Source organism: Halomonas pelophila, assembly GCF_040196315.1.
Lineage (GTDB): Bacteria > Pseudomonadota > Gammaproteobacteria > Pseudomonadales > Halomonadaceae > Halomonas > Halomonas pelophila.
This window is the reverse complement of record NZ_JBEGCI010000002.1, coordinates 222,911-278,591: the sequence shown is the minus strand read 5'-3', so window position 1 is coordinate 278,591 and position 55,681 is coordinate 222,911. Positions and strand designations below refer to the sequence as shown.

The window sequence follows — 55,681 nt, the reverse complement described above, 5'->3', positions numbered from 1 at the left end:
GAAACGGTCCTTGTTGGCGGGGGCCCAAGGCTACGGCATGTTGCCGCCCCAGCCAACCGATAGCATTGATAAGTATTATTATTTGGCTTACGCTTTGCGAAAATCCTCACCGCCTCCCCGGGGCGGCCTTCCGCGAGCGGAGCCCCCATGATCGAAACGCGCGCCGCCTCCTTCGAGGTCAACGGCCAGTGCCTGCTTGAGCCCCTCGACCTGGCCTTCGAGCAGGGCCGGGTCCACGGCCTGATCGGCCACAACGGCTCGGGCAAGTCGACCCTGCTCAAGCTGCTGGCCCGCCAGCAGGCCGCCAGCCGGGGGGAGCTTCGCCTGGATGGCAAGCCGTTGACGGCCTGGGGGCATCGCGCCTTCGCGCGCCGGGTCGCCTACCTGCCCCAGCACTTGCCCGCCGCCGACCACCTCACCGGCCGCGAGCTGGTGGGCTTCGGCCGCTACCCCTGGCGCGGCCTGCTGGGCCGCCACGGCCGCGATGACGAGGCGGCCATCGACCGCGCCATGGCCCTGACCCATACCGAGCCCTTCGCCGATCGCCAGGTGGACACCCTCTCCGGCGGCGAGCGCCAGCGGGTCTGGCTGGCCATGCTGCTCGCCCAGGGCAGCCGCTTCCTGCTCCTCGACGAGCCCCTGGCGGCGCTGGACGTCGCCCACCAGGTGGAGGTGCTGGCGCTGACCCGCCGGCTGTGCCGGGAGCTCGACCTCGGGGTGATCATCGTGCTCCACGACATCAACATGGCCTCGCGCTACTGCGACCGCCTGGTGGCCCTGCACGGCGGCCGCCTGCTGGCCCAGGGCACGCCCGAGGAGATGATGAACGGCGACACCCTGAAGGCCATCTACGGCATTCCCATGCACGTCATGGCCCACCCCCGTGGCGGGCACCGCGTCGCCATCGCCCACTAGCCACGCTGCCCCTGACCATGGAGCTCGCCGTGTTTCCCGGATCGCCCCGCCCTCGACGCGCCCCGACATGGCTCGCCGGCCTGGTCGCCGCGCTTTTCGCCGCCGCGGCTCCGGCCGATGCGCCACGCCTCGCCACCCTCGACTGGACCCTGGCCGAGACGCTGGTCGCGCTCGATGCGCCCCCCGTCGCCGTCGCCCAGGTCGAGGCCTATCACGCCTGGGTGGGCGAGCCGGCCCTGCCTGCCTCGACCCTCGACCTAGGGCTGAGAAGCCAGCCCAACCTGGAACGGCTGGCGAGCCTCGCCCCCGAGCGCATCCTGATCTCGCCGATGTTCGCCAACCTCGCGCCGCGTCTCGCGCGCATCGCCCCGGTATCGTCGCTGCCGCTCTACCGCCCCGAGCGCGACACCTGGACGGAGATGCGCGAGCTGACCCGGTCACTCGGCGAACTGGTCGAGCGCCCCGTGGCGGCGACCCGGCTGATCGGTGAGACCGAGGCCCGGCTCGACGCCCTGCGCCGGCGCCTCGGCGACACCACGCCACCACTGGTGGTCGTACAGTTCATGGATAGCCGCCACGTGCGGGTCTTCGGCGACAACGGCCTCTACCAGGCGGTGCTCGACCGCCTCGGCCTCGACAACGCCTGGACCGGCCCCACCAACGCCTGGGGCTTCTCGCTGGTGGGCCTCGAGGCGCTGGCTGGCCTCGACGCCCGGCTGGTGGTGGTGGAGCCATACCCCGCCGGGGTCCGCGAGCGTCTGGACGACGGCGGCCTCTGGAGTCACCTGGTCGAGGCGAGCCGCGGCGCCCCCCTCGTGCTGCCGCCGGTATGGAGCTTCGGCGCCCTGCCCTCGGCCACGCGTTTCGCCGAGCAGCTGGTGAGTGCCCTGGAGGCCGGCGATGCCGCCTGACGCCCTCGCCTCGCACCATCTCTGGCGCCCCCGGCTGACGCCGACACTGCTCTGCCTGCCACTCGCCCTCGGCGTGCTGGCCCTCGCCCTCGACCACCTGCTCGCCGGCCCCGGCCTGGAGGCCGGACTGGCCGCGCTGCTCGAGCCCGCGGCGCCGGGCGAGGCCGCCACGAGCCTGGTGCTGCACTACGCCTGGTGGCCGCGACTCGCCATGGCGCTGCTCGCCGGCGGCGGCCTGGCGCTCGCCGGGGTGCTGATGCAGCAGGTGCTGCGCAACCCGCTGGCCGCCCCCACCACCCTGGGCGTGGCGAGCGGCGCCAACCTGGCGCTGATGGCCGCCTCGCTAATGGCCCCGGGCCTACTGGGGCTGGGGCGGGAATGGGTGGCGCTGGCCGGCGGCGGCCTGGCCATGGGGCTGGTCTTCGCCCTGGCCTGGCGGCGCGGCCTGGCGCCGGTGGTGGTGGTGCTCGGCGGGCTGGTGGTCAACCTCTACTTCGGGGCGCTCTCCATGGTGCTGCTGCTCTTCCACCAGGAGGAGCTCAAGGGGCTGCTGATCTGGGGCGCCGGGTCGCTTTACCAGAACGGCTGGCAGGACGTCGCCTTCCTGGCGCCGCGCCTGGCGATCGGCGGCCTGCTCGCCTGGCTGCTGCTGCGCCCCCTGGCGGTCCTCGCCCTCGACGAGGCGGGCGCCCGCAGCCTCGGCGTCTCGCTCAAGCACCTGCGCCTCGCCGGCCTCGGGCTCGCCGTCTTTCTCACCGGCTGCGTCGTCAGCGTGGTGGGGATCGTCGGCTTCATCGGCCTGGCCGCGCCCAATATCGTGCGCCTGGCCGGCGCGCGGAGGCTGGGCGCTCGCCTCGCCTGGTCGACGCTGCTCGGCGCCCTGCTGCTGGCCGCCACCGACCTGGCACTGCAGCGCGTCTCGGGCCACCTGCCGACCCTGATCCCCACCGGCGCCACCACCGCGGCCCTGGGCGCCCCGCTGCTGCTGTGGCTGATCCCGCGGCTGCGCCTCAGCGGCGAGACGCCCCCGCGCGAGGCCCGGGCCCTCGGCCATCGCCATCCGGCCCCGCGGCGGCTGGCCGCCGGACTCGCCATCGCCCTGCTCGGCGTGGGGGCGATCGCGGTGCTCGCCGGCCAGGGGCCCAACGGCTGGCAGTGGACCGCGCCCGGCGACTGGGGGGTGCTGCAGTGGCGCGCGCCCCGGGCGCTGGCCGCCGCCGCCTGCGGGGTGATGCTCGCCCTCGCCGGCACCCTGATCCAGCGCCTCACCGCCAACCCCATGGCCAGCCCCGAGGTGCTGGGCATCAGCGGCGGCAGCGCCATCGCCCTGATGGGCGCCATCTTCCTGCTGCCCGCCCCCGGCAACCTGACCCTGGTGGCCGCCGGCACCCTGGGGGCGCTGGCCAGCCTGGCCGTGCTGGTGGGGATCAATCGCGGAAGCGGCTTCCAGCCAGAGCGGCTGCTGCTGACGGGCGTGGCGATCACCGCGCTGTTCGAGGCGATCAAGGGCGTGGTGCTGGCCGGCGGCGACCCGCGCGGCCAGCAGGTGATCGCCTGGCTCTCCGGCTCCACCTACTACGTCGACCCGACCGCCGCGCTGGCAGTGGCCGCCGCGGCCCTGCTGCTGGCCCTGGCCGCCGCGCCGCTGGCGCGCTGGCTCGACATCCTGCCGCTGGGCGGCGCCACGGCCGCGGCCCTGGGGCTGCCCCTGGCCCGCGCGCGGCTGGCGCTGCTGCTGATGGTGGCGCTGCTCACCGCCGGGGCCACCCTGGTGGTGGGGCCGCTCTCCTTCGTCGGCCTGCTGGCCCCGCACATGGCGCGCCTGCTGGGATTCACCCGGGCCCAGGCGCATCTCGCCGGCGCCGCGCTCACCGGCGCCCTGCTGATGGTGCTGGCCGATGGCCTCGGCCGCCAGCTGCTGTTCCCCGAGGAGATCCCGGCCGGCCTGGTGGCCTCGCTGCTTGGCGGCGCCTACTTCATGTGGGGACTGCGACGCCTGTGAAGGAGGCCAGGCCAAACGCTCTCAATCCCGCGTTGCCGCCTGCCCGCCACTGCCCTAGGATATCGCCCATGCTGCCGACACGCTCCTTACGCGGCCGGGCCGGACGACGCCGTCTCGCCCTGGCCCTCGCCTGTGCCCTCTCCCTCTGGCCCCTGCTGAGCCAGGCCCATCCTCACGGCTGGGTGGACGTCTCGGTGCGCGTCCAGGTGGATGAGCGCGGTCGGGTCGAGGCCCTGCAGCAACGCTGGCGCCTGGACCCCCTCTACAGCCTGCTGCTGCTAGAGGAGCTGCAAGCCGCCGAGGGCGAGGCCCCGATGGAGGCGCGCCTCGACCAGCTCGGCGTGGAGATCCGCCACAACCTCGCCCCGCAACACTACTTCACCCACGTCACCCAGGGCGGCGAAACGGTCGCGCTCGGTGAGGTGGAGCACCTCACCACCCTGGCGCGGGACGGCCGCGTCGAACTCATGTTCCGGCTGCCCCTGGCCGAGCCCCTGGCGCTCGGCCAGGGGCCGATGCGCTACCGGATCTATGACCCGACCTACTATCTCGAGGTACTGCACGAGGCGGAGGGCGACACCCCCCGGCCCGACGCGCTTGTGGTGACGGGGGCCGACTGCCAGACGCGTATCATCGCCGCCGATCCCGACCCGACCCGGGTCGCCGAGGCGGCACGCCTGGACCGCGATGCCCAGGCGCCGGAAGGGCTGGGACGCTTCTTTGCCGAGACCGGAGAGGTGCGATGCGATCCTCCCTGACTCCCGCCGAAGGCGCCCCGCGCCTCCCATGGCCCTGGCTGATCGGGCTCGGGGGGCTGGTGCTGGCGGTGCTCGGCCTTGCCTGGATTGCGTCCGGCCAGGGATTCGGCCTGCAATTGGTGGCCTGGCAGCGCGACCTGCACCGCGCCCTCACCGAGGCGGTCGCCACCCTCGACGCCGTCCCGAGCGCGACCGCCTGGCTGAGCCTGCTCGGCCTCAGCTTCGGCTACGGCATCTTCCATGCCGCCGGCCCCGGCCATGGCAAGGCGGTGCTCTCCACCTACCTGCTCAGCCAGGGCGGCGCCCTGCGCCGGGCCCTGCTGCTCTCCTGCCTGGCCTCGCTGCTCCAGGCCGTGGTGGCCATTGCCCTGGTCACCCTGCTGGTCCATGGGCTCGGCTGGCTGACGCGCCAGGCCATGGAATCGGTGGTCTGGCTGGAACAGGCCAGCTACCTGCTGGTCGCGATGCTGGGGCTCTGGCTGTGCTGGCGCGCACTGCGTCTGCCTCGTCAGGCGGCGGTCCTTGATCATGCGCACGATCACCCGGCGTGCGACTGCGCCCACCACCTGACACCCCGCCAGGCCGAGGACTGGCGGGGCGCCCTGGCGGTGGTGGCGTCGATCGGCATGCGGCCCTGCAGCGGCAGCGTCCTGCTGGTCGGAGCCGCCTCCCTGCTCGGCCACTACTGGGCAGGGGTGCTGGCAGTGCTGGCCATGGCGGGAGGGACGGCCCTGACGGTCTCGGCGCTGGCCCTGGCCAGCGTCGTGGCCAGGGGGTGGGCCGAGCGTCGCCTGCAGCACTCCTTCCGCTGGCAAGGGCTCGAGCGAGGCTTTCGCTGGGTCGGCTTCGCGGGGGGCCTGCTCATCCTGCTCCTGGGCCTCTCCCTCTTCATGACCGGCATTCGCGCCCCTGCGGATGTCCTGCTCCTTAACGCACCGTCTCCGGGCCCTTCGCCCTCCGCCTCGCCGTTCGGCGGCGGCTAGCTCGCCCCTTGCCGATGGCGCCGGCCGACGGGCTCGACGGCGACCGCTTCCTGTGGGGCTGCAGGCCGCCCCCGCGCGCCGCTACCGAAAGTCGCCACGAAAAAACGCCGCGCCTTAATGGGGCGCGGCGCCGATGCGGATCCAGAGCGGCGGGACCACTATCCCGCCAGATGATCTCAGCCGATGGCGTTCTGGTAGCGACGCTCGACGTCTTCCCAATTGATGACGTTGAAGAAGGCCGCCACGTAATCCGGACGCTTGTTCTGATACTTTAGGTAGTAGGCGTGCTCCCAGACATCCAGGCCCAGCACGGGCCAGCGGCCCTCCATGATCGGGCTGTCCTGGTTGAGGGTGTTCTCCACCTTCAGGGTGCCCTCCGGCGTGACGCTCAGCCAGGCCCAGCCGCTGCCGAAGCGGCCCAGCGCGGCCTTGGTGAAGGCCTCCTTGAAGGCGTCGAAGCCGCCCAGCTCGCTGTCGATGGCCTCAGCCACCTTGCCGTGCGGCTGACCGCCGCCGTCGGGCGACATCATCTGCCAGAACATGGAGTGGTTGGCATGACCGCCGCCGTTGTTGATCACGGCCTGGCGGTGGCTGTCCGGGACATGGTCAAGGTTCGCGATCAGCTCCTCGACGTGCACCTCCTCGAGGCCAGTGCCCTCGAGGGCGGCGTTGAGGTTGTTGACGTAGGTCTGATGGTGACGGGAGTGGTGGATCTCCATGGTCAGCGCATCAACGTGCGGTTCCAGGGCGTCGTAGGCATAGGGAAGATCAGGAAGGGTATGCGGCATGATGCTTCCTCCTTGCGGGTATCCGTGGGGCCCTCGCCCCGATTCACTCCCAAGGATGGCAGAGAAGCGCACTTGTTGCTAATAGTTCTCGTTATCCCTTTTATAGCTCCCGTTAATCAAGGATCTGCTCCCTATACGGCCGACCTACGACAAGGCCGGCCCCCGAGGAGGGGCCGGCCTTGAGGGGACGCGCAAGAGCGGTTTACAGCTTCTGCTCGAGCTCCGGCAGGACGTCGAACGGGTCGCCGACCAGGCCGGTAACGATCGAAAGCGCGACCTGGAAGATCACGATCTTCCGTTACAGCTTCTGTTCCAACTCCGGCAGGACGTCGAACAGGTCACCGACCAGGCCGTAATCGGCCACCTGGAAGATCGGCGCCTCCTCGTCCTTGTTGATGGCGACGATCACCTTGGAGTCCTTCATGCCCGCCAGGTGCTGGATGGCGCCCGAGATGCCCACGGCGATGTAGAGCTCCGGGGCGACGATCTTGCCGGTCTGGCCGACCTGCATGTCGTTGGGCACGAAGCCGGCGTCGACCGCGGCGCGCGAGGCGCCGATGGCGGCCCCCAGCTTGTCGGCGATACCGTCGAGCAGCTTGAAGTTCTCGCCGTTGCCCATGCCGCGTCCGCCGGAGATGACGACCTTGGCCGCCCCCAGCTCGGGACGGTCGCTCTGCGCCAGCTCCTCGCCGACGAAGCTGGACTGGGCGTTGTCGACCACGACGTCCACGGCCTCGATGGCGGCGCTGCCGCCCTCGGCGACCGCGTCGAAGGCGGTGGCGCGCACGGTGATCACCTTCAGGGCGTCGTCGCTCTGCACGGTGGCGATGGCGTTGCCGGCGTAGATCGGCCGCTTGAAGGTGTCGGCGCTCTCGACCGAGATGATCTCGGAGAGCTGCGCCACGTCCTTCAGCGCCGCGACCCGCGGCAGCACGTTCTTGCCGGTGGTGGAGGCCACCGCCAGCAGGTGGCTGTAGTCGTCGGCCAGTTCGGCCAGCAGCGCGCCCATGGGCTCGGCGAGCTGGTGGGCATAGACGGCATGGTCGGCGACGCGAACGCGGCTCACGCCGTCGAGCTTGGCGGCCGCCTCGGCGATGGCGCCGACGTTCTCGCCGGCCACCAGGACATCGATGTCGCCACCGATCTGCTGCGCCGCGGCGACCACGTGGGCGGTGGCGCCGGCCAGGGCGCCGTCATGGTGTTCGGCCAGGACGAGAATGCTCATGAGATCACCTTGGCTTCGTTCTTGAGTTTGTCCACGAGCTCATCGACGGAGCCCACCTTGACGCCGCCCTGGCGCTCGGCCGGCGGCTCGACCTTGACCAGCTTGACCTTGGAGGCCACCTCGATGCCGAGGTCCGCTGGGGTCTTGACGTCCATCGGCTTCTTCTTGGCCTTCATGATGTCGGGCAGCTTGGCGTAGCGCGGCTCGTTGAGGCGCAGGTCGGTGGTGACGATCGCCGGCAGGGTCAGTTCGACGGTCTGCAGGCCGCCGTCGATCTCGCGGGTCACCTTGGCCTTGTCGCCCTCGACAACCACCTCGGAGGCGAAGGTGCCCTGGGGCAGCCCGGTCAGCGCCGCCAGCATCTGGCCGGTCTGGTTGTTGTCGGTGTCGATGGCCTGCTTGCCGAGGATCGTGAGGCCCGGCTGCTCCTCCTCGACGATCTTGGCCAGCGCCTTGGCGGCACCCAGCGACTCGACCCGCTCGTCGGTCTCGACGTGCACGGCGCGGTCGGCGCCCAGCGCCAGCGCGGTGCGCAGCTGCTCCTGGGCGGCCTTGGGCCCGACGGTAGCGACGACCACCTCGGTGGCCACGCCCTTCTCCTTCAGGCGCACCGCCTCTTCCACGGCGATCTCGCAGAAGGGGTTCATGGCCATCTTGACGTTGGTGAGGTCGACGTCGGAGTGGTCCGGCTTGACCCGGATCTTGACGTTGTAGTCGATGACGCGTTTGACCGCGACGAGTACCTTCATAGTGTCCTCGCTTGGTTCACTCTGGGAACCTGATGATGAGAGAAGCGGCCTCGACCACCCAAGCGAGCGGGCGGGAAACACGCCTCCTTGGAACCGGCCGGCATACTCTTATGCGTTTCATGCAAGCGTTTGATAGGCGCTGCAGCGAAAAACGTTCCCAATGTGCCATGACCGGCCCGGATCAACAATCCCCGGCCTGACGGGGCCCATTCCTGCCTGCACCGCCCCCTGCACCATCGCAGGGGGTGACCCTTTACCGCTATTATGCCTATCATGAGACATGGCTAGAAGCAAACGACCGTTTTAAATCCTATCGACGTTGGTCGCATCCGCCGACCGCGTCCTCGGGGACAGAAGGAGAAGAGCAGGTGGAAGAACAAGTCGAACGCGATTCCATGGACTTCGATGTGGTCATCGTCGGTGCCGGCCCCTCGGGCCTCTCGGCCGCGTCGCGCCTGATGCAGCAGGCCAACGAGGCCGGCCAGGAGCTGACGGTGTGCGTGGTGGAGAAGGGCTCCGAGGTGGGCGCCCACATCCTCTCCGGGGCCGTCTTCGAGCCCCGCGCCCTCAACGAGCTGTTCCCCGACTGGGAGGAGCGCGGCGCGCCGCTGACCACCCCCGCGACCCGCGACGAGCTCTATCTCCTCAAGGACGCCGAGAAGGCCCAGAAGCTGCCCAACGCCCTGGTACCGAAGACCATGCACAACACCGGCGGGGACATCACCCGCTACGTGATCAGCGCCGGCAACCTGTGCCGCTGGCTCGCCGAGCAGGCCGAGGCGCTGGGCGTGGAGATCTTCCCCGGCTTCGCCGCCCAGGAGGTGATCGTCGAGGAGGGGGTGGTCAAGGGGATCCTCGTCGGCGACATGGGCGTGGGCGCCGACGGCCAGCCCAAGGACGGCCACATGCCGGGCATGGAGCTGCGCGCCAAGTACACCCTGTTCGCCGAGGGGGCCCGCGGCCACCTGGGCAAGCGGCTGATCCGCGACTTCGAGCTCGACGCGGGCAAGGACCCCCAGCACTACGGCATCGGCCTGAAGGAGCTGTGGGACGTCCCCGCTGAGCAGCACGAGCCGGGCCTGGTGCTGCACGGCTCCGGCTGGCCGCTGGACAAGCAGACCCACGGCGGCTGGTTCCTCTATCACGCCGAGAACCAGCAGGTGGTGGTCGGCCTGATCATGGACCTCTCCTACCAGAACCCCTGGCTCTCGCCCTTCGACGAGTTCCAGCGCATGAAGCACCATCCGGTGCTCAAGACGCACCTCGAGGGAGGCAAGCGGGTGGCCTACGGCGCCCGGGCCATCGCCAAGGGCGGCCTCAACTGCCTGCCGAAGATGACCTTCCCCGGGGGCCTGCTGATCGGCTGTGACGCCGGCACCCTGAACTTCGCCAAGATCAAGGGCCTGCACACCGCCATGAAGTCCGGCCTGGTGGCCGCCGAGGCGGTCTTCGAGGCCCTTAAAGAGGGCGACGAGGGCGGACGCGAGCTCGCTTCCTTCACCGAGAAGTGGGAGGCGAGCTGGGCCTACCAGGAACTCGACGAGAGCCGCAGCTTCGGCCCGGCGATCCACAAGTACGGCACCGTCGGCGGCGGCGCCTACAACTTCCTCGACCAGCTCCTCGGCGGCAAGCTGCCCAACGTCCACGACACCACGCCGGACCACGCCACCCTGAAGCCGGCGGCCGAGTGCGAGAAGATCGACTACCCGAAGCCCGACGGCAAGCTCTCCTTCGACAAGCCCTCCTCGGTGTTCCTGTCGAACACCAACCACGAGGAGGACCAGCCCTGCCACCTGAAGCTGGCCGACCCGGAGCTGCCGATCCGCGACAACCTGCCCACCTATGCCGAGCCGGCAAGCCGCTACTGCCCGGCCGGGGTCTACGAGGTGGTCGAGGCCGACGATGGCACGCCCAAGTTCCAGATCAACTTCCAGAACTGCGTGCACTGCAAGACCTGCGACATCAAGGATCCCGCCCAGAACATCACCTGGGTGGCGCCGGAGGGCGGCGGCGGGCCGAACTACCCGAACATGTAACGCATGCCCCGCCTAAACGGCCCCAACGAAGCGGCCCCGCCATTGGCGGGGCCGCTTCACGTTCCGTGGCTGGTGTCGATCGAGCGTCCGCGTCGCGTCAGTCGCCGGTGGCGATGGGCCTGGCGGGATCGCGGATCCACTCGCTCCAGGAGCCGACGAAGAGCCTCGGCAGCGCTCGCCCGGCCACGGCGTAGGCCAGCACATTATGGCAGGCGGTGACCCCCGAACCGCAGTAGGCGATCAAGGCGTCGGCCTCGGGCAGCTCGCGGGCGAGCGCGTCGGCGCGCTTGAAGTGGCCGCTGGCGTCGAGGTTGTCGGCGCTGGGGCGGCACACCGCGCCGGGAATATGGCCGGCCACCGGGTCCACGGGCTCGGCTTCGCCGCGAAAGCGCTCGCGACTGCGGGCATCAACCTTCAGCGCCTCCTCGGCGGCGACCTCGTCGACCCCGACGAGGGCCGCGTCGCGATACGCCGGTTGCCAGCCAGACGGCGCCGGCGCGGCGTCCGGGTCACCATCTTCCAGAAGCTCGCCCCCCGCCGCCAGCCAGGCCTTCACCCCGCCATCGAGCAGGCGTACGTCGGGATGCCCCGCCCAGCAGGCGAGCATCCACCAGGCCCGCGCCGCCGCCAGCTGCCCGCCCATGTCGTCATACACCACCACGGGCTGCTGTGGCGTGATACCCAGGCCCTGCAGCACCGCGGTGAAGGCCTCGGGCGCCGGCAGCGGATGCCGACCGCCCGCCCCCGGCGCGGCGGCCAGGTCGCGATCGAGATCGACATGCAGGCTGCCCGGCAGGTGCGCCTCGACCCACAGCCGGCGACCGGCGTCGGGCTCGCCCAGGCGGGCGCGGCAGTCCAGCAGGCGGGGCGGATGGGGGCCCTCGAGGGCATCGGCCAGGGTGGCGGCCGAGATCAGCGGCTCGTTCATGCGTCGACTCCGTCCAGCAGTTCGATGGGGGCTCGGCAGGCGATCAGGCGGCGCCGGCCGGCCGTGCGGAAGCGTACCTCGATCACCGGGTTGTCAGGATCACCCTCCACCACGTCGATCTGGCCCTCGCCGAACACCGCATGGCGCAGGGCCTGGCCGACCCGGAACTGGCCCGGGGCGACACGCCCCGGCTCCGGCGAGGCGGGCCGCGCTCGGGCCACCGGCAAAGCGTGGCCCAGCGCCGCCAGGTAGCGGCCGACGAGCGCGGGGTCGGTGACCGCCAGCGGGGCGCCCGGCTCGGCGGCCTCACTCCCGGCGTCACCCCCACCCTCTGCTCCGTTAGCGACTTCGGCCAGCCGCCGGGCGACCCGCTGGCCGTCCTCCCACGCGGATTCGCCGATGAAGCGGCTGGGGCGGTGCTCACCGCCGTCATGGAGCAGCACCAGGCGCTCCCGGGCGCGGGTGATGGCCACGTAGAAGAGTCGCCGCTCCTCCTCCAGCCGCGCCGGGGTCAGCGGGTTGTCGCGGGAGTAGTGGGGAAAGTCCTCCTCGTTGGTGCCGGCCAGCAGCACCAGCGGCCACTCGAGCCCCTTGGCCCCGTGCACGGTGGTGATCAGCACGCCGTCCTGGCGATTCTCGACCGGACGGCACAGGAGCTCGATGAAGGCGGCGGTGTCGTTGCCGAGCTCGCGGGCCTGCTCGACCAGCACGTCGAGCAGTCGCACGTCCTCCTCGCCCTTGTCGCGCCGTGCGGCCGCGCGCTTCAGCACCTTCTCGGCCTCCACGGCCTCGAGCACGTGCTCGAGCAGGCGGGCCGGCGGCCAGGCCGATCGCCGCGGCAGCTCGCAGAGCAGCGACCAGCGCCGCTTGAGCGTGCGCCGCTGATGGGGCTTGAGCCCCTCCAGCAGAGGATCATGACGTTCCGGCCAGCGCTGAGTCTCGGCCAGCCGGGTGGCCAGGGCGGCGATCCGCTCTCGGGCCACGAAGGAGGTGGGCTGGGCCAGCAGCAGGGCCAGGTGGCCCGGATCCTGGAGCAGCCGGGGCTCCAAGGCCAGGCGCAGGTAGCCGGCCAGGGCCTCCACCAGCGGCAGGCGGAAGACGAAGCGATCCTCCCGGGCCAGCCGGAACGGGATACCCTCGCGCAGCAGCGCCAGCTGCAGCGGCACCGAGAGCGCCCAGCTGCGCACCAGCAGGCAGGCCTCGTCGAGGCCCCGCCCCTGCCGATGCCAGGCGGCGAGCTCATCGAGCAGCGCCCGGCCGCCCTGCCCCACCGCAAGCCCGGTGCGGGGATTGTCGGGGGCGGCCAGGCAGAGCTGGTCGGGACGTCGGCGGTTGGCGGCGATGGCGTGATTGGCCGCCAGCGCCAGGGCATGGCCGTGGCGGAAGGTGGTGGAGAGCGGGTAGTCGTGCGCCGCGCCGAAGGTCGCGGTGAAGTTCTCCAGCATGGTGTCGGGATGGGCACCGCGCCACTCGTAGATGCACTGGTTGGCATCGCCCACCGCCATCACCTCGGCCTCTCGGCCGGCGAGCAGCGCCAGCAGGCGCTGCTGGGCGGTATTGATGTCCTGGTACTCGTCGATGACCACGTGATCGAGGAAGCCCTGCACGCGGTGGCGCAGCGCGGCGTCTTCCTCCAGCGCCAGCAGCGGGCGATAGAGCAGGTCGGCGAAGGTCATCAGCCCCTGCTCGGCCAGCAGCCGCTCGGCGTGCTCGAAGGCCGCCACGAAGTGGCCGGTCTCCTCGCCGAAGTCGAGCCGGCCATGCAGCTCGGCGGGCGAGGCCATCTCGGCCTTCACCAGGCCGCAGAAATGGGCCAGCGCCTCGAGGCGCTCGGCGTCCAGCGCCGTCTCGCGGGCCTCGGGCTCCTCGGCGAGCGCCGCCAGGGTCGCCTGGCGCAGCAGCCGCTCGAGCTGCCAGTCGGCGGTGAGCAGCTGGCGGGGCGCCAGGACGCCCCAGCGGGTCAGGCTGGCGGAGAGCCGATGGCCCAGCGAGTGGAAGGTGCGCACGTCGGGCAGTGCCTGCCCGGCCGGCGCCATGGCCGCGAGGCGTGCCTGGAAGTCCTCCCGGGCCGAGCGGTTGAACATCAGCACCAGTATCCGCCCCGGGGGCACGCCGCGGGCCAGCAGGTGCAGCACCCGGGCCACCATGGTGGTGGTCTTGCCGGCGCCGGCCACGGCCGCGACCCGGGCATGCCCCCGCTCGTGGGACACCACCGCCCGCTGCTCGGCGGTCAGCGACGGGGAAGAGGCGGCGCGTTCGCTCATGGGCCGCCGCCGTCCCGGCGTTCGTCCGCGTCGAGCCGACCCAGCGGCTGCCAGGCCCCGCCGCTGGTCAGCCCCAGCTCGAGGGCGCTCTCGCCGAGCTCGCGGGTCTCGGCCTGCTCCACCAGGCGATAGTAGACATTGCGCCCCAGGCGGGCGGCTAGGCCGAAGCGGATCGGCACCTCGGGGATCGTCTCGCCGGCCGGCGTCTCGCTGAGGGTCAGCCGACACTCATCATCGAGGCGCACCCGGTCGCCGACGTTGGTGGTGAGCCACCAGTCGCCACCCTCATCGGGCTCGGCATCGACGATCAGGAAGGGGCGATCCTCGACACAGATGCGCTGCATCTCGGCCGGGGTCACCAGCCAGTAGTCGCCATCGGGCTCGCGGCGCAGGATGGTCGACAGCAGGCGCACCAGCCGCGGCCGCGCGATGGCCGTGCCCTCGTGGAGCCAGCGACCGTCGGCGGCGATGGTCAGGTCCATCTCGCCGCGCTGGGCGGGGTGCCAGCGATCCACCGGGGGAATCTCGCCGTGGGGTTCGATCTGCGCCAGCAGGGGATCGAGGATCATGGCAGCGGCCTCTGTCGGTGGCGTCTCGGGTCTAGACCAGCCCGGCGCGGGACAGGGCGTCGCGGACGTTCGCCGGCGCCTCGGGGACCGCCGCCCGGAACAGATGGTAGAAGTTGGCGGTGGTCTGGGCGGCGAGCTCCTCGACGCTGATGCCCCGCGCCTCGGCGATGCACTCGGCGACCTCGACCACCCAGGCCGGCTCGTTGGGCTTGCCGCGGTGTGGCACCGGGGCCAGGTAGGGGCTGTCGGTCTCGATCAGCAGCCGATCCAGCGGCACCCTCTGCGCCACGTCGCGCAGCGACTCGGCGTTGCGAAAGGTGACGATGCCGGAGAGCGAGATGTAGAAGCCGTGGCGCACCGCCTCGCGGGCCATGTCGAGGTCCTCGGTGAAGCAGTGCAGCACCCCGCCCACCGCCGGGTCGACGTGCTCGCGGATCAGCGCCAGGGTGTCCTCGCGGGCCTCGCGGGTGTGGATGATCACCGGCAGTTCGAGCTCGCGGGCGGCGATCAGCTGGCGACGGAAGCGCTCGAGCTGCACCTCCCGGGAGGGCACCTTAGCGGGGGACTTGTCGAGATAGTGATAGTCCAGCCCGCACTCGCCGATGGCCACGGCGCCATAGCGCTCGGCCGCCTCGGTGATCGCCGCCACGTCGGGCTCCGTCTCGAGCGTCTGCAGGGGGTGGATGCCGGCCGAGATCACCACGTCGTCGTGGGCCCGGCTGATCTCGGCCAGGGTCGGCACGTCGTCCAGGGTCACGGCGATGGCCAGGAACTGGCGGACGTCACGGGCGCGGGCGGCCTCGAGGGCGGCGGCGAGATCGCCGCCGTGGGTGCCGGGATCGAGGCGATCGAGATGGCAGTGGGAGTCGACGAACATGCGGGGGAATTCCGAAATGGCAGAGTGGGTTCAGGCAAGCGGACCGATGCGGTCCGTCAGAGGGTGTAGGTCGGGGCGCCCTTGTCCAGCTGGCCGGCCAGCAGGGTCTCGATGCGGTCGCGCACGGCCTGGTCCTCGGGGCTGAAGTGGATGCCGATGCCCGGGACGCGGCGGCCGGCCACCCCCTCGGGCGAGACCCACACCACCTGGCCGGTGACCGGCACCCGCTCCTCGTCGCCGGGCAGCATGAGCAGCAGGAAGACCTCCTGGCCCAGCTCGTAGCGCTCGCGGGTGGGAACGAAGATGCCGCCGCGCTCGAGCACCGGCATGTAGGCCGAGAGCAGGGTCGGGACGTCCTGGATGGTCAGCGAAAGCGCCTTCTGTGCGGCCATGGTGTCTCCCTTTGCGGTGCGTCACAGCGGTCGAGGGCGCCGCGGCGTGTCAGGAACGCAGCAGCGTGGACCAGCGTACCAGCCAGGCCTCGAGGGTCAGCTGGGGATTGGGGTTACCGCCCTCGGCCAGCAGCCGTCGCTGCTCGCGGGCATAGTCCAGCAGGCGGAACCAGTCACGTACCCGTGCATTCTTGACCGCCTGGCGGTAGAGCACCAGCAGGTCGGGGTTGCGCAGCTCGGCAGTATCGCCCGAGAGCCCCAGGCGAATCAGGTCCTCAAGCCAGATGATACCGTACCACAGGATGGCGTCGATGGACTGGCGATCCAGGCGGGCCGCCTCGGCCACCGGTTCGCCCCCGCGCATCAGCGCCTCGAAGGTCTCGACCAGCTGCTGGCGCAGCGCCCGGGCGCTCGGCTCGGCAAGCTCCAGGGCGCGCAGCGGCAATCCTCCCGCGGCGCGAAACCAGAAGCGGGCCTCCTCCTCTCCCCCCAGCTGCTCGGTCAGCCAGGGCCGACAGTCGGCCTCCGCCGGCACCGGCAGGCTCCAGTGCTGGCAGCGCGAGCGGATGGTCGGCAGCAGCCGCGAGGGGATGTCGGAGAGCAGCACGAAGAGGGTGCGCCCGCCCGGCTCCTCGAGACTCTTGAGCAGTGCGTTGGAGGCCGCCACGTTCATCGCCTCGGCCGGGGCGATGGTGATCACCCGATAGCCGCCCTGCTGAGCGGTCTGGGCGACGAAGGCGTTGACCTCGCGTACCGGACCGATGCGGATCAGCCGCTTGCCCTCCTCCGGCGCCACCCGCAGCAGGTCCGGATGATAGCCCGAGGCCAGCATGTGACAGGCGTGGCAGCCCCCGCAGGCGAACTCCCCGGGCGAGGCGCAGAGGGTACGGGCCACCAGCGCCTCGGTCAGCGAGTGCTTGCCGATGCCGTGGCCCCCGGAGATCAGCAGGGCATGGGGCAGCCGGCCGTCGGCGGCCAGCCTGACGAGCTCGCGCCAGCGTGGCATCAGCCAGGGCAGCGGGCGTGGCACCTCGACGGACGTCATCGCCATGCGGCCATCCGCGCGTCCAGGCGGGCCAGCAGCTCGGCGCGCACCGCGTCGATGGCGGCGCCGGCATCGATCACCGCCACCCGCTCGGGGGCGGCCTCGGCGCGGGCGAGGTAGGCGCGACGCACCGCCTCGAAGAAGTCGCCACGCTCGCGCTCGAAGCGGTCGCGCACCTCGCCCTGACCCTCGAGGCGACCGTCCAGGCGCCGCTGGGCGGCCTCCATGGACATGTCCAGCAGCAGGGTGAGATCGGGCTCGAGGCCCTGCTGGACGAAGGCCTCAAGTTCGGCGATGCGGGCGGCGTCGAGGCCGCGCCCGCCGCCCTGGTAGGCGTAGGTGGCGTCGGTGAAGCGGTCGCAGACCACCCAAGCACCGCGCGCGAGGGCCGGCTTGACCACCCGCGCCAGGTGCTGGGCGCGGGCGGCGAAGACCAGCAGCAGCTCTGCGTCCGGGTCGAGGGGCTCCTCCTCGACGGGGTCCAGCAGCAGCCGGCGGATGTCTTCCGCCCGGGGGGTGCCGCCGGGCTCGCGGGTCGCCACCACCTCGTGCCCGTGGGCCCGCAGGTGATCGACCACCAGGGCGAGGTTGGTGGACTTGCCCACCCCCTCGCCGCCTTCCAGGGTGATGAATCGTCCGCGCTCGGTCATGTGGGATGCCGCTCCATGGTCAGCGATTGCGTATATACCGGTTCACCGCGTTGTTGTGCTCGCGCAGGGTGCGCGAGAAGTGGTGGGTGCCGTCGCCGCGGGCGACGAAGTAGAGCGTCTTGCCCTCGGCCGGCTGCACCGCGGCCTCCAGGGCGGCGCGCCCCGGCAGGGCGATCGGCGTCGGCGGCAGCCCGTCGATCACATAGGTATTGTAGGGCGTCGGCTCGCGCAGGTCGGCCCGGGTGATGTTGCCTTCGTAGCGCTCGCCCATGCCGTAGATCACGGTGGGGTCGGTCTGCAGGCGCATGCCGCGCTCCAGGCGGCGCTTGAAGACGCCGGCGATCTCGGGCCGCTCCTCGGGCGCGCCGGTCTCGCGCTCGATCAGCGAGGCCATGATCAGCGCCTGGTAGGCAGTCTCCAGCGGCAGGTCCTCGTCGCGCCCTTCCCAGACGCTCTCAAGGGTACTCTCCATGCGCTCGAGGGCCTGGCGCAGGATCTCCAGGTCGCTGAGCCCCTTGTGATAGCGGTAGGTATCCGGGAAGAACCAGCCCTCGGGGTGGCGCTCCTCCCGGTCGAGCAGCGCCATCACCTCGGCGTCATCAAGCTCCTGGGTGCGGTGCTCGAGCTTGGGCGCCTCGTCGAGGGCCTCGCGCATCTGGGCGAAGGTCCACCCCTCGGGGATGGTCAGCGAATAGGTGACTACCTCGTGGCTGCCCAGCAGCGCCAGCAGCTCGCGGCCGCTCATCCCGGGCTCGAGGCGATACTCGCCGGGGCGCAGGTCGGGCAGGCTCTCGGGCTCCAGGCGCGCCAGCAGGCGAAAGGCCCAGACCTCCTCGAGGATGCCGCGCTCGGCCAGCTCGCCGACCACGCGATGGTAGCCGGCGCCGGCCGGCACCTCGTAGAGCGTCGGCGTCTCGAGGGCGATCGGTGCCTCGAGGCGCGACTGCCAGTAGCGGTGGCCGGCGAACAGCGCCAGGCCCGCCAGCACGGCCAGCACCAGCAGGATCTTCAGCAGACGCAGCATGCGTGTCCTCGTTCCGTCATCACGACTCATTCGTTCATTGGGTAAAAGCGGGGTGGCCCAGCGCCTCATGTGCCAGGGCCTGCAGGGGACGATGGAGCGGCCCAACGCTCCAGTGGCGCAGGGGGTTGCCCTCGGGATCGTCGAGCCTCGCCACCGGCCAGAGCCCCTGCAGCGAGTTACCGAGCCATAGCGCCTCGACCTCATCCAGCACCGCGGGGAAGGCCTCGACCTCCCGGATCGGCGCTCGCTCGAGCAGCGCCGCGCGCAGGGTGCCGGCCACGCCGCAGCGGTCGAGCCGAGGGGTCTCGAGGACGCCGTCGCGCTGCCAGAAGAGGTTCATGCAGGTGGCCTCCACCAGCCGTCCCTCACTGTCGCAGACCAGGCCTTCGGCCGTGTCGGCGTCCGACCACTCAGCGCGAGCCAGGACGTTCTCGAGGCGATTGAGGTGCTTGAGGCCGGCGAGCAGGGGCTGGGTGCCGAGCCGCAGCCGGCAGTGGCGCACCCGCACGCCCTCTCGCCAGCGCTCAGCACTGGGAACGAACGGGCCGAGCCGCCAGCGCAGCTGGGGGGCGGGCGTGTCAGGGGGCGCATAGCCGCGCCCGCCGCTGCCGCGGGTCAGGATCAGCTTGAGCACCGAGAGCCCCTCGCCGGCCTCGACCAGTGGCGCTTCCAGATGCTCCCGAGCAGGAAGCGGAATCCTCAGCACCCGACAGCCTCGAGCGAGGCGCGCCAGGTGCTGCTCCCACAGCAGCGGGGTGCCGTCACGCACGAGGACGGTCTCGAAGAGACCATCTCCGTAGGCGACGCCGCGATCCTCCAGCGGCCAGTCGCTGTTCGCCGCCTCTGCTATCACGACGCCTCCCCCGGGCTCACACCTTGCTGAAGATCAGCGTGCCGTTGGTGCCGCCGAAACCGAAGGAGTTCGACAGGCTGACATCGATCTTCATCTCGCGCGCGGTGTGCGGCACGTAGTCGAGACGGCAGCCTTCCTGGGGGTTGTCCAGGTTGATCGTCGGCGGCGCGACCTGATCGCGGATCGCCAGGATGCTGAACACCGCCTCCACGGCGCCGGCCGCACCCAGCAGGTGACCGATCATCGACTTGGTGGAGCTCACCGCCACCGACTGGGCGGTGTCGCCCATCACCTTCTCGACGGCCCGGCTCTCGGCCAGGTCGCCGGCCGCGGTTGAGGTGCCGTGGGCGTTGATGTAGTCGACGGCGGAGGGATCGATGCCGGCATCCTTGATGGCATTGCTCATGGCACGAGCCGCCCCGCGGCCGTCTTCCGGCGGCGCCGTCATGTGGTAGGCGTCGTCGCTCATGCCGAAGCCGGTGAGCTCGGCGTAGATGGTCGCCCCGCGGGCCTTCGCCTGCTCGTACTCCTCGAGCACGATCACCCCGGCGCCATCGGAGAGCACGAAGCCGTCGCGGTCCCGGTCCCAGGGGCGGCTCGCCGCCTCGGGATCGTCGTTGCGGGTGGACAGCGCGCGGGCCGCCGAGAAGCCGCCGAGGCCCAGCGGGGTGGTCGCCATCTCGGCGCCGCCACAGACCATCACGTCGGCGTCGCCATAGGCGATGGTGCGGGCGCTATAGCCGATGTTGTGCGTACCGGTCGTGCAGGCGGTGGTAATCGCGATGTTGGGGCCGCGGAAGCCGTGCTGGATCGCCAGGTTGCCGGAGATCATGTTGATGATCGAGCCCGGCACGAAGAACGGCGAGATCCGGCGCGCCCCGCCCTTGTTGAGGGCATTGTGGTTGTTCTCGATCATCGGCAGGCCGCCGATGCCCGAGCCGATCGCCACGCCGATACGATCGGCGTTCTCTTCGGTGCACTCGATTCCCGCATCGGCGATCGCCTGGCCGCCCGCCGCCATCCCGTACTGGATGAACAGGTCCATCTTGCGGGCGTCCTTGGGATTGAGATAAGGACTGATGTCGAAGTCCTTCACCGACCCGCCAAAGCGCGTATTGAAGGCGCTGACATCGAAGTGTTCGATGGGGGCGACACCGCTCTTGCCGGCCAGGATATTGGCCCAGCTCTCCTTGACGGTATTTCCCACCGGCGTGACCAGACCGAGCCCGGTCACCACAACCCTTCTACGAGCCATCAGCTTTCCTCCAGACAACCTTGGTGACACGACCCCATCGCGGGATCGTCATTGCGCGCATTATACCCGAGTCTCCCCGACCTGTGCGGGCTCGGCAAGTTCCCGACGCGCATAGCACGAGAGCCGTCCTGCCACGGCAGGACGGCTCTCCTCGGGGCACGGCCCCGGACGCTTCAAGAAGCGGTATCGACCGCCACCTTACTGGTGGGCGTTAACGTAGTCGATGGCTTCCTGAACGGTGGTGATCTTCTCGGCTTCCTCGTCGGGAATCTCGGTGTCGAATTCTTCTTCGAGCGCCATCACCAGCTCGACGGTGTCCAGGGAATCCGCGCCGAGGTCCTCGGTGAAGGAAGAGGAGTTCTGGATGTCTTCTTCCTTGACGTTCAGACGCTCAGCCACAACCTTCTTAACGCGCTCTTCGATGGTGCTCATTATGACTACTCCAGTCGTTCACATTGGCCGTTCGGAAACCAGCCGTTAAAGATCCAGATCCGCTAGCCGGAAGCTGCGGCGTAGTTTATAGACGCCCCGGGGTCGGCGCAACCGCCTCCCACCGATGGCCTCAACGCATGTTCATGCCGCCGTTGACATGCAGGGTCTCGCCGGTGATATAGCCCGACGTCTCGCCGGTCAGGAAGCCCACCGCCGCCGCGATCTCCTCGGGATCACCGAGCCGAGAAAGGGGAATCTGGCCGAGCAGCATCTTGTGCTGCTCTTCGGGCAGCGCCTCGGTCATGTCGGTGGCGATGAAGCCGGGTGCCACCGCATTGACGGTGATGGCGCGCGAGGCGACCTCACGAGCCAACGCCCGGGTGAAGCCCTCCATGCCGGCCTTGGCGGCAGCATAGTTGGTCTGCCCCAAGTTGCCCATGGTGGCCACCACCGAGCTAATCGAGACGATACGTCCGAAGCGCGCCCGGGTCATGCCGCGCAGGCACGCCTTGCTGACGCGATAGACGGACTTGAGATTGGTGTCGATCACCGAATCCCACTCGTCCTCCTTCATGCGCATCAGCAGGTTATCGCGGGTAATGCCGGCGTTGTTGACCAGGATGGTGGGCGCACCGAACTCATCGGTGATCGCCTTGATCAGTGCATCGACGCTGGCCTGGTCGGTGACGTCCAGCTTGCGGCCGCCCCCTTCGATGCCCGCCGCGGCGAGATCCGCATCGATCCGCTCGGCGCCGGCATCGCTGGTGGCGGTGCCGATCACGATGCGACCCTGGCGCCCCAGCTCGTGGGCGGTGGCGCGGCCGATGCCGCGACTGGCCCCGGTGATCAGGGCGACTCTACGCTCGGTTGTCATGGTCTCTTCCGTCTACGTCCTGAAGATGGATCAGCCATTGGCCGACGGCGACTGGCCGGCGGCTTCCCTGGCCAGTTCGAGGGCCGCGGAGAGGCTGTCCGGATCATTGACCGCCAGCCCCTTGCTGCCCCGTGCAATGCGCTTGTTGAGGCCGGTGAGCACCTTGCCGGGCCCGCACTCGATGAGCACTTCGGCGCCCTTGCTAGTCATGGCCTCGATGCAGGAGGTCCAGCGTACCGGCTGATAGAGCTGCTCGATCAGTCGGGTGCGCAGGGTCTCCACGTCGGCATGCGCCTGGGCATCCACGTTCTGATAGACCGTGTAGCGCGGCGAGCGCAGCTCGATCTCCTCCATGGCCGCGGCCAGCCGCTCGGCGGCCGGACGCATCAGGTCACAGTGGGAGGGTACCGACACGGGCAGCGGCATGGCGCGCTTCGCCCCGGCCTCCTGACAGGCCACGATGGCACGCTCGACCGCCGCCTTGCTGCCGGCGATCACCACCTGACCGGGGGCATTGTAGTTGACCGCGGCAACCACGTCGCCGTCCGCGGCGCGGGCGCAGGCCTGCTCGACGGCAGCGTCGTCCAGGCCGAGGATCGCCGCCATGGCGCCCTCACCCACCGGGACCGCCGCCTGCATCGCCTCGCCGCGCAGCTTCACCAGCCGCACGCCCTCGGCGAAGGTCAGGGCACCGGCACACACCAGGGCACTGTACTCGCCCAGGCTGTGACCGGCCATGGCCGAGGGCCTCGGCCCTTCCAGCTCCTGCCAGACGCGCCAGATCGAGACGCTGGCCGTGAGCAGCGCCGGCTGGGTGCAGGCCGTTGCGTTGAGCGCCTCGGCCGGGCCTTCCTGAACCACCTGCCAGAGGTCGTACCCCAGGGCGTCGGAGGCCTCCTCGAAGGTGGTGCGCACCACGCTGTAGCGCTCCGCCAGCTCGCGCAGCATGCCGATCTGCTGCGAGCCCTGCCCGGGAAAGATGAGGGCAAGGGATTGTGTCATGTCGATCACCTTTGCGCTTGTTGACTGTCGTCGTTGCCGGTCGCACCCGGCAGGATCGGCCCCTCGGGACCGGATCCGCTCTCGACTCGACCGACGGCGGCCGAATCGACAGAGGACCGTCGATGATCCAGTTCAGCGGCCAGCCGACTCGGCAGGTCGTGACTGACTTCGTTGGCCGCGCGCTGTACCGCGAAGCGAAAGCCCATGGCATCGGCGCCGCCATGACTCTTGATCACGATCCCGGCGAGCCCCAGCAGGCTGGCCCCATTGTAGCGAACGGGGTCGAGCTCGCCCCTGAGGCGCCGCAGCGCCGGCCGGGCCAGCAGCCCCACCAGCCGACTGCTCCAGTGAGCCTCGAAGGTCGCCTGCACGCGCTCCACCAGCAATCGCGCCAGGCCTTCGCTGGCCTTGAGCACCGCGTTGCCGACGAAGCCGTCGCAGACCACCACGTCGGCGGCGCCGCTGAAGACCCCGTCGCCCTCGACGTAGCCGAGGTAGCTGATGCCGGGATATTGCCGCAGCCAGGCATCGGCCTCGCGCACGCTGGCGGTACCCTTGGTACCCTCGACGCCGACGTTGAGCAGCGCCACCCGCGGGGCGGCCAGGCCGTCCACGTGGCGCGCCATGACCTCGCCCATCAGGGCGAAGTCAACCAGGCGCGCCGCGCTCGCCTCGACATTGGCCCCCAGATCGAGCAGATAACAGCGCCGCCGATCACGGGTCGGGATGGCGGTGCTGATCGCCGGCCTCGGGATACCCGCCACCGTGCCCAGGGCACGCCGCGACAGGGCCATCAGGGCGCCGGTATTGCCGGCGCTGACTCCGGCCACGGCGTCACCGGTGGCGATGCTGTCGAGCATCCTGGCCATGCTGGTGCCGGCCCCGTGGCGCAGCGCCTCGCTGGGTCGCTGCGCCTGGCGGATCACGCCGGGCGCATCGCTGACCTGCAGACGCGCCGCCGCCGCGGCAAACTGCCGCGGCAGGCGGGAGATTTCGTCGCTGAGCCGCTCGGCGGGGCCGAACAGCTGGAGCTCGAGATCCGGGTCGGCGCTGACCGCCTGGGCAGACCCCATCACGACCGGGCGGGGACCGAGGTCCCCGCCCATCGCGTCGATGGCGATCCGCACGTCAGCGGCCAGCCACTACCACTCGCGTCGCCGTCGTCTTAGACCTCGACGACCTTGCGACCGCGGTAGAAGCCGTCCGGCGCCACGTGGTGACGCAGGTGGGTGGTACCGGTTTCCTTGTCCTGGGACAGGGCCGCGGAGGTCAGGGCGTCGTGGCTACGGCGCATGCCGCGCTTGGAACGGGTCTTGCGGTTCTGTTGAACTGCCATGGGTTGTCACTCCAGAGTGAAACGAGGGTGTATCAGAGTTTGCCCTTGATCTGCCGCAGCACATCGAAAGGGTTTGCCGGGGCGTCGGCCGACGCGTCGGTCGCCTCCCCGCTGGTCAGCTGGTCGCGCGAGACCGGACACTCGGCCTCGTCGTGGTAAACCACCTGGGGCAGACTGAGGATGATCTCATCCTCGACCACCGCCATCAGGTTCAGCTGTTCGTTTTCCACCAGCACCGGTTCATGGGTGCTCGGCAGCTCGGCGGCCAGAGAGTCGCTGGTGACCATCCCCAGCCGGAAATCGCTCTCGACGCGCTGCGCCATGGGCTGGAGACAGCGGCGGCACGGAATCTGCAGCTCGGCTTCCAGGTGGCCGCGAATCTCCCGGCGACCCTGGGAGTCGATGGCAAAATCCAGCCACACCTGACCGTCACCGGACTGGGCGCCGACTTCGTCTTCGAGTCGGGCCAGCTCGGCGAGCGCCACCAGGCCTTCCAGGTGTTCGGCACGGGCCGCGAGCTTATAGGGCTCGACCCTGCCGGGGAGTCTTGAGGTCAACATAGGCGCGCAATGATAGGCACTCCCCCTCCCCCTGTCAAAGCCACCCTCGCCTTGGGTTACCATGGCCGAGTGGCGCGCTCGACGACATCGCGCATTCTGCTCATTCGCCCCACCGCAGAGGAAGCCTTCATGCCCCGCCTGGTCCTTGCCTCGGGCTCTCGCTGGCGCCGCCAGCTGCTCGACCGCCTCGCCATCCCCTACGCCTGGGAGAGCCCCGACATCGACGAGACGCCACGCCCGGGAGAGGCGCCCGAATCGCTGGTACACCGCCTGGCGCTGGCCAAGGCCGAGCGGGTGGCGGAGACGCACCCCGACCACCTGATCGTCGGCTCCGACCAGGTGGCGCTGTTCGAGGGCGAGATCCTCGGCAAGCCCGGCGACGAGGCCGCGGCCCGCGCCCAACTGGCGCGCTTCTCCGGCCGGCGCGTGCGCTTTCTCACCGGCCTGGCGCTGATCGACACCGGTCGCGGCATGCATCGCGTCTGTCACGAGACGTATGAGGTAGTGTTTCGGCGACTCGACGAGCGAGAGATCGCGACCTACGTCGCCCGGGAGCAGCCGCTGGACAGTGCCGGCAGCTTTCGCATGGAGGGGCTGGGCATCACGCTGTTCGAGCGTCTCGAGGGCGACGACCCCAACACCCTGATCGGCCTGCCGCTGATCCGGCTCTGCGCGATGCTGCGCGAGGCCGGACTCGACCCGCTGGCCTAGATCGGCAACAGCGCCCCGCGATCGGCAAAGGCACCCCGCGACCGGCGGAAGCACCGCCCCGCCGGCACGGGAAGTCGCACGCCGCTTACGGCAGCTGGTAGCGCACCGGCGCCGCGGCCTGCGGGAGGCCCAGCCACTCGGCGGCGACTCGGCCGAACTGTCGGGAGATCCGCTCGAAAGGGTCCAGGCGCGGCGTGTAGTCCTGCAGCCGCGCCCCCTCGAAGCGGCGCGCCAGGGTATCCAGGCTGCCAAGCTCATCCACCAGGCCCAGCGACTTAGCCTGCTCGCCGGTCCAGATCAGCCCGCTGAAGAGCCGCTCGTCATCGGCCAGGCGCTCACCGCGACCCTCGCGGACGTCGTCGATGAACTGCCGGTGGGTGGTGGCCAGCACCTGCTGCCAGAACTGACGCTGGGAGCGGGAGATATCGGAGAAGGGATCGAGGAAGGCCTTGTTCTCCCCGGCGGTGAAGACGCGCCGCTCCACCCCGAGGCGCTCGATGGCCTCCTCGAAGCCGAAGCCCGCATGGATCACCCCGATCGAGCCCACCAGGCTCGCCGGCGCGGCGACGATCTCGTCGGCCGCCGCCGCCACGTAGTAGGCGCCGCTGGCCCCGATGTCCTCGACCACCGCGATGATCGGCTTGTCGCCCTCCTCGCGCAGCCGCATCACCGCATCGAAGATGCGCTGGGACTGCACCGGGCTGCCGCCGGGACTGTTGACGTGCAGCACCACCGCCTCGGCCTGATCGGCCTTCCAGGCCCGCTCGAGCCCCTCGATGACGCGCTGGGCGCTGGCCGGCGACTCGCTGTCGATCACCCCCTTGACCTCGACGACCCCCAGGTGCCGCTCGGCGGGTGCCGACACCCCCGGCGCCACGAAGAGCCCATAGAAGGTGGTGGAGAGCGAGGCCAGGATCAGCAGCGCGAAGAAGAAGCGAAAGAACAGCTTCCAGCGCCGCGAGCGGCGCTGCTCGGTAAGCACGCCGTCGATCCAGCGGTCCATCATCTCGAGCTGAGCCAGACGCTGGCGTTCGCGCAGCGTGTCGACATCCTCGTCGCCGGGCGGCGCGGCATCGGCCGGCGCCTGCTGACGCGCCTGGCGCGCCTGCTCAGGCGTCAGCTCCGGGCCCGTCGTCCAGCGATCATCCCGCTTGTCGTCGTCACTCATGGCAATCCTTTCCCTGATGGGCTGGTGGTTAGCAGGCGGGTCGTGAACGGGCTGATTCTAGACGGGCGCGCCGGGGCGGACCTGGACATCAAGGCCCTAGCCGTGCAGCCAGTCGAAGAGTTCGGGCACCGTCTCGGCGGTGAGCACCGGGCGGCTGACCGCCAGCCGGTCCGGGGCATGCACCCCCCAGGTCACCGCGATGCGATCCATGCCCAGCGTCCTGGCCATCTCCAGGTCGTATTCCGTATCCCCGATCATCACCGCCTCGCCGACATCGACGCCGAGCTCGGCGAGGAGTTCCTCGAGCATGCGCGGATGCGGCTTGGAGAGGGTCTCGTCGGCGGTACGGCTGGCGTGGAACCAGTGACCGCTGCCGCTCTCGCGGAAGATGCGATCCAGGCCGCGACGGCTCTTGCCGGTGGCCACGGCCAGCTGCTGGCCTTCCCGTCCGCGCAGCCGGGCGAGCCCTGCCTCGACCCCGGGATAGAAGAGCATCGGCGTGACGTCTCCCTCGACGAAGTAGTAGGCGTAGCGGGCCCTGAGCAGCTCGGCCCGCTCGGCGTCGATGCCGGGACAGAGCGTGGCGATGGCCTCGGGCAGGCCGAGACCGATGATGTTGCGCACCGCCTCCGCCTCGAGCTCGCCCCAGCCGGCATCGCGGGAGGCCGCCTGCATGCAGGAGACGATGCGGGCGATGGAGTCCATCAGGGTGCCATCCCAGTCGAAGATGGCCAGTCGATAGCGCATGGAGTCTCCTGTCAGCGAGAGTGGCGCGCCCGGGAAAGCGCCGCCTCGAGATCGTCGGGTAGCGGCGCCTTGATCTGCACGGGGCGGCCGCTGGTGGGTTCGGGAAAGGTCAGCGAGGCGGCATGCAGGAAGAGCCGCGAGACGCCGAGCCCCGCCGCCAGGCGCTGGCTCTCGCGGCTGCCGTACTTGTCGTCGCCGAGCAGCGGATGCCCGGCGTGGGCAGCGTGCACGCGAATCTGGTGCGTCCGCCCGGTGACCGGCTCGGCCTCGATCAGGGTCACCTTGTCGAAGGTCTCGCGCACCGCGAAGCGGGTGCGGGCCACCTTGCCGGCCGTGTCCACCCGCACCCGCCGCTCGCCGTTGCCCAGCTCGAAGCGATCAAGCCGGGCACTGACGAAGTCGCGACGCGCCGGCCAGCGACCGGCCACCAGGGCCAGGTACTGCTTGTCCATGTGGTGCTGCTTGAGCGACTCGTTGAGCGCCAGCAGCGCCGGGCGCGACTTGGCCAGCAGCAGGCAGCCGGAGGTGTCACGATCCAGGCGGTGCACCAGCTCCAGGAAGTCGAGGTCCTCGCGCACCTGGCGCAGCGCCTCGATCAGGCCGATCTTGACCCCGCTGCCGCCGTGCACGGCCAGCCCCGAGGGCTTGTTGATCACCAGCCAGTCGCGCCCCTCGACCAGCACGCTGCCGGCCAGCAGGTTACGCAGGTTATCGCTGACCTCGCGCACCGCCTCCCGGGGGGTGAGGCGCAGCGGCGGGATGCGCACCAGGTCGCCCAGCGCCAGGCGGGTATCCGCCTTGACCCGCTTCTTGTTCACCCGCACCTCGCCCTTGCGCACGATGCGATAGATCAGCGCTCGCGGCGCCCCCTTCATGCGCGTCAACAGGAAGTTGTCGACCCGCTGGCCGACCTGACCCTCGGTCACTTCCACCCACTGTACGTCGCGCCCTTCGGCCATGCCGCCACTCCACTGAAAACCCGCTCGAAAGGCGCATTCTAACGCAGTGTGCAGCATCCTGCGCCAATTGCTGGTCACCCCCGTAACTGGTATATTGCCAGCTCGCCTCAATGGGTCGTGACGACCCGATAGCGCGCCTGCACGACAGACACGCAGGCCGAGGCGAAAAGATCGGGCCGCGAAGATCCTCGCCAATCCGAGGTCCCGCCGCCGACAAGCAAACGATACTACGCCACGCCCGGCTCCGATCGCGCCCGCTGCGGCAAGATCGGAAACCAAGGGATACGTACAACAACGTGCCGGAGGCCGGCGTTGGCGAATCGATGAATGCCAGGTGTTGGCGGTGACCGCAGAACCGGATGGGCGATGTCCCACCGTGACATGTCCTGCCACCGCCCCGTACTCAACATGATCATGCCGTGTCGGATCCATCGTGCAAGGATGCTCCGGGGCGGCCGGGCGCTATACCGCATCCGCGACATGCGCTGAGCACAGGCACGCTGCAGCCAGCGGTTCGCCTCCGTCGTTGACCACCATCCGGCACGTCCATATTTGTGAGACGACATGAAACGGATGCTCATCAATGCGACCCAGCCGGAAGAGCTGCGCGTCGCGCTGGTCGATGGACAACGCCTCTACGATCTGGACATCGAATCCGGTGCCCGGGAGCAGAAGAAAGCCAATATCTACCGCGGCAAGATCACCCGCGTCGAACCCTCCCTCGAAGCCGCCTTCGTCGACTTCGGTGCCGACCGCCACGGCTTCCTGCCCCTCAAGGAGGTCTCCCGCGACTACTTCCTGAAGGAGCCCTCCGGGCGCCCCAGCATCAAGGAGGTGCTCAAGGAAGGTCAGGAAGTCATCGTTCAGGTCGACAAGGAGGAGCGCGGCAACAAGGGGGCGGCGCTGACCACCTTCATCAGCCTGGCTGGCCGTTTCCTGGTGCTGATGCCCAACAACCCGCGGGCCGGCGGCATCTCTCGGCGCATCGAGGGCGAGGAGCGCAGCCAGCTCAAGGAGGCCATGGGCCAGCTGACCGTGCCCGACAAGATGGGCATGATCGTGCGCACCGCCGGCATCGGCCGCTCCCCCGAGGAGCTGCAGTGGGATCTCGACTACCTCGTCCAGGTGTGGGAATCGATCACCGAGGAGGCCGGCAAGCGCGCGGCGCCCTTCCTGATATACCGCGAATCCAACGTCATCATCCGCGCCATGCGCGACTACCTGCGCCAGGACATCGGCGAGGTGCTGATCGACAGCGAAGAGGTCCACCAGGAGGCGCTGGCCTTCATCCGCCAGGTGATGCCCTCCTACCAGCAGAAGATCAAGCTCTACGTCGACGAGGTCCCGCTCTTCTCGCGCTTCCAGATCGAGTCGCAGATCGAGACCGCCTACGAGCGCGAGGTCAAGCTGCCCTCCGGCGGTTCCATCGTCATCGACCACACCGAAGCGCTGGTCTCCATCGACATCAACTCGGCACGCGCCACCCGGGGCAGCGACATCGAGGAGACCGCCCTGCAGACCAATAGCGAGGCGGCCGACGAGATCGCCCGCCAGCTGCGCCTGCGTGACATCGGCGGCCTGGTGGTGATCGACTTCATCGACATGAGCCCGGCGCGCAACCAGCGTGAAGTCGAGAACCGCATGCGCGACGCGCTGAAGCTCGACCGCGCGCGGGTACAGATCGGCCGCATCTCGCGCTTCGGCCTGATGGAGATGTCCCGCCAGCGCCTGCGCCCGTCGCTCGGCGAGACCAGCGGCGTGGTCTGCCCGCGCTGCGACGGCCAGGGCACCATCCGCGACGTGCGCTCCATCTCGCTCTCGATCATGCGCCTGATCGAGGAAGAGGCCATGAAGGAGCGCAGCGCCCAGATCCGCGCGATCCTGCCGGTGCCGGTGGCCACCTACCTGCTCAACGAGAAGCGCAGCGTACTGGCCGAGATCGAGCGTCGCCAGGACGTGCGCGTGGTGATGCTGCCCAATCCCGACATGGACACGCCCCACTACGACGTGCAGCGCCTGCGCGACGACCACGTGGACGAGGAGGGCGCCACGAACCTCTCCAGCTTCGAACTCTCCACCGAGAGCGAGGTGGGCAAGGAGCCTGAAGCCGCCTTCGGCAAGCCGATACAGCGCGCCGAGGCCGCCGTCAAGACGGTGATCCACCACGAGCCGGCCCCCGCCTCCCTGCAGAAGGAAGAGGCCCAGGCCCCGGCACCCGCCGCCAAGGCCCCGGCCGCTAGCAAGCCCAGCGCGCCCCAGGCCTCCAGCACCAAGGCACCGACCGCCAAGGCGCCGACTGCGCGCCCTGCCGCCGAGCCCGAGGGCGGCGTCCTGGGACGCCTGGTCAAGGGGCTGGCCAAGCTGCTCGGCGGCGACGAGGCGCCCGCCGCCCAGGAGAAGAAGCCGGCCGCGCGCAGCAGCGAGTCGTCCACCGCCAGCGACCAGACGGCGCGCAAGCCCGCCGCCCGTGACGACGATCGCGGCAGCCGCGGCGGCCGGCAGCGCCGTCAGCGCAATGACGAGCGTCGCGGCGCCGCTCGCCAGGAGAGCGGGCGCGATGAGGGCAAGTCCACCGCCAACGAGGGACGCGACAATCGCGGCAACCGTGGCGGCCGCGGTCGCGGACGCCAGGACGATAACCGCCAGGCACCGCGCCAGCAGGAAGCGCCCAAGGGTCGTGACGACAAGCCGCGTGACGACAAGGCCCGCGAGGAGAAGCCCCGCGAGGATGCGCGCCGCCAGAAGCCGAGCGACAAGCCGGCCGAGAAGGTAGCCGACAAGCCGAGCGAGAAGCGCGCCGACACTCCGGCGGCCAGCGAGCCGGTCGATGATGGCAAGCCGAAGCGGACCCGCAATAATCCGCGCAGCCGCACGCGCAAGCACGCCATCAACCCCAAGGCCGAAGCCGAGCAGCAGCGCCTGCAGGCCGAAGCCGCCGAGGCGCCCAAGGTCGAACCGATAGCGACCGAGGCCAAGGCCGAACAACCGGCCCAAGGTGACGAGAAGGCCAAGGCCGAACAACCGGCCCAAGGTGACGAGAAGGCCAAGCCCGAGCAGAAGCCGACCGAGGCCAAGGCCGATCAGCAGCCGACCGAGGCCAAGGCCGAGCAGCAGCCGACCGAGGCCAGGGCCGAGCAGCAGCCCGCCGACGCCAAGGCCGAGCAGCAGCCTGCCGAGGCCAAGGCCGAGCAGCAGCCTGCCGAGGCCAAGGCCGAGCAGCAGCCTGCCGAGGCCAAGGCCGAGCAGCAGCCTGCCGAGGCCAAGGCCGAGCAGCAGCCCGCCGAGACCAAGGCCGAGCAGCAGCCCGCCGAGACCAAGGCCGTGCAGCAGCCGACCGAGGCCAAGGCCGACGCGAAAGTCGACGCAAAGCCCGAGCCGAAGCCGACCGAAGCCAAGACCGACAAGAAGGCCGAAGCGAAGCCGACTGAAGCCAAGGCCGACGCAAAGGTCGAGGAAAAGGCAGAGCAGCCGGGCGAATCCAAGCCCGCCGAGTCGAAAGCCGCCGAGGCCAAGGCTGACGAGAAGGCCGAAGCGAAGCCTGAGCCGAAGCCGACCGAGGCGAAAGCCGAAGGAAAGCCCGAGCCGAAAGCCGCCGAGGCCAAGGCCGACGAGAAGGCCGAAGCGAAGCCGACTGAAGCCAAGGCCGACGCAAAGGTCGAGGAAAAGGCAGAGCAGCCGGGCGAATCAAAGCCCGCCGAGTCGAAAGCCGCCGAGGCCAAGGCCGACGAGAAGGCCGAAGCGAAGCCCGAGCCTAAGTCCGCCGAGGCCAAGACTGACGCGAAGGCCGAAGCGAAGCCCGAGCCAAAGCCGACAGAGGCCAAGACTGAGGAGAAGGTCGAGCCGAAAGCCGCCAAGGCCAAGGCCGACGAAAAGGTCGATGAGAAGGCGGAGCAGCCCGCCGCCAAGGCCTCTCGCCGCCGGGGTCGTCGCGCGCATAACGATCCGCGCGAGATCCGCCGCCGCGAGCAGGAGGCCAAGGCCCAGGAGGGCAAGCAGGGCTGATCCCTGCCCTGCCCCCAACGACAACGCCCGCAGCCATGGCTGCGGGCGTTGTCGTTTAGGGGTGCGGTCGTCTCAAGGGCATCAATGCGTAGTCCAAGAGCGCCTCGCCTATTGCCCCTGGGCGCCAGCCCACCGAGGCTCTCGCTCGAGGCGCACGCCGAAGCGCTCCCGCACCCGGGCGGCCACCTCGCCGGCGAAGCCGAGCAGCTCGTCGGCACTGCCGCCCCCGAAGTGCACCAGCACCAGGGCCTGGCGGTCATGCACGCCGAAGTGGCCCTGGCGCCAGCCCTTCAGCCCACAGCGATCGATCAGCCAGCCGGCCGCCAGCTTGACGCGTCCGTCGGGCTGGGGAAAGTTCGGCATGGCGGGATGCTCGGCCAGCAGTCGGCGGGCGCGTTCGCCGTCGACCAGCGGATTCTTGAAGAAGCTGCCGGCGTTGCAGAGCGTCGCCGGGTCGGGAAGCTTCTCGCCCCGGATCGCGCAGACCGCCTCGGCCACCGCCAGCGCCGTCGGCTCGGCATCGAGCCGGCTCGCCAGGTCGCCATAGCCAAGCCGTGGGCGCGGCATGCGCGACACGCGAAGCACCAGCCGCGTGATCACCACCCGGCCCGCCAGCGCGCCCTTGAAGACGCTGTCCCGATAGCCGAAGGCGCAGTCGGCAGCCGACAGCACCGTCTCGCGGCCGTCGTCGAGATGCACCAGATGCACCGCCTCGAGAAGATCACTCAGCTCGACCCCGTAAGCGCCGATGTTCTGGATCGGCGCCGCCCCGCAGTGGCCGGGAATCAGCGCCAGATTCTCGGCGCCCCAGAGCCCTCGTTGCGCCAGGGCCATCACCAGCGCGTGCCACGCCACCGCCGCCTCGGCATGCACCAGCACGGCACCGTCCTGCTCCTTGAGCCACCACTGGCTCATGGCCGGCTGGATCACCAGCCCCTCGAGTCGCTCGGGCAGGATGAGGTTGCTGCCGCCGCCGAGCACCGTCAGCGGCCAGTCGTGGCGCTTTGCCAGGGCCAGCGCCTCGCGCAGCTCGGCCAGGGTCGACGGGGCCGCATGGCGCTCGGCAACGCAGGGCAGCCCGAGCGTATTGGCATCGGTCAGTGCGTGATCGGTGCGGAGCGCCAGGCTCAAGGCGCGGCCTCCAGGCGCGAGGCGATATCGGCCAGCAGCCCTCGGGAGGCCGCCTCGATCAGGTCCAGCACCGCCTCGAAACCGTCCTCGTCGCCGAAGTAGGGATCGGGCACGGCGCGCTCGGGCCAGCCGGCGAAGGCGAGGAACAGCGCGATGACCGCCTCGCTCGACGCGGGGCGCTGCGCCTCGATGGCGGCGAGGTTGTCGTGGTCCATGGCGAGCACGTAGTCGAAGCGCTCGAAGTCCTCGACGGCGAGTTGCCGCGCCCGGAGATCGGACAGGTCGATCCCGCGTTGCAGGGCGGCCTCCCGGGCACGGGCATCCGGCGCCTTGCCCACGTGCCAGGGCCCGATGCCGCAGGAGTCGACCTCGACCCGCGAGGCCAGGCCGGCCTGCTCGAGATGGGCGCGGAAGACCCCTTCCGCGGTCGGCGAACGACAGATGTTACCCAGGCAGACGAAAAGCACACGCATCAGGCGCCTCCCGGCTGGTCATGGCCAGAGAGCAGCTCGCGCACCCGCGCGAGGTCCGCTTCGGTATCGACGCCGGCCGGATGCGGCACCTGGGCCAGGGCGACCTGGATGGCATGGCCGTGGTGCAGGGCGCGCAGCTGCTCGAGCTGCTCGAGCTGCTCCAGCGGTGACGGTGGCCAGTCGCGATAGTCGGCGAGAAAGCCCACCCGATAGGCGTAGAGGCCGATGTGGCGCAGCCAGGCATCGGTCTCGAGCAGCTCGGGGCGCCGGGCAAACGCCTCGCGATCCCAGGGGATGGGTGCCCGTGAGAAGTAGAGCGCTCGCCCGGAGAGCGAGCGCACAACCTTGACCGCATTGGGGTTGAAGAGCGTCTCGACGTCGCTGATCGGCTCGGCCAGGGTGGCGATGGAGGCCTCGGGATCGTCGAACAGCCTCGCGGCGACCTGGTCGATCAGCACCGGCGGGATCAGCGGCTCGTCGCCCTGCACATTGACCAGCACGGCGTCGTCGGCCAGCCCCAGGCGCTCGGCCACCTCCGCCAGGCGGTCGGTCCCGGAGGGGTGATCGTCACGCGTCATCACCACCTCGGCGCCCAGCGGCACGAGAGCCTCACGGATACGCTCATCGTCGGTGGCCACCACCACCCGCGCGGCGCGACTCTCGCCGGCGCGGCGCCAGACGTGCACCACCATGGGCTCGCCGGCGATCTCGGCCAGCGGCTTGCCGGGCAGGCGCGAGGAGGCATGACGCGCGGGAATCACCGCGATGAAGGAGTCGGCGCGGCCCATCACTCCTCCCCCGTGCGTCCCGGCGAGTCGTGCAGCGTCTCGTCGACGCTCATGGCCCGCGCTTCCTCGGGCAGCATCACCGGGATGCCGTCGCGGATCGGATAGGCGAGGCCGTCGAAACGACACTCGAGCTCGAGGGCCTCACGGTTGTACTTCAGCTTGCCCTTGCACAGCGGGCAGACCAGCATTGCCAGCAGTTCCTTGTCCATGACTCCCCCTCGTGGTGATTCAGTTCGCCGCCCGGGCCTCGCCCGGTGTCGGATAAGATGATGACAGGGTGTCCAGCCGTTGCGCCAGCCAGGCACGGAAGGCGGCATCGGGTTGAGCCTCTACCTCCAGCACCCAGCTCTCGTCGGGCGCCAGGCCTCGGCATTTCACCGCGTCCTTGGCGGTCATCACCAGCGGCCGGTCGTCGCCGAAGGCCAGGTCGTCGGCCGTGTAGCGGTGGTGATCCGCGAAGGCGTGTGGGATCGCCTCGACGCCCTGGTCCGCCAGGGTCGCGAAGAAGCGCGGCGGATGGCCGATGCCGGCGATGGCGTGCACCGCTCCCTCGAAGGGCAAGGGCGAGAGCGAATGGCGTTCGCCATCGCCCAGGCGGCGCCAGGCGGCAGGTTCCAGGGCCATGCCATAGGCGCCGGGCGGCGGCGTGAAGGCCGGCGTGCCGTTGACCACCACCGCATCCACGCCATCGAGCCGCGAGCGCGGCTCGCGCAGTGGGCCCGCCGGCAGGCAGCGCCCGTTGCCGAGGCCGCGACGCCCGTCGACCACCACCAGCTCCAGGTCACGGCCCAGCGCCAGGTGCTGCAGGCCGTCGTCGCCGAGCAGGATATCGCAGCCGGCCTCGAGCAGGCGCCTCGCCCCGCGCGGCCGGTCCGGGTCCACCACCACCGGCAGGCCGGTCTGGTCGGCCAGCATGCGCGGCTCGTCGCCGCAGGCGGTGACTGGCGTGGAGGCGTCCAGCAGCAGCGGATAATGCTCGCTGCGACCGCCATAGCCACGCGACAAGATGCCCGGCGACCAGCCCCGCTCGGACAGGTGACGGGCCAGCCACGCGACCAGTGGCGACTTGCCGGTGCCGCCCAGGGTGACGTTGCCGACCACGATCACCGGCACCGGGGCCTGCCACACCGGCTTGCGCCCCGATGCATAGGCCGCGGCGCGGCGGCGCACGGCCAGGCGATAGAGCGCCTCCAGCGGGCGCAGGGCGAAAAGCCAGGCGTCGCCTCGGTAGGCCGCCGTCAGCCAGCGCTCGCCGAGGCCGGTCATGCCGGCCCGGGCTCCTGGAACTGCAGCCGGTGCAGCGCGGCGTAGGCGCCGTCGCGGGCCAGCAGCGCGTCGTGGGCGCCCTGCTCGATGATCTCGCCCTGCTCCATGACCAGGATGCGGTCGGCTCGCTCGATGGTCGAGAGGCGGTGGGCGATGACGAAGGTGGTCCGGCCCTGGCAAACCTCCTCCAGGGCCGCCTGGATGTGGCGCTCGGATTCGGTATCCAGGGCCGAGGTCGCCTCGTCGAGCACCAGCAGCGGGGCATCCTTGAAGATCGCCCGGGCGATGGCCAGGCGCTGGCGCTGGCCGCCGGAGAGCATCACGCCGTTCTCCCCCACCACGCTGTCGTAGCCGTGGGGCATGCGCTCGATGAATTCGTGGGCATGGGCGGCCCGGGCGGCGGCCTCAATGGCAGCGGGATCGGCCCCCGACACGCCATAGGCAATGTTGTCGGCGATGCTCGCGTTGAACAGCGTCACCTGCTGGGAGACCAGGGCGATCTGGCGGCGTAGCGGGGCCAGGCGGTACTCGCCCTGCTCCACCCCATCGATCAAGAGCCGACCCGCGGTGGGGCGATAGAAGCGCGGCAGCAGGCCGACCAGGGTCGACTTGCCGCTGCCGGAGCGGCCGACGATGGCGACCATCTCGCCAGGCGCCACCTCCAGATCGATGCCCTTGAGCACCTCGGGCTGTTCGTCGCCGTAGGCGAAGCGCACTCCCTCGAAGCAGACCCGCCCCTCGAGGCGACCGGGCTCATGGGTCCCTGCGTCGGGCTCGGGGGGCTCCTCGAGCAACCCGAAGAGCTCGCCGGCGGCGGCGATGCCCTTCTGGATCTCGCTGTTGATCTCGGTGAGCTGGCGCACCGGCTTGGCCATCAGGGCGGCGGCGGTGATGAAGGCGACGAACTCGCCCGGCGTCATCTCGTCGAGCAGCGCCGGCGACATGGCGAGCCACACCAAAAGCGCCAGAGAAAGCGCCACCAGCAGCTGGATCACCGGGGTGCTGGTGGCCTTGGTCAGCGCCTCCTTCATGCTCTGGCGACGATTGACCTCGCTGGCCTTCTCGAAGCGCGTCTTCTCGAAGGCCTCGGCGCCGTGGGTGCGCACCACCCGATAGCCCGAGAGCGCCTCGGAGGCGACGTGGGTGACGTCGCCCATGGAGCGCTGGATGCGCCGCGAGATGCGCCGGAAGCGCTTGCTGGCATAGCTGACCACGCCACCGATCAGCGGCGTCACGGCCAGAAACAGCAGGGTCAGCATCCAGTTGGTCCACAGCAGGTAGGTGACCAGGCCGATCACGAAGAGCCCCTCGCGCAGCAGGATGGTGACCGCCTTGGTGGCGGCCCCGGTGACCTGCTCGACATGGTAGGTCACTCGCGAGATCAGATGCCCCGTCGAGTGGTTGTCGAAGAAGCGCCCGGGCAGGTGCAGCATGTGGTTGAAGACGTCGCAGCGCAGCACGTGGACCAGGTTGCGCGCCACGCTGCTCATGAAGTAGGTGCCGAGGAAGGTGCCGAGGCCCCGCGCCGCGAACATGCCCACCACGAACAGCGGCAGGAACAGCCGGAAGGCCGCGTCCGGGTTCTGGATGCCATCGATCAGCCGCTTCATCATCTCGGCCAGCGCCGTGCTCGAGGCGGCGTAGATCACGTAGCCGAGGATCGCCAGGGCGAAGGCACGCCAGTAGGGCTTCACATAGCCCAGCAGGCGCTTGTAGAGGTTCCAGCCGGAATGTTCGATCACGGTGTCTCCGCTTGAGGGGTTGAGGCGGCCTCGGTGGCGATGCGTACGTGCCGGATCTCGAGACCGGCGGCCCGGTCCAGCACGCGCACCACGTCGGCATGGGCGGCCCGCCCATCGGCCTCCACCACGAGGCCGTGTTCGCGGGCCTGTTCGGCTTGAGCCGCCAGGGCATCGCCCAGGGTCCCGGCGGTATGGACCCGCTCGCCCAGGCGATACTCGCCCGAGGCGGTGACCACCAGGGTCACCGGCGCGGCCTCCATCGGCTGGCCGCTCGCGCTCTCGGGCAGCTCGAGCTCCAGCGCCTGGCGGGTCTCGAAGGTGGTCGAGACCATGAAGAAGATCAGCAGCAGGAAGACCACGTCGATCAGCGGCGTGAGGTTGACCTCCACCGGATCGCGTCGTCGCCGGGGAAATCTCACGACGGCTTCACCCGCGGCGCAATGCGGCCATCCGCCTCGCGGAGCTCGTCGGCCCGCGAGGCCGGGTGCGCCTCGTCGGCGTGGCGCTCGGCCAGCACCAGTTCGCCCGGGTAGTGGGCGAGGTACTCGACCACCTGACTGGCCTGCTCCTCCATACGCACGGTGATGTCCTCGACCCGGCGCTGGAAGTAGCGGTGAAACATCAGCGCGGGAATCGCCACGGTGAGGCCCGCCGCGGTGGTCACCAGGGCACGAGAGATGCCGCCGGCGAGATCCGCGGTGCGACTCGCCCCGTCGCCGCTGACGATCACCGCGAACACCTCGATCATGCCCACCACGGTGCCCAGCAGGCCGATCAGCGGCGTGATCGCGGCGATGGTGCCCAGCGGGCTCAGGAAGCGCTCCATGTCATGGATCACCGCAGTCGCGGCCTCCTGCAGCCGGGCGCGCACCTGCTCATGGCCGAGCCGGGCGTTGCGAAGCCCCGCGGCGAGCACGCCGCCCAGCGGCGAGTGCGCCTCCAGCCAGTAGAGGTTGACCTGCCCGCGCGCCACCAGGTGGCAGACCTCCTGGCCGAGCCCCCGTGGGGCGATGCGGCGCGCGCGCAGGGTCCACAGGCGCTCGATGATGATCACCGAGGCCAGCAGCGAGCAGCCCAGCAGCGGCACCATCAACCAGCCGCCGGCGATCAGGGCATCCATCATGTCCATGGCGTTCTCCCCGGGTAGGGCCGGCCCGCGGGCCGGCATCAGTGGGGCGATTCTAACGCAAGGCAGCCGCCTTCGACACCGCCGCGCCGCCAGGCGGCCGGCCGCGCGGCGATGAGCTCCGGTCGCGCCCCGTCGCCGAGCCAGAGGGTCACGGCGCCGTCCTGGGCGGTGTTCCAGAGACAGCTGCCCACCTCGCGGAAGCGACGCACGACGCGATCAGCCGGGTGGCCGAAGGCGTTGTGGCGCGCCGCGCTGAAGATCACGTGGCGCGGCGCCAGGCGACGCACCAGCTGAAGCCCGGAGCTGGTGGCGCTGCCGTGGTGGCCCGCCACCAGCAGCGTGATCCCCGGCGCCACCTCGTCGAGAAAGCGCCGCTCGGCCTCGCGACCGACATCCCCGGTGATCAGCAGCCGCTGGGCGCCGGCGCTGACCAGCAGCACGCAGGAGCGATCGTTGGCGGAGAGCGCGGCGGTCTGCGCCGGTGGCCACAGGAGTCGAAAGCTGACCCCGTCGCGCTGCCAGCGGCGCCCCGCCGTGCAGGGCCTGGCCGGCAACCCCACCGCCTCGCCGGGAGGCGCCAGGAGGCGCCCCACCCGGTGCGCATCGAGCAGTGCCGGCAGGCCGCCGGCATGGTCCTGGTCGGCGTGACTGACGATCACATCGTCGAAGCGCTGGCCCGGCGGCCACAGCGCGGCCAGCGGCATGAAGCCCGAGGCGAAGCGCGGCCCGGTGTCGTAGAGGGCGCGATAGCCGGCGGTGCGCAGCTCGATCAGCTGGCCCTGGCCCACGTCATGAACACGGACCCGCAGCTGCCCTTCAGCGAGCATCGGCGGTGCAGAGGCAAGCCCCAGCGGCACCAGCACCAGCGTCGCCGTGGCCGCCAGGCGCAGGCGCATCACGAGGCCCGGCAGCGCCCACAGCAGGCCGGCCAGCCCCAGCGCCAGGCCAAGCGGCACCACCTGCGCCGGGTCCGGCCGCCACAGCGGCAGCCAAGCGACCGCCCACTCGAGCAGCGCGGCCAGCGCCTCCACCAGCAGGCCAAACACGTCCCAGAAGAGCATCGAGAGTGGGGGCAGCCAGGCGGTGAGCCAGCCGAGTAGCCCCAGGGGCACCAGCAGCGTGCTGACCAGCGGCACGGCGATGAGGTTGATCAGCGGCGCCGTCGGCGCCAGCCGATCGAAAGCCAGCAGCACGGCGGCGGCCATCACCGGCGCCAGCAGCAGCTGGGTGCGCACCAGAGCCCATAGCCAGCCGGTCAGGCCTTGCGGGCGGGCCCTCCCCCGCCAGATCAGGATCAGCAACGCCACGGCGGAAAACGACAGCCAGAGACCGGGCCGCCAGGCCGAGAGCGGATCGACCAGCAGCACCAAGGCCAGCGCCAGCCACCAGGCCTGCCAAGGGCCGGGCGCGTGTCGTCCACTGGCCACCCAGAGCCCCACCAGGGTCATGATCATGGCGCGCAGCGCGGGCGACTCCAGGCCGGCGAGCCCGGCATAGCCCACCGCCGAGGCGGCGGCCAGCCACCAGGGCCACACCGCCAGGCGCCAGGCTCCGGGCGTGATCAGCCGGGCCGCGCCTCGCGCGAGCCACAGGGCGAAGGTCGCCACCAGCCCGACATGCAGGCCGGAGATCACCACCAGGTGGGTGGTGCCGCTGGCATTGAGCAGATCCCAGTCGGCGCGCTCGAGGCGCTCGCTGGCTCCCAGGGTCAGCGCCGCCAGCCATCGCGCATGGCGGTCCGACAGCCCCTGGGCATCGAGGTGCTCGAGTGCCTGCCGGCGCAGCGAGACGCCGGCCTCGGCGAGCTTCTGCGGTGGCGGGTCACGGCGCACGTAGCCGCTGGCCTGGATGCCTTCGCGCCGCAGCCAGGCGCCGTAGTCGAAGGTGTCGGGGTTGGCGAAACCAGACGGCGGGCGCAGGCGTACCGTCAGCTCCCAGCGCTCGCCGGCCACCAGGTCGGGGGCCTCGAAGAAGGAGAGACGCACCCGCGTCAGGTCATCACAGGCCGGCAGCTCGTTCGTCGCGGCGCGACACGCGTCCACCTCCATGACCACGCGGGTGAGGCCCGCATCGCGGTGCACCGCGACCAGCGTCCCCTCCAGGCGCAGGTCCTGGCGGGTCAGGCCCGGGGCGAGCTCGCCGCCGCGCAGCGTCAGCAGCTGCACGGCGACCAGGGCCGTCACCACAAGCCCCAGCGCGAGTCCCGGACGACGCCCGGCGAGCGCCACCAGCAGGGCGAGCGCGAGCAGCTCGGCGCTTCCCGGCATGACGATGTGTCCCACCAGCACGCCGGCCAGCACGGCGAGCGCCAGGGGAATGGCCAGACCCAGCGGCATGATGTCGTCCCTGAACGGCAGGCGTGGCGCCCCGCCTTCCATCGCGTCGACGAGACGCATCATGGCGAGGCAGGTGACTTCTATGGATAATAGCCCGGGTTTCGACGCCGCGAGCTCGTCTTCATGCCGCGCAGACTCCTGCAGCGCTACCTGCCCCATCCCGATGCCCTCAGGCGCCGGCGCTCCCTGCGCGTCGTCGGCCACCTGATCGGTAACCCGTCACTGTGGGTGCTGACACGGCGCAGCGTGGCCAACGCCTTCTCCGTGGGGCTGTTCAGCGCCCTGCTGCCGATCCCCTTCCAGATGCTGGTGGCCGCCATGGGCGCCTGGCTGGCGCGCTGCAACCTGCCACTGTCGATCGGCCTGGTGTGGATCACCAACCCGCTGACCATGCCGCTGATCTTCTACGGCAACTATCGCCTGGGCGCCTGGCTGCTGGACACGCCCGTGCGCCAGGCACCGGATCACATCTCTACCCAGTGGATCGCCGAGCAGCTGGTGGAGATCCTGCCGGCGCTCGCCCTGGGATCGCTGGTCGCGGCGGTGGTCATCGCCGCCCTGGCCAACCTGGCGATCCGCCTGATCTGGCGCTGGCAGGTGTCACGCAGCTGGCGTCAGCGCACGCGCCGACGCCGCCGCTCGCGGGAGGCCGCTCAGGAACCCTGACGCACAAAGCAGGCGGCCGGCGCCAAGGCGCCGGCCGCCTGCTTCATCGCCCCACCGAACGCGTTCAGGCGTTCGAGGGCTGTTCGATCAGGCGTCCGCCGTCGAGCTTGAGCACGCGATCCTGATGGGCGGCGAGCCCCGGATCGTGGGTCACGATCACGAAGGCGCAGGCGGCACTCGCCGCCAGCTCGTCCATCAGCGCGAGGATGCTCGCCGCGGTGGTCTGGTCGAGGTTCCCGGTGGGCTCATCCATCAGCATCAGGCTGGGGTCAGTGACCAGCGCCCGGGCGATGGCCACCCGCTGGCGCTCGCCCCCGGAGAGCTCGCCCGGCTTGTGATCGGCCCGCTCGGCCATGCCGACACGCGTGAGCAGCTCTCGGGCACGCTCCTCGGCGTGGCGCTTGCGCTGCCCGCGCACGATCAGCGGCAGGGCCGCGTTCTCCAGCGCCGTGAACTCCGCCAGCAGGTGATGGAACTGGTAGACGAAGCCGATCTGGCGGTTGCGAAAGCGCCCCAGGTCGGCGTCGTTGAGTGCCAGCAGCGATTCGCCGGCAATGCACACCTCGCCGCGGCTGGGCTGATCCAGCCCGCCCAGCAAGTTCAAGAGCGTGGTCTTGCCGGAGCCGGAGCTGCCGACCACGGCGACCCGCTCGCCCGCCTGCACCTGCATCTCCAGCCCGTCCAGCACGGTCAGATCCCGCGGCCCCTCGCGATAGACGCGGGTCAGATCGCGACACTCGAGCATCACTTGTCCCGCTCGGCTGGCCGCATCGGTTCGTGGCGTCGTGGCCGTATCACTCATAGCGCAGTACCTCGGCAGGCTGGACCCGCGCGGCCCGCCAGGCCGGATAGAGGGTCGACAGGAAGGTCAGGATGAAGGCCGCGGAGACGATGTTGCGCACATCGGCCCAGATCAGGCGCGACGGCAGCTCGCTGATGAAGTAGACCCCGGCATCGAGGAAGTGGATGCCGAAGGTGCTCTCCACCCAGCCGATCAGGTCCGACACGGTCAGCGCCAGCAGCACACCCAGCGTGACCCCGACCAGGATGCCGATCACCCCGATCGCCAGTCCTTGGACGATGAAGATGCCCATGATCGAGCGCGGCGTAGCGCCGATGGTGCGCAGGATGGCGATGTCGGCCCGCTTGTCGGTGACCACCATCACCAGGGTGGAGACGATGTTGAAGGCCGCCACGGCGATGATCACCGTCAGCAGCAGCGCGATCATGCGCTTCTCCATCTGGATCGCCTGGAAGAGGTTGCCGTGAGAGTAGGTCCAGTCGAGCCCCCGGTAGCCGGCGCCGAGCTCGTTGATGATGGCGCGAGTCTCGCTGCCGGCGGCGAACAGGTCGTCGAGCTCCAGGCGCAGGCCGCCCACGGCGTCGCCCAGGCGCGCCAGGGTCTGCATGTCCTCGATGTGGGCATAGGCCAGGGCGGCATCCAGGTCGGCGCCGACGCTGAAGATGCCGCTCACCGTGAAGCGCTTGAGCCGGGGGAACACCCCGGCCGGGGTGATCGAGGCCTCGGGCACCAGCAGGGTGACGCGATCGCCCACCCCCACGCCCAGGCGACGAGCGAGGATCGAGCCCAGCACGACATTCCACTCGCCCGCCTTCAGGTCGTCGAGCCGGCCCTGACGCATGTTCTCGTCGACGATCGACACGCGACTCTCCCAGGCGGGGTCGATGCCGTTGACCATGGCGCCCTCGTTGCGGCCACCCACCGAGAACATGCCCTGCTGCTCCACGTAGGGCGCGGCACCGATCACCCGCTCGCGCTCGACGAGGCGCTCGGCCAGGGGCTGCCAGCCGGTGAGCCCGCCGGGCGACTCGATCTTGGTGTGCGGTACCATCCCGAGCACGCGGGTGCGCAGCTCATGGTCGAAACCGTTCATCACGGAGAGCACCAGGATGAGCACCGCGACCCCGAGCATGAGGCCCAGCATGGAGGTCAGCGAGATGAAGGAGATGAAGTGGTTGCGACGCTTGGCCCGCACGTAGCGCAACCCGATGAGGAAGGGGAGACGGTCGAGCATGGGAACGTTCCTTGTCGGCGGGCGCCCATGGTACGGTTTTTTGGCCTCCCCTGCATCGCCGGCGGCGACCGCTTGCGCGATCATTGCAACATTGCCCACGGCGGCCTACATTGCGCCGGCACGACCCGAGACGACCTGCACGAGACCCGCACCCATGGCCCATCGCCTGCTCCCCGAATGGCATCCCCAGGATGCCGTGCAACTCACCTGGCCCGGCGCCGACAGCGACTGGGCGCCCCTGCTCGAACGCATCGAGGCGACCCTGGAGGCCATGGTGGTGGCCATCGCCCGCTATCAGGCCGTGCTGATCGCCGTGCCGGACGCGGCCACCCGCAGCCACCTGACCCGGCGTTTCGCCTGCCTGGGCGTCGACGCCGCTCGCCTGCGGCTGATGGTGGCCCCGACCGACGACACCTGGACCCGCGACCACGGCCCGATCGCCGTGGCCGAGGGCGACGCGCCGCGACTGCTCGACTACGTCTTCACCGGCTGGGGCGGCAAGTACGAGGCCGCCCTCGACAACACCCTGACGCTCCGCCTGGCCGAGGCCGGCGCCTTCGCCTGCCCGGTCACCTCGAGCGAGCTGGTGCTGGAGGGCGGCGCCATCGAGACCGACGGCGAGGGCACCCTGCTGACCACCGAGGCCTGCCTGCTCAACCCCAACCGCAATCCCGCGCTCGATCGGGCGGCCATGGAGGCGCGCCTCAAGCGAGATCTGGGGATCTCGCGGGTGCTGTGGCTGACCCACGGCCACCTCGAGGGCGACGACACCGACAGCCACATCGACACCCTGGTGCGCTTCTGCGACCCGGCCACGCTGGCCTATGTCCGCTGCGACGACCCGGCGGACCCCCACTACCCAGCGCTTGCCGCCATGGAGGCCGAGCTCAAGGCCCTACGCCGCACGGACGGCGAGCCCTACCGGCTGGTGCCCCTGCCCTGGCCGCGCGCCTGCCACGACCCGGTGGACGGTCACCGCCTGCCCGCCACCTACGCCAACTTCCTGATCATCAACGGCGCCGTGCTGGTCCCGACCTACGGCGACGCCGCCGATACCCGGGCGCTCACCGCCCTGGCCGGCGCCTTCCCGGACCGAGAGATCGTTCCCATCGACTGCCTGAGCGTGATTCGCCAGCATGGCAGCCTGCACTGCCTGACCATGCAGCTACCCGCCGGCAGCCTGGCCACCCAGGATACGACCGCTGCCTGACGCAAGAGGCGCAGGGTTAGCCGCGCGCATTGAACCACGAGGAGACTCATTCATGTCCCGTCATCTCAAGGTGGGCCTGGTCCAGCAGCCCGCCTGGCCCGACAAGGCCCGAAGCCTCGACGAGAGCGAGGCCGGCATTCGCGAGCTGGCAAACGCGGGCGCCCAGCTGGTGATGCTCCAGGAGCTTCACGCCACCCACTACTTCTGCCAGACCGAGGACACCGACGTCTTCGACCTGGCCGAGCCCCTCGACGGGCCGACCGGCAGCCGGCTGGCGGCGCTGGCGGAAGAGCTCGACATCGTGCTGGTCGGCTCGCTGTTCGAGCGCCGCGCGCCCGGCCTCTACCACAATACCGCGGTGGTCTATGATCGCGATCGCGGACGTGTGGGCCACTACCGCAAGATGCACATCCCCGACGATCCGGGCTTCTACGAGAAGTTCTACTTCACCCCCGGCGACCAGGACGATGCCCGCGACCAGGGCTTCACGCCCATCGACACCTCGGTGGGTCGCCTCGGCGTACTGGTGTGCTGGGACCAGTGGTACCCGGAGGCCGCCCGGCTGATGGCGCTGGCCGGCGCGGAGCTCTTGCTCTACCCCACCGCCATCGGCTGGCATCCGCCGGACGACACCCCGGAGAAAAAGCGTCAGAAGGAGGCCTGGACGCTCATCCAGCGCAGCCACGGGGTCGCCAACGGCCTGCCGGTGATCGTCGCCAACCGGGTCGGCCACGAGGCGGACCCCTCCGGGGCCACGCCGGGCATCGACTTCTGGGGCGGCAGCTTCATCTGCGGCCCCCAGGGCGAGCTGCTGGCCCACGCCGGCGAGGAGGCCGAGCGCATGCTGGTGACGCTGGACATGGCGCGCAGCGAGGACGTGCGACGCATCTGGCCCTACCTCAGGGACCGGCGCATCGACGCCTACGGGGAGCTGGTGCGCCGCTACCGGGACTAGCCGCGCTTCGCACGGAGCTGAAAGCCCAGCAGCATGAATTCGCTCCTTGAAAAAGCAAAGCCCGAGGCCATGGCCTCGGGCTTTGCTTTTAGCTTGGCGCTTGCAGCTCAGCGCTTGGCGCTTACTTCCAGAAATCGCGAATCGAGGCGATCCCCTGGGCGCCCACGGCGCGGGCATGATGGGCATCGAAGCGGGTCATCCCGCCCAGCGCGAAGACCGGCATGCCGGCGTGCTCAACCAGCTGCTGGAAGTCGTGCCAGCCGATGGGGGGCACTTCGGGATGCGAGGGCGTGGTGCGCAGCGGCGACAGGGTCACGAAGTCGCAGCCGATGCGGCGGGCATGGTCCAGCTGCCGGCGATCATGGGTCGAGGCGGAGAGCCACTTGGCCTCGGCCACGGGACGGCGCTCCAGGCTCATCAGGCGATCGCTGGTCAGGTGGATGCCGTCGGCGTCCACGGCTTCGAGCAGCGACGGCTCGCCGTTGAGCACCAGCCGCGCGCCCCGCGCCCGGCAGAGCTCGAGGGCCTGCTCGGCGCGGCTCAGGTAGTCCGCCTCGCCCAGTGACTTGGCCCGCAGCTGCACCAGGCGCACGCCATCCTCGTCGAGGGCGCGGACCAGGCACTCCTGGAAGCGCGACTCGTCGGCCTCCTCGCCGGTGATCAGGTACTCCGTCGGCAGCATCACCGCCCGCAGGATCGGCAGGTTGGCCGCCGGGAAGGGATAGTTGACCAGCTCGGTCATCGGCACCCAGCGCACGGCCTGCCCCTCGCGCCCGAACGGCTCGCCGGCGAAGTCGTGCACCTGCCAGACGTCCAGCAGGATGTGCTTGTCGGAGTACTCATGGTGGATGCGGATCAGCGGCTGGGCACGCCGGATCTCCACGCCCAGCTCTTCGTGGAGCTCGCGCTTGAGCGCTTCCAGACCGGTCTCGTAGGGGGCCAGCTTGCCGCCAGGAAACTCCCAGAGGCCGCCATGATCGACGTTGGAGGGACGACGGGCCAGCAGCACCTCGCGGCCGTCGGCACTGATGATGGCGGCCGCCGCCACGTGCACCCTTCTCTTCACCATTGCGTTCATTGACTCCTACCCGCTGTTCCACGCGGCCTTGGCGCCGCATGGGGTTTCTGTCTGACTGCCGACCGAAGGATTCGGTCAGCTACGATAGTCGGCGTTGATGCTCACGTAGTCGTGAGACAGGTCCGAGGTCCAGACCGTAGCGGCCTGCTCGCCGCGCCCCAGGGCGATGCGGATCTCGATCTCCTCGCGGGCCATCACCGCGCTGCCGGCCTCCTCGGCATAGCCGGGGGCGCGACCGCCGTTCTCGACCAGGCGCACCTCGCCCAGATCGATGGTGACGCGATCGACGTCGAATGCCTCGACGGGCGCGCGCCCCACCGCGGCGAGGATGCGCCCCCAGTTGGCATCGGAGGCGTAGAGGGCCGTCTTGACCAGCGGCGAGTGCGCCACGGTGAAGGCCACGTCCAGCGCCTCGCGACGGCTGCTCGCCCCCTCAACGCGCAGGGTGACGAACTTGGTGGCGCCCTCGCCGTCGCGGATCACCGCCTGGGCGAGTTCGGTCATCACCAGCAGGAGCCCCTCGCGAAATCGCTCGAGCGCCTCGCCGTCGACCACCGCCGCGCCGCGCCCGGTGGCGATCAGCAGACAGGCGTCGTTGGTCGAGGTGTCGCTGTCCACAGTGATGCAGTTGAAGGAGCGCTCCACCGCCTCGCGCAGCAGCCCATCGAGCAGCGACTGCTCGACGGCGGCATCGGTCGCCACGAAGGCGAGCATGGTGGCCATGTCGGGGCGGATCATGCCCGAGCCCTTGGCGATGCCGTTGATGGTCACCGTCTGCTCACCAAGCGACAGCGTGACGCTGGCGCCCTTGGCCCGCGTGTCGGTGGTGAGGATGCCCTCACCCGCCTCATGCCAGGCGCCGGGCCCGTCGTCGAGGGCCTGTACCGCGCCGGGCAGGCCGGCCAGCAAGCGCTCCATGGGCAGCGGCTCGCCGATCACCCCCGTGGAGAACGGCAGCACGCTCGCTTCCTCCACGCCGGCCAGCCGCGCCAGCTCGGCACAGGTGGCCCGGGCGTCGCTGAGGCCCGTCGCGCCGGTGCCGGCGTTGGCATTGCCGGTGTTGACCACCAGGTAGCGCGCCCCCTCGCCGCGCGCCACGCAGGCGGAGAGATGCTCGCGGGCCACTGTCACCGGTGCGGCGCAGAAGGCATTGCGGGTGAAGGCACCCGCTACCCTCGCCCCCTCGGGAATCTCGATCACCACCAAGTCGCGGCGGTCGGGCTTCTTGATGCCGGCCATGGCGGTACCCAGGCGCAGCCCCTCGATCACCGGCATCTCGGGAAAACGTGTCTCGCCCACTGCCATCGTCTCGTCTCCTCTATCGGCCGGGGCGTGCCCGGCCAGTCGCCTCAGCGCGTTACCTCAGCTCAGCTTGCCGCAGCACTGCTTGAACTTCTTGCCCGACCCGCAGGGGCAGGGGTCGTTGCGCCCCACCTTGGGGCCCTCACGACGCAGCGGGCGGCCATCGGCGCCCGGTGCCGGCGCGGCCGGCGCCTCGTCGCGCGCGTCGCCGGCCATGGCGGGCTCCTCATGGCGGCTCGCCGCCGTCGCCTTCTCACGCTCCAGCGCCTCGCGACGCTGGCGCTCGAGCGCCTCGACCTCCTCGGGACGCCGCACCTGGACGTGGCTGAGGATGCGCGTCACGTCGGCCTTGATGTTGGTCAGCAGGTGCTGGAACAGCTCGAAGGATTCGCGCTTGTACTCCTGCTTGGGGTTCTTCTGGGCATAGCCACGCAGGTGGATCCCGCGGCGCAGGTGATCCATGGACTGCAGGTGCTCCTTCCAGCGCGTGTCGAGCACCTGGAGCATCGCCTGCTTCTCGAAGCGGCGCATCAGCGTCTCGCCGGCCTCCGCGACCTTGGCCTCATAGGCCTCGCGATGCATAGCCTGGAGCTGCTCGCGCAGCTGCTCCTCGTGGAAGCGCTCGTCCTGCTCCGCCCACTCGACCACCGGCGCCTCGAGGTTGAACTCGCTCTTCAGCTGATCCTGGAGCCCGGCCAGGTCCCACTGCTCGGGCAGGCTCTGGGGCGGCACGAAATCGCTGATGGCGAGGTCCAGCACCTCCTCGCGAATGCCGGCGACGTTCTCGGAGATGTCTTCGGCGGCGAGGATCTCGTTGCGCTGCTCGTAGATGACCCGACGCTGGTCGTTGGCCACGTCGTCGTACTCGAGCAGCTGCTTGCGGATATCGAAGTTGCGACCCTCGACCTTCTTCTGGGCCCGCTCGACGGCGTTGGAGACCATCTTGTGCTCGATCGCCTCGCCCCGCTCCAGGCCCAGCGCCTGCATCAGCCGCTGGACCCGGTCGGAGCCGAACAGCCGCATCAGGTTGTCTTCCAGCGAGAGGAAGAAGCGCGTCGAGCCCGGGTCGCCCTGGCGGCCGGCACGACCGCGCAGCTGGTTGTCGATGCGCCGGGATTCGTGACGCTCGGAGCCGACCACGTGCAGGCCACCGGCCTCCAGCACCGCATCGTGGCGCGCCTGCCACTCCGCCTTGAGCCGCTCGAGCTCGGCCTCGGAGGGATTCTCCAGCGTGGCGGCCTCGGCCTCCCAGTTGCCGCCGAGCACGATGTCGGTGCCGCGACCGGCCATGTTGGTGGCGATGGTCACGGCGCCGGGACGGCCGGCCTGGGCGATGATCTGCGCCTCGCTCTGGTGCTGCTTGGCGTTGAGGACGTTGAAGGCCATGCCGGCGCGCTTCATCAGGTCGGCCAGGTACTCGCTGGTCTCGATGGAGGCTGTACCGACCAGCACCGGACGCCCCGCTTCCGTCTGGGTCTGGACGTCCTCGATGATCGCCTCGAACTTCTCCTCGGCGGTCAGGTAGACCAGGTCGTTGAGGTCCTGGCGGACCAGCGGCCGGTTGGTGGGGATCACCACCACGTCCAGGCCGTAGATCTGGCGGAACTCGAAGGCCTCGGTGTCGGCGGTGCCGGTCATGCCCGAGAGCTTCTCGTAGAGGCGGAAGTAGTTCTGGAAGGTGGTGGAGGCCAGGGTCTGGCTCTCGCGCTGAACCGTCACACCCTCCTTGGCCTCCACCGCCTGGTGCAGGCCCTCGGACCAGCGCCGCCCCGGCATGCTGCGGCCGGTGTGCTCGTCGACGATCACCACCTGGCCATCCTTGATGATGTAGTCCACGTCGCGGTGATAGAGGTGGCGGGCGCGCAGCGCCGAGTGCATGTGCTGCAGCAGGTTGAGGTTCTGGGCCGCGTAGAGGGAGTCCGCCTCGCCGAGCAGCTTCTGCTCGCGCATCAGCGCCTCGACCTTATGGTGGCCGCCCTCGGTGAGCTCCACCTGCTTCTGCTTCTCGTCGAGGGTGAAATCGCCGCTCTCGGGATCCTCCTCGTCGCTGCACTGCTCGAGATGATGCGCCAGCCGGTCGACCACCTGATAGAGCTCGGTGTTCTCGTCCACCGCCCCGGAGATGATCAGCGGCGTGCGCGCCTCGTCGATGAGGATCGAGTCGACCTCGTCGATGATGGCGAAGTGCAGGTCGCGCTGCACCTTCTCCTCCAGCGAGAAGGCCATGTTGTCGCGCAGGTAGTCGAAGCCGAACTCGTTGTTGGTGCCGTAGGTGATGTCGCAGCGGTAGGCGTGGCGCTTCTCCTCAGGGGTCTGGCCGGCGTAGATGACGCCCACCGACAGCCCCAAGTATTCATAGAGTGGGCGCATCCACTCGGCGTCGCGGCGGGCCAGGTAGTCGTTGACCGTGACCACGTGCACGCCCTTGCCGGGCAGCGCATTGAGATAGACGGCCAGGGTCGCCACCAGGGTCTTGCCCTCGCCGGTCTTCATCTCGGCGATACGGCCGCGATGCAGGGTCAGGCCGCCGACCATCTGCACATCGAAATGGCGCATGCCCATGACGCGCCGGCTGGCCTCACGCACCGTCGAGAAGGCCTCCGGGAGCAGAGCATCGAGGGACTCGCCCCCCTCGAGGCGCTCGCGGAAGTGATCGGTACGGGCCTTGAGGGCGGCCTCATCGAGGGCCTCGTGTTCGGCTTCCAGGGCGGTCACGTCCGCGACCTGGCGGTTCATGCGCTTGACGTCGCGGTCGTTCTTCGAGCCGACGACCTTGCGTAACAGGTTATTGATCATGAAGGATCCAGTGGCTGCGTATGATATCGCATCGCGGGCAAGGGCCCGCGACCTCTCCGGGGCGGTGGCTCAGCGGCGCGCGGGAGGGCCACGGCGCGACAGGACGTCGTGGGCGGCAACCGGAAGTGAGGGGCGCTCGGGACGCGGGCCGATCCGCCTCGTCGCCACCGGCCAGCCCATACGGCGGCGGACCCAGCGCCCCAGGGCGCGACGGCGCGCCTGGAGGCGGGAGCGCACGCGCAGCAGCACGGGCACCAGCATGCTGACCTGGGCGGCCCGCTCGACGGGGCGCAGGGATTCCAGCTGGGCGAGGCCCGCCGGCAACAGGCAACCCACCAGCAGACCGGCTAGCCACCAGCGCGTCGCGCGGCGCATGCGCCGTGAGCCCTGGGGGCCGGCGCAGTTGTCGGTGATGGCGGCGGGCATGCTGTCGACGGCCTCCGGTGCGTGCTAGGCTCTGGCTGTTCAAGGACCGCCTGGATCATGGCGGCCGACGGATAACGTCAGGGCTTCGACCCCGAGAATCAAGCAGATGAGTATAAAGGTTAAGCGGTTCCGAGCACAGCCCATGTCCCGCCTGCTGGAAGGTCGCGGCGAGCTGGGCGCCTTGATGCGCATGGCCACCCTGGTCGAGCGGGCCCAAGAGCACCTGCGCGATCACCTGCCCGAGGAGATGCGCGAACATCTCTTCGTCGGCGGCTTCCATCAGGGGCGGCTCGCGCTGATCACCGACCGCGCCGTCTGGCTGACCCGGCTGCGCTACGAGCAGCCGCGACTGCTCGGCCTGCTGCACCAGCTGCCGGGGTTCGAGGCGGTCACCGGCTTCACCCTCAAGGTACGTCCCGTGCGCCCGACCCGCCCGCCGTTACGCCAGACCCGCCACCTGCCGGAGAAGGCCGCCGACGAGATCACAAGCTGCGCCGCCGACGTCGACGACCCCGGCCTCAAGCGCGCCCTGGAGCGGCTGGCCGCCCACGCCGAGAAACCCTGAGCGGCTCTCGGTCAAGACGCACACGAAAACGCCGCCATCCGAGAGGATGGCGGCGTTCTTGAGACTGCCCGGTGCAGCTTTTGACCTCCGGCCCCGGCGGGCTCAGGCCATGGCGGGCGCCGCATAAGAGATCGGCGCCTTCTCGGCCTCGCCCTCGAAGGTGACCAGCTCCCAGGCCTCCGGCTGTGCCAGCAGGGCACGGCACAGCTGGTTGTTCAGGGCGTGGCCCGACTTCACGCCGCGGAACTCGCCGATCAGGCTGTGACCGAGCTGGTAGAGATCGCCGATGGCGTCGAGCACCTTGTGCTTGACGAACTCGTCGTCATAGCGCAGCCCGCCCTCATTCACGATGCGATAATCGTCGACCACGATGGCGTTGTCGAGGCTACCGCCCAGCGCCAGGTTGTTGGCGCGCAGGTACTCCAGATCACGCATGAAACCGAAGGTCCGCGCCCGGGACACCTCCTTGACGAAGGAGGTAGTGGAGAAGTCCACCATCGCGGTCTGCGACTGCCCCTCAAACACCGGGTGATCGAAGTCGATGGCGAAGGAGACCTTGAAGCCCTGGTGGGGCAGGAAGATGGCCTCCTTGTCGTCCTCGCGCACCACGATCTCGCGCTTGATGCGAATGAACTGCTTGGGGGCGTTCTGCTCGGCGATGCCCGCCGACTGGATCAGGAACACGAAGGGCCCCGCGCTGCCGTCCATGATCGGCACCTCGGGGGCGCTGACGTCGACGTAGGCGTTGTCGATACCGAGACCGGCGAAGGCCGACATCAGGTGCTCGACGGTCGCGACCTTGGCCCCGCCCGCGGAGAGCGCGGTGCACAGGGTGGTGTCGGTGACGTGCTCGGCGCGAGCCGGGATCTGCACCTCAGGCTCGAGGTCGGTGCGCACGAAGACGATCCCGGTGTCGACCGGTGCCGGACGAAGCGTCAGGTAGACCTTCTTGCCGGAGTGCAGGCCGACGCCGGTGGCGCGGATGACATTCTTCAGGGTTCGTTGTCTGATCATGGGCAGTCGCCAGGCAGTCATTGGTTATCAAACACCGTTCACTATAACACCGAACGGACGTTTCAACAAAGAAAGATCACCCGGCGCCCGCTATTCTCGTGATAGGCCGCCTCAATCGGCCTGGCGGCGCAGAAAGGCTGGAATGTCCAGGTAGTCATCGAGCTCCTGGGACGGACGCTTCTCCGGTTGCGACTGGGGCCGTGGCGCCTCCTGGGGCTCCGACTTGGTGGCCGCCGCAGCCTGGCCACGACTGGAGGCCGCCGGCGGACGCTGGCGGTAGCCGCTGGCCTCTGTCCGACGCGAGGTCTCGCGGGCGGCCGGTTTCTTGGCCTGCTGGCCGTCGAGGCCGGCGGCGACCACGGTCACGCGCAGCTCGTCGGTCATGTCCATGTCGATGGAGGTGCCGACCACGATGGTCGCGTCCTGGGAGGCGAACTCCTGGACGGTGGCGCCCACGTCGTTGAACTCGCCGATGGAGAGATCCGGGCCGGCGGTGATGTTGACCAGGATGCCCCGGGCGCCGTGGAGGTCGATATCCTCGAGGAGCGGGCTGCGGATGGCCTTCTCGGCGGCCTCGCGGGCGCGGTTCTCGCCGGTGGCGCCGCCGGTGCCCATCATCGCCATGCCCATCTCGGACATCACGGTGCGCACGTCGGCGAAGTCGACGTTGATGATGCCGGGGCTGGTGATCAGCTCGGCGATGCCCTGCACGGCACCGAGCAGCACGTCATTGGCCGCACTGAAGGCGGTCAGCAGGGTCGCGCTCTTGCCGAGCACCGAGAGCAGCTTCTCGTTGGGAATGGTGATCAGCGAATCGACGTGCTCGGAGAGCTCCTTCATGCCCTCTTCGGCGGCGCGCATGCGCTTGGGGCCCTCGAACGGGAAGGGCCGGGTCACCACGGCGACGGTGAGGATGCCCAGCTCCTTGGCCACCTGGGCGACCACGGGCGCGCCCCCGGTGCCGGTCCCGCCGCCCATGCCGGCGGTGATGAAGACCATGTCGGCCCCACCGAGCAGTTCGGCGATGCGCTCCCGATCCTCCATGGCGGCCTGACGGCCGACGTCGGGGTTGGCGCCGGCGCCGAGCCCCTTGGTGATCTCGCTGCCGAGCTGGAGCACGGTCTTGGCGGCGACGCGCTTGAGCGCCTGGGCATCGGTATTGGCGCAGATGAACTCGACGCCCTCGATGTTGCTCTCGACCATGTGGTTGACGGCGTTGCCGCCACCACCCCCGACACCGATGACCTTGATGACTGCACTGCTGGAGGGTGCGCTATCTACCAGTTCGAACATAAGTCCCGTCTCCTGAACCGCAACCGCGGCCCTGTCAGAAATTTCCTTTGAACCAGCCCTTGATCCTTGCCAACGCCGGAGTCCCTTCCCCTGCGTCACGCCGGGTGTTGTCGTCACGTCTGGGTTGTGCCGACATGCTACCCCCGGCCCCCTGGCGGCCATGCCCTTGACGGGTTTCCAGTAGAGCGTAATGCAGCAGGCCGACGCCCGTCGAATAAATCGGATTGCGTACCACGTCGGCCAGTCCACGCACATTCTGCGGACAGGCGATGCGGACCGGCATGTGGAAGATCTCCTCGGCCAGCTCGACCACGCCCTCCATGCGGGCGGTGCCGCCGGTGAGGACCACGCCCGCGGCGACGAGGTCCTCGTAGCCGCTGCGCCGCAGCTCGTCGCGCACCAGGGTGAAGAGCTCCTCATAGCGGGGCTCCACGACCTCGGCCAGCGACTGGCGGGAGAGGTCCCGGGCCGGCCGGTCGCCGACGCTCGGCACCTTGATCATCTCGTCGCTGGCGGCCAGCTGAGTCAGCGCGCAGGCGTACTTGACCTTGATCTCCTCGGCATGCTGTGTGGGCGTGCGCAGTGCCATGGCGATATCATTGGTGACCTGGTCGCCGGCGATGGGAATCACTGAGGTGTGGCGGATGGCCCCCTCGGTGAAGACCGCGATATCCGTGGTGCCGCCGCCGATGTCGACCATGCAGACCCCGAGCTCCCGCTCGTCCTCGGTCAGCACCGCATGGCTGGACGCCAGCTGCTCGAGGATGATGGAGTCCACCTCGAGTCCGCAGCGTCGCACGCACTTCTCGATGTTCTGAACGGCATTCAGGGCGGCGGTGACCAGATGCACCCGCGCCTCGAGGCGAACCCCGGACATGCCCAGAGGCTCGCGGATACCGCCCTGGGTATCGATGGCGAACTCCTGGGGAAGGACGTGCAGCACCCGCTGCCCTTCCGAGATGGCGCGGGCACGGGCGGAGTCGATGACGCGGTCGATATCGGTGGAGGCGACCTCGCGCTCCTTGATCGCCACCACGCCATCGGAATTCATCGAGCTGATATGACTGCCGGCGATACCGACATAGACCGAGTGGATATCGCAGCCGGCCATCAGCTCGGCCTCTTCCACGGCGCGCTGGATCGACTGCACCGTGGACTCGATATTGATCACCACGCCTTTCTTCATGCCACGTGACGGATGCGAGCCGATACCGGCGATTTCGATCCCGCCATCGTCGGTGGGCTGACCCACGATCGCCACGACCTTGGATGTTCCGATATCCAGCCCGACTACCATATTGGACGCATTGGATGGACCTGCCATGAGTCGGGAAGTCTCCTAGAACCTGACCCCGAAGGGGAAGATTAATCCTGAAAAGTTGGCCTGGGGCAATTATAGGAACAACATCGCGTGTTCCACCAGCCCGATTGTTAAAACACCGGACACGATACGGCGATTT

The 55,681-nt window shown here is 69.8% G+C and carries 52 protein-coding genes; 12 read left to right on the top strand and 40 right to left on the bottom strand.

Features of this window, described 5'->3' with window-relative positions:
• The first annotated feature begins 147 nt into the window (after window positions 1-147).
• From ABE957_RS03100 to ABE957_RS03080, 5 genes are all read left to right on the top strand, one after another.
• A complete protein-coding gene (locus ABE957_RS03100; protein ID WP_349757206.1) occupies window positions 148-915 on the top strand; it encodes an ATP-binding cassette domain-containing protein in 768 nt (255 codons plus the stop codon).
• A gap of 29 nt (window positions 916-944) precedes the next feature.
• Entirely contained in the window at window positions 945-1,826 is an 882-nt protein-coding gene (locus tag ABE957_RS03095; protein ID WP_349757205.1) for an iron-siderophore ABC transporter substrate-binding protein, read from the top strand.
• Window positions 1,816-3,828, top strand: a complete 2,013-nt coding sequence (gene fhuB / locus ABE957_RS03090; RefSeq protein ID WP_349757203.1) for a Fe(3+)-hydroxamate ABC transporter permease FhuB — start codon at window positions 1,816-1,818, stop codon at window positions 3,826-3,828. The genes ABE957_RS03095 and fhuB overlap by 11 nt, the downstream gene beginning before the upstream one ends.
• Before the next feature lie 68 nt (window positions 3,829-3,896).
• Window positions 3,897-4,586 carry a DUF1007 family protein gene (locus tag ABE957_RS03085; protein ID WP_349757202.1) on the top strand — a complete coding sequence of 230 codons (690 nt, stop codon included), beginning with the start codon at window positions 3,897-3,899 and terminating at the stop codon, window positions 4,584-4,586.
• On the top strand, window positions 4,571-5,569 hold the full coding sequence (locus ABE957_RS03080; RefSeq protein ID WP_349757201.1) for a nickel/cobalt transporter: 999 nt from the start codon (window positions 4,571-4,573) through the stop codon (window positions 5,567-5,569). The genes ABE957_RS03085 and ABE957_RS03080 overlap by 16 nt, the downstream gene beginning before the upstream one ends.
• A 176-nt stretch (window positions 5,570-5,745) precedes the next feature.
• Here the strand turns inward: ABE957_RS03080 and ABE957_RS03075 are convergent, their stop codons facing one another.
• The 3 genes from ABE957_RS03075 to ABE957_RS03065 all read right to left on the bottom strand — a co-directional run bounded on the left by ABE957_RS03075 (window position 5,746) and on the right by ABE957_RS03065 (window position 8,331).
• On the bottom strand, window positions 5,746-6,357 hold the full coding sequence (locus ABE957_RS03075; protein WP_349757200.1) for a superoxide dismutase: 612 nt from the start codon (window positions 6,355-6,357) through the stop codon (window positions 5,746-5,748).
• A 298-nt stretch (window positions 6,358-6,655) separates the two neighbouring features.
• Window positions 6,656-7,582, bottom strand: coding sequence for an electron transfer flavoprotein subunit alpha/FixB family protein (locus ABE957_RS03070; RefSeq protein ID WP_349757199.1), 927 nt, complete (start codon window positions 7,580-7,582; stop codon window positions 6,656-6,658).
• Window positions 7,579-8,331, bottom strand: coding sequence for an electron transfer flavoprotein subunit beta/FixA family protein (locus tag ABE957_RS03065; RefSeq protein ID WP_349757198.1), 753 nt, complete (start codon window positions 8,329-8,331; stop codon window positions 7,579-7,581). The genes ABE957_RS03070 and ABE957_RS03065 overlap by 4 nt, the downstream gene beginning before the upstream one ends.
• Before the next feature lie 395 nt (window positions 8,332-8,726).
• Here ABE957_RS03065 and ABE957_RS03060 point away from each other — a divergent pair, with 395 nt between their 5' ends.
• Window positions 8,727-10,367 carry an electron transfer flavoprotein-ubiquinone oxidoreductase gene (locus ABE957_RS03060; protein ID WP_349757292.1) on the top strand — a complete coding sequence of 547 codons (1,641 nt, stop codon included), beginning with the start codon at window positions 8,727-8,729 and terminating at the stop codon, window positions 10,365-10,367.
• A 97-nt stretch (window positions 10,368-10,464) separates the two neighbouring features.
• On the opposite strand, the gene ABE957_RS03055 is transcribed toward ABE957_RS03060, so the two are convergent.
• The 16 genes from ABE957_RS03055 to ABE957_RS02980 form a co-directional block, all read right to left on the bottom strand.
• Window positions 10,465-11,295 carry a sulfurtransferase gene (locus tag ABE957_RS03055; RefSeq protein WP_349757197.1) on the bottom strand — a complete coding sequence of 277 codons (831 nt, stop codon included), beginning with the start codon at window positions 11,293-11,295 and terminating at the stop codon, window positions 10,465-10,467.
• Window positions 11,292-13,559 carry an ATP-dependent helicase gene (locus tag ABE957_RS03050; RefSeq protein WP_349757196.1) on the bottom strand — a complete coding sequence of 756 codons (2,268 nt, stop codon included), beginning with the start codon at window positions 13,557-13,559 and terminating at the stop codon, window positions 11,292-11,294. Before ABE957_RS03050 ends, ABE957_RS03055 begins: the two co-directional genes overlap by 4 nt.
• The gene (locus ABE957_RS03045; protein ID WP_349757195.1) at window positions 13,556-14,128 is read right to left on the bottom strand and encodes a DUF1285 domain-containing protein; all 573 of its coding nucleotides are present in this window, start codon (window positions 14,126-14,128) and stop codon (window positions 13,556-13,558) included. The genes ABE957_RS03050 and ABE957_RS03045 overlap by 4 nt, the downstream gene beginning before the upstream one ends.
• Before the next feature lie 31 nt (window positions 14,129-14,159).
• The gene (locus tag ABE957_RS03040; RefSeq protein WP_349757194.1) at window positions 14,160-15,005 is read right to left on the bottom strand and encodes a TatD family hydrolase; all 846 of its coding nucleotides are present in this window, start codon (window positions 15,003-15,005) and stop codon (window positions 14,160-14,162) included.
• Between the two features lie 56 nt (window positions 15,006-15,061).
• Window positions 15,062-15,397, bottom strand: a complete 336-nt coding sequence (locus tag ABE957_RS03035) for a PilZ domain-containing protein (RefSeq protein WP_349757193.1) — start codon at window positions 15,395-15,397, stop codon at window positions 15,062-15,064.
• A 49-nt stretch (window positions 15,398-15,446) separates the two neighbouring features.
• Window positions 15,447-16,448 (bottom strand): DNA polymerase III subunit delta', encoded by a 1,002-nt coding sequence (locus ABE957_RS03030; RefSeq protein WP_349757192.1) that lies wholly within the window; start codon window positions 16,446-16,448, stop codon window positions 15,447-15,449.
• Window positions 16,439-17,092 (bottom strand): dTMP kinase, encoded by a 654-nt coding sequence (tmk, locus tag ABE957_RS03025; RefSeq protein WP_349757191.1) that lies wholly within the window; start codon window positions 17,090-17,092, stop codon window positions 16,439-16,441. Before tmk ends, ABE957_RS03030 begins: the two co-directional genes overlap by 10 nt.
• A gap of 19 nt (window positions 17,093-17,111) precedes the next feature.
• Window positions 17,112-18,116 carry an endolytic transglycosylase MltG gene (gene mltG, locus ABE957_RS03020; RefSeq protein ID WP_349757190.1) on the bottom strand — a complete coding sequence of 335 codons (1,005 nt, stop codon included), beginning with the start codon at window positions 18,114-18,116 and terminating at the stop codon, window positions 17,112-17,114.
• Window positions 18,117-18,150: 34 nt separating this feature from the next.
• A complete protein-coding gene (gene pabC / locus ABE957_RS03015) occupies window positions 18,151-18,966 on the bottom strand; it encodes an aminodeoxychorismate lyase (RefSeq protein ID WP_432765392.1) in 816 nt (271 codons plus the stop codon).
• Window positions 18,967-18,985: 19 nt separating this feature from the next.
• Window positions 18,986-20,224 (bottom strand): beta-ketoacyl-ACP synthase II, encoded by a 1,239-nt coding sequence (gene fabF / locus ABE957_RS03010; RefSeq protein WP_349757188.1) that lies wholly within the window; start codon window positions 20,222-20,224, stop codon window positions 18,986-18,988.
• A 198-nt stretch (window positions 20,225-20,422) separates the two neighbouring features.
• On the bottom strand, window positions 20,423-20,656 hold the full coding sequence (gene acpP, locus ABE957_RS03005; RefSeq protein ID WP_008956801.1) for an acyl carrier protein: 234 nt from the start codon (window positions 20,654-20,656) through the stop codon (window positions 20,423-20,425).
• Between the two features lie 130 nt (window positions 20,657-20,786).
• Window positions 20,787-21,530 carry a 3-oxoacyl-ACP reductase FabG gene (fabG, locus tag ABE957_RS03000; RefSeq protein ID WP_349757187.1) on the bottom strand — a complete coding sequence of 248 codons (744 nt, stop codon included), beginning with the start codon at window positions 21,528-21,530 and terminating at the stop codon, window positions 20,787-20,789.
• Between the two features lie 30 nt (window positions 21,531-21,560).
• Window positions 21,561-22,532 carry an ACP S-malonyltransferase gene (gene fabD, locus ABE957_RS02995; protein WP_349757186.1) on the bottom strand — a complete coding sequence of 324 codons (972 nt, stop codon included), beginning with the start codon at window positions 22,530-22,532 and terminating at the stop codon, window positions 21,561-21,563.
• Window positions 22,533-22,537: 5 nt separating this feature from the next.
• The gene (gene plsX, locus ABE957_RS02990; RefSeq protein WP_349757185.1) at window positions 22,538-23,659 is read right to left on the bottom strand and encodes a phosphate acyltransferase PlsX; all 1,122 of its coding nucleotides are present in this window, start codon (window positions 23,657-23,659) and stop codon (window positions 22,538-22,540) included.
• A gap of 38 nt (window positions 23,660-23,697) precedes the next feature.
• On the bottom strand, window positions 23,698-23,868 hold the full coding sequence (gene rpmF / locus ABE957_RS02985) for a 50S ribosomal protein L32 (protein WP_089846176.1): 171 nt from the start codon (window positions 23,866-23,868) through the stop codon (window positions 23,698-23,700).
• Window positions 23,869-23,900: 32 nt separating this feature from the next.
• Window positions 23,901-24,428 carry a YceD family protein gene (locus ABE957_RS02980; protein WP_349757184.1) on the bottom strand — a complete coding sequence of 176 codons (528 nt, stop codon included), beginning with the start codon at window positions 24,426-24,428 and terminating at the stop codon, window positions 23,901-23,903.
• A gap of 129 nt (window positions 24,429-24,557) precedes the next feature.
• Between ABE957_RS02980 and ABE957_RS02975 the strand changes: the two genes are divergently transcribed.
• Window positions 24,558-25,139 carry a Maf family protein gene (locus tag ABE957_RS02975; RefSeq protein ID WP_349757183.1) on the top strand — a complete coding sequence of 194 codons (582 nt, stop codon included), beginning with the start codon at window positions 24,558-24,560 and terminating at the stop codon, window positions 25,137-25,139.
• An 85-nt stretch (window positions 25,140-25,224) separates the two neighbouring features.
• On the opposite strand, the gene sppA is transcribed toward ABE957_RS02975, so the two are convergent.
• The 3 genes from sppA to ABE957_RS02960 all read right to left on the bottom strand — a co-directional run bounded on the left by sppA (window position 25,225) and on the right by ABE957_RS02960 (window position 28,013).
• On the bottom strand, window positions 25,225-26,307 hold the full coding sequence (gene sppA / locus ABE957_RS02970) for a signal peptide peptidase SppA (protein WP_349757182.1): 1,083 nt from the start codon (window positions 26,305-26,307) through the stop codon (window positions 25,225-25,227).
• 96 nt (window positions 26,308-26,403) lie between these two features.
• The gene (locus ABE957_RS02965; RefSeq protein WP_349757181.1) at window positions 26,404-27,054 is read right to left on the bottom strand and encodes an HAD-IA family hydrolase; all 651 of its coding nucleotides are present in this window, start codon (window positions 27,052-27,054) and stop codon (window positions 26,404-26,406) included.
• Between the two features lie 11 nt (window positions 27,055-27,065).
• Entirely contained in the window at window positions 27,066-28,013 is a 948-nt protein-coding gene (locus ABE957_RS02960; protein WP_349757180.1) for an RluA family pseudouridine synthase, read from the bottom strand.
• A 564-nt stretch (window positions 28,014-28,577) separates the two neighbouring features.
• On the opposite strand from ABE957_RS02960, the gene rne reads away from it, so the two are divergent.
• Window positions 28,578-32,015 (top strand): ribonuclease E, encoded by a 3,438-nt coding sequence (gene rne, locus ABE957_RS02955; RefSeq protein ID WP_349757179.1) that lies wholly within the window; start codon window positions 28,578-28,580, stop codon window positions 32,013-32,015.
• Between the two features lie 108 nt (window positions 32,016-32,123).
• Here rne and murB read toward each other — a convergent pair whose 3' ends face one another.
• The 9 genes from murB to ABE957_RS02910 are packed head-to-tail and all read right to left on the bottom strand — an operon-like array spanning window position 32,124 to window position 40,880.
• Window positions 32,124-33,146, bottom strand: coding sequence for a UDP-N-acetylmuramate dehydrogenase (gene murB / locus ABE957_RS02950; protein WP_349757178.1), 1,023 nt, complete (start codon window positions 33,144-33,146; stop codon window positions 32,124-32,126).
• Window positions 33,143-33,619: a low molecular weight protein-tyrosine-phosphatase gene (locus ABE957_RS02945; RefSeq protein WP_349757177.1), complete on the bottom strand. Its 477-nt coding sequence runs from the start codon at window positions 33,617-33,619 to the stop codon at window positions 33,143-33,145. The genes murB and ABE957_RS02945 overlap by 4 nt, the downstream gene beginning before the upstream one ends.
• Entirely contained in the window at window positions 33,619-34,407 is a 789-nt protein-coding gene (gene kdsB / locus ABE957_RS02940) for a 3-deoxy-manno-octulosonate cytidylyltransferase (RefSeq protein WP_349757176.1), read from the bottom strand. The genes ABE957_RS02945 and kdsB overlap by 1 nt, the downstream gene beginning before the upstream one ends.
• Window positions 34,407-34,616, bottom strand: a complete 210-nt coding sequence (locus ABE957_RS02935) for a Trm112 family protein (RefSeq protein ID WP_349757175.1) — start codon at window positions 34,614-34,616, stop codon at window positions 34,407-34,409. Before ABE957_RS02935 ends, kdsB begins: the two co-directional genes overlap by 1 nt.
• A 19-nt stretch (window positions 34,617-34,635) precedes the next feature.
• Entirely contained in the window at window positions 34,636-35,673 is a 1,038-nt protein-coding gene (gene lpxK, locus ABE957_RS02930; protein WP_349757174.1) for a tetraacyldisaccharide 4'-kinase, read from the bottom strand.
• A complete protein-coding gene (gene msbA, locus ABE957_RS02925; RefSeq protein ID WP_432765387.1) occupies window positions 35,670-37,415 on the bottom strand; it encodes a lipid A export permease/ATP-binding protein MsbA in 1,746 nt (581 codons plus the stop codon). The genes lpxK and msbA overlap by 4 nt, the downstream gene beginning before the upstream one ends.
• Window positions 37,412-37,834 carry an ExbD/TolR family protein gene (locus tag ABE957_RS02920; RefSeq protein WP_349757173.1) on the bottom strand — a complete coding sequence of 141 codons (423 nt, stop codon included), beginning with the start codon at window positions 37,832-37,834 and terminating at the stop codon, window positions 37,412-37,414. Before ABE957_RS02920 ends, msbA begins: the two co-directional genes overlap by 4 nt.
• Complete coding sequence (locus ABE957_RS02915; RefSeq protein WP_349757172.1) at window positions 37,831-38,544, bottom strand: MotA/TolQ/ExbB proton channel family protein; 714 nt, start codon at window positions 38,542-38,544, stop codon at window positions 37,831-37,833. The genes ABE957_RS02920 and ABE957_RS02915 overlap by 4 nt, the downstream gene beginning before the upstream one ends.
• Before the next feature lie 38 nt (window positions 38,545-38,582).
• On the bottom strand, window positions 38,583-40,880 hold the full coding sequence (locus ABE957_RS02910) for a DNA internalization-related competence protein ComEC/Rec2 (protein WP_349757171.1): 2,298 nt from the start codon (window positions 40,878-40,880) through the stop codon (window positions 38,583-38,585).
• A gap of 123 nt (window positions 40,881-41,003) precedes the next feature.
• On the opposite strand from ABE957_RS02910, the gene ABE957_RS02905 reads away from it, so the two are divergent.
• Entirely contained in the window at window positions 41,004-41,546 is a 543-nt protein-coding gene (locus tag ABE957_RS02905; RefSeq protein WP_349757170.1) for a DUF2062 domain-containing protein, read from the top strand.
• A 64-nt stretch (window positions 41,547-41,610) separates the two neighbouring features.
• Here the strand turns inward: ABE957_RS02905 and ABE957_RS02900 are convergent, their stop codons facing one another.
• Together ABE957_RS02900 and ABE957_RS02895 are read right to left on the bottom strand one after the other, a co-directional pair.
• Window positions 41,611-42,348, bottom strand: coding sequence for an ABC transporter ATP-binding protein (locus ABE957_RS02900; protein WP_349757169.1), 738 nt, complete (start codon window positions 42,346-42,348; stop codon window positions 41,611-41,613).
• The gene (locus ABE957_RS02895) at window positions 42,341-43,582 is read right to left on the bottom strand and encodes a lipoprotein-releasing ABC transporter permease subunit (RefSeq protein WP_349757168.1); all 1,242 of its coding nucleotides are present in this window, start codon (window positions 43,580-43,582) and stop codon (window positions 42,341-42,343) included. The genes ABE957_RS02900 and ABE957_RS02895 overlap by 8 nt, the downstream gene beginning before the upstream one ends.
• A gap of 154 nt (window positions 43,583-43,736) precedes the next feature.
• Between ABE957_RS02895 and ABE957_RS02890 the strand changes: the two genes are divergently transcribed.
• Entirely contained in the window at window positions 43,737-44,792 is a 1,056-nt protein-coding gene (locus tag ABE957_RS02890) for an agmatine deiminase family protein (protein ID WP_349757167.1), read from the top strand.
• Between the two features lie 52 nt (window positions 44,793-44,844).
• Window positions 44,845-45,747 (top strand): carbon-nitrogen hydrolase, encoded by a 903-nt coding sequence (locus ABE957_RS02885; RefSeq protein WP_349757166.1) that lies wholly within the window; start codon window positions 44,845-44,847, stop codon window positions 45,745-45,747.
• 121 nt (window positions 45,748-45,868) lie between these two features.
• Here the strand turns inward: ABE957_RS02885 and ABE957_RS02880 are convergent, their stop codons facing one another.
• From ABE957_RS02880 to ABE957_RS02865, 4 genes are all read right to left on the bottom strand, one after another.
• Window positions 45,869-46,816, bottom strand: a complete 948-nt coding sequence (locus tag ABE957_RS02880) for a Nudix family hydrolase (protein WP_349757290.1) — start codon at window positions 46,814-46,816, stop codon at window positions 45,869-45,871.
• Window positions 46,817-46,900: 84 nt separating this feature from the next.
• Window positions 46,901-48,130 (bottom strand): bifunctional glutamate N-acetyltransferase/amino-acid acetyltransferase ArgJ, encoded by a 1,230-nt coding sequence (gene argJ, locus ABE957_RS02875; protein ID WP_349757165.1) that lies wholly within the window; start codon window positions 48,128-48,130, stop codon window positions 46,901-46,903.
• 57 nt (window positions 48,131-48,187) lie between these two features.
• Window positions 48,188-50,923, bottom strand: coding sequence for a preprotein translocase subunit SecA (gene secA / locus ABE957_RS02870; protein ID WP_349757164.1), 2,736 nt, complete (start codon window positions 50,921-50,923; stop codon window positions 48,188-48,190).
• A 69-nt stretch (window positions 50,924-50,992) separates the two neighbouring features.
• Window positions 50,993-51,349 (bottom strand): hypothetical protein, encoded by a 357-nt coding sequence (locus ABE957_RS02865; RefSeq protein WP_349757163.1) that lies wholly within the window; start codon window positions 51,347-51,349, stop codon window positions 50,993-50,995.
• A gap of 142 nt (window positions 51,350-51,491) precedes the next feature.
• On the opposite strand from ABE957_RS02865, the gene ABE957_RS02860 reads away from it, so the two are divergent.
• On the top strand, window positions 51,492-51,914 hold the full coding sequence (locus ABE957_RS02860; protein WP_349757162.1) for a DUF721 domain-containing protein: 423 nt from the start codon (window positions 51,492-51,494) through the stop codon (window positions 51,912-51,914).
• Window positions 51,915-52,016: 102 nt separating this feature from the next.
• Here ABE957_RS02860 and lpxC read toward each other — a convergent pair whose 3' ends face one another.
• From lpxC to ftsA, 3 genes are all read right to left on the bottom strand, one after another.
• Window positions 52,017-52,928: a UDP-3-O-acyl-N-acetylglucosamine deacetylase gene (lpxC, locus tag ABE957_RS02855; RefSeq protein WP_349757161.1), complete on the bottom strand. Its 912-nt coding sequence runs from the start codon at window positions 52,926-52,928 to the stop codon at window positions 52,017-52,019.
• A gap of 111 nt (window positions 52,929-53,039) precedes the next feature.
• Complete coding sequence (gene ftsZ, locus ABE957_RS02850; protein WP_349757160.1) at window positions 53,040-54,221, bottom strand: cell division protein FtsZ; 1,182 nt, start codon at window positions 54,219-54,221, stop codon at window positions 53,040-53,042.
• Window positions 54,222-54,255: 34 nt separating this feature from the next.
• The gene (gene ftsA, locus ABE957_RS02845) at window positions 54,256-55,545 is read right to left on the bottom strand and encodes a cell division protein FtsA (protein WP_349757159.1); all 1,290 of its coding nucleotides are present in this window, start codon (window positions 55,543-55,545) and stop codon (window positions 54,256-54,258) included.
• Window positions 55,546-55,681: the final 136 nt, after the last annotated feature.

Coding starts and splice junctions, on each gene's coding strand:
- ABE957_RS03045 (WP_349757195.1), bottom strand. CDS start 14,128: ATGATCCTCGATCCCCTGCTGGCGCAGATCGAACCCCACGGCGAGATT.
- ABE957_RS02880 (WP_349757290.1), bottom strand. CDS start 46,816: ATGGTGAAGAGAAGGGTGCACGTGGCGGCGGCCGCCATCATCAGTGCC.
- rne (WP_349757179.1), top strand. CDS start 28,578: ATGAAACGGATGCTCATCAATGCGACCCAGCCGGAAGAGCTGCGCGTC.
- acpP (WP_008956801.1), bottom strand. CDS start 20,656: ATGAGCACCATCGAAGAGCGCGTTAAGAAGGTTGTGGCTGAGCGTCTG.
- ABE957_RS02910 (WP_349757171.1), bottom strand. CDS start 40,880: ATGCCGCTGGGTCTGGCCATTCCCCTGGCGCTCGCCGTGCTGGCCGGC.
- ABE957_RS03030 (WP_349757192.1), bottom strand. CDS start 16,448: ATGGCGATGACGTCCGTCGAGGTGCCACGCCCGCTGCCCTGGCTGATG.
- mltG (WP_349757190.1), bottom strand. CDS start 18,116: ATGCTGCGTCTGCTGAAGATCCTGCTGGTGCTGGCCGTGCTGGCGGGC.
- ABE957_RS02965 (WP_349757181.1), bottom strand. CDS start 27,054: ATGCGCTATCGACTGGCCATCTTCGACTGGGATGGCACCCTGATGGAC.
- ABE957_RS03100 (WP_349757206.1), top strand. CDS start 148: ATGATCGAAACGCGCGCCGCCTCCTTCGAGGTCAACGGCCAGTGCCTG.
- ABE957_RS03050 (WP_349757196.1), bottom strand. CDS start 13,559: ATGAGCGAACGCGCCGCCTCTTCCCCGTCGCTGACCGCCGAGCAGCGG.
- ABE957_RS02945 (WP_349757177.1), bottom strand. CDS start 33,619: ATGCGTGTGCTTTTCGTCTGCCTGGGTAACATCTGTCGTTCGCCGACC.
- ABE957_RS02935 (WP_349757175.1), bottom strand. CDS start 34,616: ATGGACAAGGAACTGCTGGCAATGCTGGTCTGCCCGCTGTGCAAGGGC.
- fabF (WP_349757188.1), bottom strand. CDS start 20,224: ATGGCTCGTAGAAGGGTTGTGGTGACCGGGCTCGGTCTGGTCACGCCG.
- rpmF (WP_089846176.1), bottom strand. CDS start 23,868: ATGGCAGTTCAACAGAACCGCAAGACCCGTTCCAAGCGCGGCATGCGC.
- fabG (WP_349757187.1), bottom strand. CDS start 21,530: ATGACAACCGAGCGTAGAGTCGCCCTGATCACCGGGGCCAGTCGCGGC.
- ABE957_RS03035 (WP_349757193.1), bottom strand. CDS start 15,397: ATGGCCGCACAGAAGGCGCTTTCGCTGACCATCCAGGACGTCCCGACC.
- lpxC (WP_349757161.1), bottom strand. CDS start 52,928: ATGATCAGACAACGAACCCTGAAGAATGTCATCCGCGCCACCGGCGTC.
- ABE957_RS02975 (WP_349757183.1), top strand. CDS start 24,558: ATGCCCCGCCTGGTCCTTGCCTCGGGCTCTCGCTGGCGCCGCCAGCTG.
- ABE957_RS02900 (WP_349757169.1), bottom strand. CDS start 42,348: ATGAGTGATACGGCCACGACGCCACGAACCGATGCGGCCAGCCGAGCG.
- ABE957_RS03075 (WP_349757200.1), bottom strand. CDS start 6,357: ATGCCGCATACCCTTCCTGATCTTCCCTATGCCTACGACGCCCTGGAA.
- ABE957_RS02865 (WP_349757163.1), bottom strand. CDS start 51,349: ATGCCCGCCGCCATCACCGACAACTGCGCCGGCCCCCAGGGCTCACGG.
- ABE957_RS02905 (WP_349757170.1), top strand. CDS start 41,004: ATGCCGCGCAGACTCCTGCAGCGCTACCTGCCCCATCCCGATGCCCTC.
- ftsA (WP_349757159.1), bottom strand. CDS start 55,545: ATGGCAGGTCCATCCAATGCGTCCAATATGGTAGTCGGGCTGGATATC.
- kdsB (WP_349757176.1), bottom strand. CDS start 34,407: ATGGGCCGCGCCGACTCCTTCATCGCGGTGATTCCCGCGCGTCATGCC.
- ABE957_RS02890 (WP_349757167.1), top strand. CDS start 43,737: ATGGCCCATCGCCTGCTCCCCGAATGGCATCCCCAGGATGCCGTGCAA.
- ABE957_RS03085 (WP_349757202.1), top strand. CDS start 3,897: ATGCTGCCGACACGCTCCTTACGCGGCCGGGCCGGACGACGCCGTCTC.
- ABE957_RS02980 (WP_349757184.1), bottom strand. CDS start 24,428: ATGTTGACCTCAAGACTCCCCGGCAGGGTCGAGCCCTATAAGCTCGCG.
- argJ (WP_349757165.1), bottom strand. CDS start 48,130: ATGGCAGTGGGCGAGACACGTTTTCCCGAGATGCCGGTGATCGAGGGG.
- ABE957_RS02885 (WP_349757166.1), top strand. CDS start 44,845: ATGTCCCGTCATCTCAAGGTGGGCCTGGTCCAGCAGCCCGCCTGGCCC.
- ABE957_RS02960 (WP_349757180.1), bottom strand. CDS start 28,013: ATGGCCGAAGGGCGCGACGTACAGTGGGTGGAAGTGACCGAGGGTCAG.
- ABE957_RS03040 (WP_349757194.1), bottom strand. CDS start 15,005: ATGTTCGTCGACTCCCACTGCCATCTCGATCGCCTCGATCCCGGCACC.
- tmk (WP_349757191.1), bottom strand. CDS start 17,092: ATGACCGAGCGCGGACGATTCATCACCCTGGAAGGCGGCGAGGGGGTG.
- lpxK (WP_349757174.1), bottom strand. CDS start 35,673: ATGACCGGCCTCGGCGAGCGCTGGCTGACGGCGGCCTACCGAGGCGAC.
- secA (WP_349757164.1), bottom strand. CDS start 50,923: ATGATCAATAACCTGTTACGCAAGGTCGTCGGCTCGAAGAACGACCGC.
- fhuB (WP_349757203.1), top strand. CDS start 1,816: ATGCCGCCTGACGCCCTCGCCTCGCACCATCTCTGGCGCCCCCGGCTG.
- ABE957_RS03060 (WP_349757292.1), top strand. CDS start 8,727: ATGGACTTCGATGTGGTCATCGTCGGTGCCGGCCCCTCGGGCCTCTCG.
- ABE957_RS02895 (WP_349757168.1), bottom strand. CDS start 43,582: ATGCTCGACCGTCTCCCCTTCCTCATCGGGTTGCGCTACGTGCGGGCC.
- ftsZ (WP_349757160.1), bottom strand. CDS start 54,221: ATGTTCGAACTGGTAGATAGCGCACCCTCCAGCAGTGCAGTCATCAAG.
- ABE957_RS02915 (WP_349757172.1), bottom strand. CDS start 38,544: ATGGACATGATGGATGCCCTGATCGCCGGCGGCTGGTTGATGGTGCCG.
- ABE957_RS03080 (WP_349757201.1), top strand. CDS start 4,571: ATGCGATCCTCCCTGACTCCCGCCGAAGGCGCCCCGCGCCTCCCATGG.
- ABE957_RS02860 (WP_349757162.1), top strand. CDS start 51,492: ATGTCCCGCCTGCTGGAAGGTCGCGGCGAGCTGGGCGCCTTGATGCGC.
- ABE957_RS03065 (WP_349757198.1), bottom strand. CDS start 8,331: ATGAAGGTACTCGTCGCGGTCAAACGCGTCATCGACTACAACGTCAAG.
- sppA (WP_349757182.1), bottom strand. CDS start 26,307: ATGAGTGACGACGACAAGCGGGATGATCGCTGGACGACGGGCCCGGAG.
- ABE957_RS03055 (WP_349757197.1), bottom strand. CDS start 11,295: ATGAACGAGCCGCTGATCTCGGCCGCCACCCTGGCCGATGCCCTCGAG.
- fabD (WP_349757186.1), bottom strand. CDS start 22,532: ATGACACAATCCCTTGCCCTCATCTTTCCCGGGCAGGGCTCGCAGCAG.
- ABE957_RS03070 (WP_349757199.1), bottom strand. CDS start 7,582: ATGAGCATTCTCGTCCTGGCCGAACACCATGACGGCGCCCTGGCCGGC.